This is a genomic window from Streptomyces sp. NPDC087845 (assembly GCF_044742755.1).
GTDB lineage: Bacteria > Actinomycetota > Actinomycetes > Streptomycetales > Streptomycetaceae > Streptomyces.
The window spans coordinates 1-57671 of record NZ_JBIUVC010000025.1; the positions used below are offsets into that span (position 1 = coordinate 1).

Sequence of the window (57671 nt, forward strand, 5' to 3'; positions counted from 1 at the left end):
CCCGCGGAGCGGGATATGCCCCGGCAAGCCGGGGCATAGAGCGCGAATTGCGCAAGCGCAATTCAGAATTCCTGCGCAAGCGCAGGAATGAATTCCGCAAGCGGAATTCTGAAAGGGCGTCAATTCGCGCAAGCGCGAATTGCGGGGAGTCCCGCAAGCGAGACTCCTTGGCTGGCTACGGGGTGAGGGTGCATCACGTGCGGGCCTGTGTAGCGACTGGGATTCCGGCCTGTCACCCCCCGCAACGAGAGTGACAGGCCGTCGGCCTGGCAGGGTGCCGGCCCCCCGCAGTGACGGGCTCCGCTGCCGCTCCACCCGAACCCCTCCCCCACCCACCATCGAAAACGGCTGCTCGCGTTCACCAATACCCCGCCAGCATACCCTATGAACCACACGTGTGGGGCGGGATTCGACCAAGCGTCAGTCTACAGGGCGAACATGCCGCACGGGTGATGCATCACAGGTCTTGGCTGTGTAGCATCTGGGTACAGACAGCAGCACCCCCGGCCCCTCGCGCCGCGCCGGACTTTCTTTTCTGATTGCGCGCCGATTCCGCGAAAAGGAGAACACGGGAAATGGCCGTGAAACTGCGTGCCCACCAGATCGAGGCCGTTGCCGCCATTGTGCGCGGTCTCGATATCCCGCCGGGCGGGATTCCTGTCAATGGCCTGCGCGGACAGGTACACGCCGCGTGCGGAACAGGGAAAACCATCATCGCTGCGGCCTCGGCAAAGCGGATTGTGCCCAAGGGTCGCATTCTCGTTCTGGTGCCGACGCTGGATCTCCTGACGCAGACCGTCCAGGCGTGGCGCGGGGCTGGGCACACGGGGCCGGCGGTCGCGGTGTGCAGCCTCAGCGACGACCCGGAGCTGTGGAACCTGAAAGTGCGCTCCACCACCAACCCTGTGCAGCTGGCTCTGTGGCACGGCGAGGGGCCCGTCACCATCTTCGGGACGTACGCCAGCCTCGGAGTCCTGGCGGAGGCGTTCGAGGGCGTCTACGGGCAGCAGCTCGCCCCGCTGGACCTCGCCGTAGTGGATGAGGCGCACCGGACGTCCGGCTCGATGGGTAAGGCGTGGGCCGACATCCACAACCAGCACGTCATCCCGGCGCACCGGCGGCTGTATCTGACGGCGACGCCGCGGATCTGGCAGGAGCGGCCGAACTGGGAGGTCGCGGAGGGGGTGCGGGAGGCGCTGCCGAAGGAGATGGCGGCCTCCATGAATGACGAGGCCGTGTTCGGGCCCGTCTTCTACAAGCTCTCGCTGGCGTCGGCGGTCTCCCGCGGCTTGCTTGCGCGGTACCAGATCATCGTCCTGGAGCTCCAGGACCCGGTTGTTACTCCGGAGCGGCTGATGGGCGAGGAGCGGCACAGTGAGAGGGTGCGCGGGGAGCGCCTCGGGGCGCTCCAGGCCGCGCTCCTGCACACGATGGCGCAGCATGATCTGTCGACCTGCATCACCTTCCACCACCGGACGATAGAGGCACAGGCGTACGCGGATGGCCTGGAGCGTGTCGCGGCGAAGCTGCACGCCGACCAGCCGGAGAAGTACCCGAGGCGGATCTGGGCGGACTGGCTGTGTGGCGAGCACGTCCCCGAGCGCCGGCGTGGCGTCCTGGGTGGGTTCGGGTCCACGGCGCGGCGGGCGGTGCTTTCGAACTGTCGTGTCCTGGGTGAGGGCGTGGACATCCGGGCCGTGGACAGCGTCGCCCTGTTGGACCCCAAGGGCGCTCCGCACGACATCGTCCAGGCCATCGGCCGGGCGCTGCGTCAGAAGCCGGGAGAGGGGAAAGTTGCCTCTTTGATTGTGCCGGTTTTTCTCCAGTCGGGAGAAAATCCGGAGGATATGTTCACCTCGGGATCGTATCGTCCTTTGGTGAAGGTATTGGAAGGTCTGCGCGCTCATGACGAAGAAGCAATCGAATTGCTCGCGATTCCGCAGGAGCCGCAGAAGGGTGTGGCGCAGCCGTCCGAGTACATCGGTCCGCCGCCCGAGGAGGGCGAGGACGAATCCCGTCTCCTGCTCCGTTTTGCCGCTCCGCGTGACCCGGTGATGGTCGCAGACTGGGTGTCCTTCAATGTGATCGACACCGAACGGCAGGATTGGGCCCGCGGCTGGGCGGCACTCAAGAAGTTCACCGAGCGTGAGCATCATGCCCGAGTGCCTTATGGGCACAAAGAGGGTGCGACACCGCTTGGACAATGGATCGCGGAACAACGACGGGCGTACGGGGCGGGGCAGATGACCGGTCTCCGCGCGCAGCGGCTGGAGAAGCTCGGCATGGTCTGGAACCCGGCCGATGAGCGGTTCCAGGAGAACCTGGAGGCCGCCAAGGCGTACTACGAGCAGCACTGGACGCTGTGCGCGCCCCGGTCCGCGGCCATGCTGGACCGGCCGGTGGGGCAGTGGCTGTCCAACCTCCGCAGGGCCGGCGCTCTGGAGGGGCACCCGGAGTGGGAGACGGCGCTGCGCGAGGTTGACGAGGACTGGAACCCGTCATGGCCGCCGGAGTGGCAGCGGCATTACGCCGTGGTGCGCGAGATACTCGCGGAGGAGAGCATCCTCGCGTACGTCGAACCCGGGGTCACCGTGCACGGGATGGACATCGGGAAGTGGCTCGCCCGGCAACGGAAGCCGGAGATCTGGGCTGCTCTGAGCTCCGGGCAGCGCGAGCGCCTGGAGGCCATCGGCGTCGTACCGACGGTGGCGGAGCTCGAAGCGCCGGCCAAGCCGTCCACGGCACCGGTGAGCGCCTTCGAGAAGGGCGTGGCGGCCCTGGCGCAATACAAGGCCCGCGAGGGCTCTGTGACCGTCCCCAGGGCCCACGTAGAGCGACTTGAGGATGGGAGCGAGGTGAAGCTCGGAGTGTTCCTCAGCAACAGCAAGAGCCGCCGGGCCAAGCTGACCGCCGACAAACTCGCCGCGCTCGCCGGCCTCGGGCTCGGCTGGGCGGCAGAGGAAGGAGTCGCGTGATGACCGCAGGCGATGACGAGCGGCGTGTCCAGGAAGCCGTACGGCGGCACGCCCGCACCAGCACCTTCGCGGAGGCGGAGCAGGCCATCTCGCTCGTGCTGTCCGATCCTGGGGTGCAGGAGGCGAGGGCCCGGGTCGAGGCGTCGGAGCGGAGCTCGGCTTAGAGCTGTGTGCCCGCCTCCAGCCGTTCCAGGACCGCTACGACCAGGCGGTGCGCGACGGCGACGCGGACCGGCTCACCGGGATCTGTCCGGGCAAGCACGGCCGCTGGGGACGGATCTGTGCCTTGCCCGACGGCCACGAGACCTCGATGGAGGAACCGCACTGGGGCCGCACCAGCGAGGGCCGACCGATCGCTTGGGTGGGCAGCGCCCCCGACGACTGGTGAGAGCGGGTCACGCCGTCCCGGACCGGAGTTGGGGGCGGCGTGACGCAGGCGGACAGGACCTCGGGCGTGCTGGCGGCCGGGGTCCTTCGCTGCCCGGAGCCAGCGGCACGGCGCCCCAGGCCCTACACGCACTTGAGTGCGATGCCCAGGGGATCTGAGCTGCGGCATCGCACTGGTGTGCGTGTAGGCCCTGGGATCTTGGGCCGCTCCCCCGGCGAACTACGGTGCAGCGGGGGCGGGATCGGTGAACGCAATCGGCTTGCCGATGGCGTGGGCATAGTCGATTTCCCTGCTCGTGGACTCGCCGATGTACCCGCCAGGGTTGACGACCAGAACCCGGTCTGCCAGGTCGATCTTGCGCAGGTGGAGGGCGTCCAGCGCCGTCTTCTGCTTGTCGGTGATCATCTCGTCTGCTTCGCCTGGCGCGACAACAATGACCCCGGCGAAGGTCAGATCACGATTCACCGCACGCATCTCGTCCACGAACCGGGTAGAGCCGCAGATGCAGACGATTTCAGGTCGGTCGGGCACAGCTCATCCCTTCACTCGAACGGAACACCGCCAGCGTGCAGGTTGGTACTGCGTCGGCAGGAGGTTAGTGGGTGGCACTACATCAGTGTTGACCGGCCGGTCAGCCGTCGGCTCGTTCCTTCTCGATCGCATTCATCCTGCGGACCATGTCGATCTGCGCGCGGATCATCGTGTCGAACAGGGCCTCCGGATCGCCGTCGGGTCCGGCGTTCGCAGCCAGCAGCGAGGCGACTTGGCTGGCGAGGACAGTGACCACGTCGGCCGTCCCCACCGGGCCGCGGACCTCAATCAGTTTGCGCACGGTGTCGTCGATGCGGTCCATGGCCTCCTCGCCTTGGAGGAACAACCCGAGCCGGTCGGCGAGGAACATGCGGACGACCGCCACACCGTCGGCCAGGGCAGTGTCCACGTTGAAGTCGGCGCGGGCCTTCTCCGACTTCTTGAGCACGGCCGGAATCGTATACGTCCGCTGCTCCGGGATGAGGCCCTCCTTTCGCCACTTCGCGTACGGGATGGGGCCGACGGCGTCACGGCGTGCGCGGTGTTCGTTGGTCGGGCGGCCGCCCGCGGTGCGGCAGGCCCGCCCTGCGGCTGTCTTGCAGGTCGGGCATTCGACACGGGCATCCACGAGCGCACGAGATCCATATCGGCGTCGGAGCGGAGGTGGCGTCGCCACTCGCCGCCCCACGGGATGCTCTGCGATCCGTTCTCCACGCCCATTGCCCCTGGGTCCGGTGGTGTGTGCCGTCGTCGGTGCCGTGATGATGACCGTACCTGCGGTGGCGCCCCTCAGCGGTCGATCGGGAGAATGCCGTCCAGGCCGCTCTCGGAGAAGATCTGTTGGACCGTGTCGTCCAGGGTGCTGGCCGCGTCGACGACGGTCTCCAGGCCGCTAGGGAGCAGGTCCTTCTCTCGGTACCAGTCGCGTAGGTGGCCCTCGTTGACGTGCGCAAGGTACTCGGCGTCTGGTTTCGACACGTGCCGGAGCACTGTCTCCTCGAAGGGCACGTGGAGGTAGTAGCACCGCGTGACGCCCTCGTGGGCGCGCACCAGGTCTGTGAGGATGAGGCGGCACAGGAACCGCCGGAGCGGTCCGCGCCCTCCACGCCGGGGGCATCGACACGGTAGAGACCTCGACGTATAGGAGACGCCACTTAAATGACAGCGCGGGAACGCCACTTCTTGTCAGTTGAAGCGCCACCAACACCCCGCGTCTGATTCAGCAGATGGCAAGGTGAAAGGCCCATCGACTACGGATCGTCACTGCCAAATAAGTGGCTTCTTCAACTGAATCCTGGAGACCTCTCACAGATGGCTCGCGCGGCAAAGGGAAGCGAGCACCTGGGCGCAGCTGTCCACCGAGCAGCATGAGCGGCTGTCCAAGCTGGGCATCAAACCCGCTGAGCGCCCCACTGCGGCCCCAGCCTCCAAGGGTGCGGGAAGGGCCAGAGCAAGGCGTCAGCGGCCTTCCAGAGGGGCGTCGCGGCCCTCGCCCAGTACATCGCCCGCGAGGGCACCACTGCGGTCAAACGGCCCCACCGCGAGACGATCGTCCTCGACGGCCAGGAGCACGAGCTGGCGCTCGGCATCTGGTACGCCAATCAGAAACAACGCCGCAGCAAACTCACCACCGAACAGCGCACCGCCCTCGCCGAACTCGGAGTGGAGTGGACGTGACACCGCCTCTGGCCGGTCGTTGAAAGCCGGACACCGCATTGCACACAGAGGCCCCGGGCAGCCCGGGGCCTCGCGCTCTTCGTGGGCGGCTACTCAAAGCCACCCGTGCTACGCGCCCGTCAGGGTCGCCTCGCTGGGGTATTCCGAGGGTTTGAATAACTGACTGCACCATATGTATGAGGAGGCTGGAGAGTGCCCTCACTGGCGGAGTGTTCGGCGGTGGGCCAGCTCGGCTGCGTAGGCGGCCCAGTCTCCTGAGGCGATCTGCTGCCAGGTGACGGCGACGTCGATCTGGATGCCGAGGGCGCGGGCGAGGATGCCTGCCGGCACGGTGGTGGCCAGGTCGAACATGGCGGTTGACCGGTCCGGGCGGGGGTGTAACCCGATCCTTTTAGGCGTCCGTCAAGGCTGGAGAAGTCGATGGGGGTGCCGGGGCGGCTTCCCGGGAAGAGCCAGGGGCTGGAGTCCGGGGTGTGGGGCCTGGCGCGTTCCTTGCGGGTGGCGACAATCTCGCGGACGAGGTCTGCCAGGGGTTCGGGGAGAGTAATGGGCTTACTGCCGAACACGATCTTGGTGCGTGAGCCCTCGGTCAGTACGTGGCCGGTGGTCAGGCGCGCGATGGTGCGGGGGCGCTGGGCGTAGAGGAGGAGCAGGAGGCCGGCGACACGGTCGGGGACGGTCAGGGTGGTGTCGTGGAGGAGGCGGTGGACGTCTTGCCAGCGGCGTTCGGTGTCGATGGCGGTTGCCGGGCCCGTCCAGCGAATGGCGGGGTAGGTCAGTGCGGTGGCATGCCGGTGGGCGACGGACCAGCGGATGAAGTGGCTCGTCTCGCCGGGATAGGTGGACTGGGGTGAGGTGATCCAGCGGTCGAGGTCGGTCTGGGTGCAGGCGGCGAGGGTGAGATGTTGCGTACGGAGCCAGTCCAGTAAGTTCGCGGCCGCGGTGATGTGCGTACGGATGGCGGCTGCCTGAAGTCGGGTGGCTGGAGCGGCGTTGAGGCGGTTGCGGAGGCGGCGCAGGTGGTGCCAGACGGCATATCCGTGAAGGATCCGATATTCGATGGGGTCAGTTCGGTCTTTCAGGGTCTGGGCGATCCAGCGTTCGAGGCGGGTGAGGTATTCGTCGCGGGCGGGCAGGGTGCCGGTGGCGACAAGAATGCTGCGCAGGTGGCCGACCGCTTTACTGTCAGGGAGCTCGTCCAGGGTCTCGTGTGACAGGGGGCGTGGTACGGCGCTGATAGCGCGCAGCACAGCGGTGACCTTCGGCTGCTTCAGCCAGGTCATCGTCGTGTCCGGACGCCCGTTGCTGAGGATGGCCGCGTGCAGCGGGGTGAGCTGTTCGGGGAGGTGCTGGCCGAGGCCGCCAAGGAGTTCACGCACCGGCACTGTCACGCTGGCTGGCCGGGTGGGATGATCTTCGGGTTGATCATGGTGGAGGGGGTTGTCCGTGGGCAGTACGCCGCCGCCGTACAAGGGGCACCGGTACCCAGTCGAGATCATCGCGCACTGCGTGTGGCTGTACTTCCGCTTCCCGCTCAGCCTCCGCGAGGTCGAGGAGCTGATGCTGCAGCGCGGCGTGATCGTCTCCCACGAGACCATCCGCCGCTGGTGCCTGAAGTTCGGGCAGTCCTACGCCAACGGCCTGCGCCGCCGACGGCCCCGGCCCGGCGACAAGTGGCACCTGGACGAGGTCTTCATCAAGATCAACGGAGAGCAGAAGTACCTGTGGCGGGCCGTTGACCAGGACGGCAACGTGCTCGACATCCTCGTACAGAACCGGCGGGACACCGCTGCGGCCAGGCGGTTCTTCCGTCGGCTCCTCAAGGGAATCGGGGCCGTGCCGAGGGTGGTCGTCACGGACAAGCTCCGTTCCTACGGCGCGGCCCACCGCGAGGTCATACCCTCCGTCGAGCACCGTGCCCACAAGGGCCTCAACAACCGGGCTGAGAACAGCCACCAGCCCACCCGACAACGCGAACGCGCCATGAAAGGCTTCCGCTCCGTCGGCGGAGCCCAGCAGTTCCTGTCCGCGTTCAGCGGCATCTCACCCCACTTCAGGCCCCGCCGCCACCTGATGACCGCCAGCGAATACCGCACCGAGATGACCATCCGCTTCGCCAGCTAGGATCAGGTCACCGGCGTCACCGGCCTGCCTACCGCGGCCTGAGCACGGAGCCGGAACCCGGCCCCACCACACCCGACACACCATCAGGCACTCACACCCTCAACAACGTGACAGCGCCCATGCCCTCGGTGGAACACCGCTCCCACAAAGGCCTGAACAACCGGGCGGAGAACTCCCATCAGCCCACGCGGCAGCGCGAACGCGCCATGAAGGGATTCCGCTCCGTCGGCGGGGCCCAGCGGTTCCTGTCCGCGTTCAGCGGCATCTCACCCCACTTCCGCCCTCACCGCCACCTGATGACAGCCTCCGACCACCGAGCCGAGATGACCGTCCGCTTCGCGATCTGGGACCAGATCACCGGCGCTGCCGGCCGGCCCACCACGGCCTGACCACAGGCCCGGACCGCGGGCCCCACCAGGCCACGACGCCCCGTCAAGCACCTGCAACCCAACAACGTGACAGCACCCTTCGTACGCCTCTGGAGCGTCGCTGAGCTCGTGGGTGGAGTATTCGCCGAACCGCATGATGTGCTCGGTCAGGTACGGGGAGATCTCCGCCAGGTCCTCCTGACCGCCGCGTACTCCACCGCGCTCAGGTCGCTTCGCCCGCGCCTGGACATGCTCCGGGCAGGATCGCCACCGATCTCGCGGTGATGCTCGCCGATGGCGGCGAGACCACCACGGATCTGGCCGCACTGCGGGACCAGGCCGAGGTGTTCGGCCCCGTCGCCTCGACACCGACGGCCTGGCGGCTGCTCGCCGACGTTGATCTGGTGCCGTGGAAGATGTTCATGACGGTGTCCGGGCGTGGGTGGGGGCGGCAGGATGGCTGCTATGAATCGTGCGGGATTCGGCCGGGGGCCGCGCCGTGTAGGCATCCGGTATCTGCTGCTGCTCGTCCTGGGCACCGTCGGAACGGCCGGGCTTGCCTGGTACTTCGATTTGGACGCCGTCGCCACTGTCATCGCGGGCGTGTCCGCGCTTCCGGCGGCTTACCTTGGCTGGGCGACCTTCCGGTACGACCGGGCTGACAACGCGGCGCTGGAACTGGGCGCTACCGCCGATGGGCTGGCGGCCGCGGTGAAGAAACTGTGGGACGACGAAGCTCAGATCCGGCGGATGAACGACCCGTATCCGCTGCCGGTTTCCTGGAAGCCGGCTGATGCGGACCTGGTCGAGCCGTGGCCGCTGTTGGCGGATGTGGCTCGGGCCTGGCCCGGCGGGCCGCCAGGTGATCCCGCCGCTTGGCCGTCAGACGCCAATGGGCTCGCGGGCAGCGGGGGGCAAATCGGCGAGATCTTCTCAAATCGGGTGCCCACTCGTCGCCTGGTGGTCCTGGGCGAGCCCGGCGCGGGCAAGACCATGCTCCTGATCCGGCTCCTGCAGGACCTGACCGAACGCCGCACCCCCGGTGGCCCGGTACCGGTGCTGTTCTCGCTGGCCTCCTACCGTCCCGCCCATCAGCACCTTGATGCCTGGATGGCCGAGCAGTTGCGCCACACCCACCCCGTCCTGACTGCCCCCGCCACCACCGCCGTGCCCGCAGCCGATGCTGGCGCCGGCCGGCTCGACGTGGCCAAGGCGCTGGTGGATGCCAGGCTGATCCTGCCCATCCTCGACGGCCTCGACGAACTGCCCGCCACCCTGCACATCACCGCCCTGGACGCCATCAACCGGGCCCTGCCCGCGAAGCTGCCGCTCGTCCTGGCCTGTCGCGCCACCGAATACCGCACCGCCCTCACCCGGCCCGACGCCATGGTCCGGCTCAACGGCGCCACCGGCATCCGCCTGCTGCCCCTGGGCCCCGTCCAGGCCGCGGACTACCTGCGCCGCGACGCCGGTGGCCCGAACACCCCCACGGCCGACCGCTGGAACTCCGTCGCCAACCGACTCGGCACCGACAGCCCCATCGGGCAGGCCTTGAGTACCCCGCTGGGCCTGTTCCTGGCCCGCACGATCTACAACCCCCGCACCCCCACCGGCCCTGTGCCGCACCCGGACGAACTCATGGGGTACGCCACCCGTGAGGACCTGACCGCCCACCTGTTCAACGCCCTCATCCCCGCCGCCTACACCCCCCACCAGCCAAACCCACCCCGCTGGACGCCCCACGCAGCTCAGTCCACTCTGGCCTTCCTTGCCTGTCACCTCGAACACAACCGCGCTGGCACGCCCGATCTGGCTTGGTGGGAACTCCACCACGCCATCCCCAACCGCACCCGGACGCGCCGACTCGCCGGGCTTGCGGCCGGGATCGTGTTCGGGGTATTACTCGGACTCGCGGGCGGGATCGCGACGGGGCTCTCGGGCGGACTCACGCTCGCACTCGCCATCGCGCTCCGGACCGGGTCCTCCGAACGGCCTTCGAGAACACCAAACACTGCCGTGCGCTGGTCATCCAACCTGATCTGGGGCGGGCTCGTGGGCGGACTCATTGCCGTACCCATCCTCGGGCTCATATTCGGGGCCGGGTTCGAGGCCGGGCTCCCGGTCGATCTCCCAGTCGGAGTCCTGTTGGTGCTGCCGGTGGGGCTCGTGCTCGGGCTCGCAGCCGGGTCCACGTTCGAGAAACCCGACCTGGCCACCACCATCGGACCCGCCAGGCTCTTGACCCTTGATCGCCAAACTTTCATGAGGGTCGTGCGCACGCTGGGTACCCCGCTCGGCACCCTGGCCGCGTTACTGATCGGGGCCATATTCTGGGGCCGGTTCGGGCTCGCGGCCGGGCTCGCGGTCGGCCTCGCGGTCGGGGTGGCGGTCGCGCTCATGGCCGGGGTGGGGTTCGGACGCCGGCGCAGCTCATGGGCGGTATTCATAAGGGCAAAGGCTTACCTGGTAAGGCATCACCACGTTGTACGGAACCTGATGCCCTTCCTTGAAGACGCACACCACCGAGGCGTCCTCAGACAAGTCGGGGCGGTGTACCAGTTCCGCCACATCGACCTGCAACGCCACCTCGCCCGGCAACCATGGCCACCCAACAACTGACACCCCACCAGGAAACGCAGTCGGTCTCGGTGCGCTCCTGGTCGCGTACGTTCCACTTCGCGGTGTCGAGCGCCGAACCCGTGAACTCGTCGCTGAACACCAGGGTTCCCGCGGGGCCGGCCGCCGGCTGGGCCGACGTCGGGGCCGAGCACCTGGGCGCAGCTGTCGGCCGAGCAGCAGGAACGGCTGACTGCCTGGGTGTGCAGCCCGCCCAGGCGGCGCCTCCCGCCCCGGCCACCACGCGTACGGAGAAGGGCCCCAGCAAGGCGCAGCAGACGTTCCAGCGGGGCCTGGCGGCCCTCACGCAGTGGGTGGCGCCGACCGGCCGGTACCGCGCGGCCACAGCGAGACGGTCACAGTCGACGGGGAGACTGAGCCCACGGTCATCGAACTGGGCGTATGGGTCTCGAACACCCGCGCAAGGCGGGATAAGCTCGCCGCCGCGCTCACGGAGCTGGGCGTGGAGTGGGCCTGACCGGTGCCAGCGACTGGCCGTATTGAGCGGCCGGTCGTCACTGCCTGTCTCGGGGCGGGAAGAATCCCTTGCGTACCGAGCCGTCAACGCTGAATGCGTGGACGGCAGCACGCCCCCTGATGCTCGCCGGCGGCGTGGGGTTTTCAATCACGATGACCTGGCCCGGTGGGTTGTCGAGGAGGTCTCGGTAGAAGTTCTCGACGACGTCGTAGGTCATCAGCTCGGGTCGTTCTTCGTGCGGGTCTTCGGGCCGGCGGTAGGTGAGGACGGGCGTGTCGAGTACGACGAAGCCTGGGTGGATCAGGTCGCGAGCTGTGTTTCGGCGGGCGAGTGACACTGCGAAGGCGGCGTGGAGGATGGACCGCATGCCCCTGCCACGGCTCTTTCGGGGCTGCCCATCAACGGAGAGCTCGGCACTCGTCGGGTCGTAGATGACGTGGTTGTCCCCCGGCACGTGCCAGGCTTCCAAGGTCGCGTGGATCATGCGTTCGAAGTCAGCAACGTCGGCGGCGGGAATGTTGTCGGGACGGGCAGTCGGCGGAGCGGGGGCCGCGCTGGACAGCGATGCCTTGAGGTCTTCGAGCTGCTCGATCTGGGCGTGCAGGGCGGTGGCCACGCATCCGCCTCAGCCGGCGAGCAGCGGGAACAAGCGGCGAGACCGGACAGAATCGCCCACCCAGCCCCGCCGCCTCCTGTACGCGCGTCCGATCGCAGGGCGTCACCGATGCCACCGAACTGGTGGCCGACGGCAGGTGGTTTATCGGTTATGAATCGTCTCCTTTGTCTTGGCTCAGATGGTTCATGGCGAAGGAGATCTCGTCGGGGTGAGTAGCTGTCCGGGCCAGCGCCCAGGCGGTGCGTGCGTCCATGCCGGGTCCGTATGCGGTTGCTGTACGTCGGGCGCGCCATGTGGTCAGTGGTGCCAGCAGCCACCGGCTCAGCGGGAACTTAATGTGATGGTGTCCTGCGGAGGTTTCATGATCGGGGTTCACCTGCGCCTCCGGCAGTGCTGTTGTCCGGGAGAGGGCCGACAACTTCCCTGAGTGGGCAGTGGGGTTCGGAGCACTGGGTGTGGTTGCAGGCCCGGAGGTTGGCCAGGGCGAAGCGCGCTTCGATCAGAGCGTGGTCGTCTTGGTCCGGGCTCCCGTAAAGGAAGCGGGACATGGCGTCGAGGGGGGTGTGTGCATTGCGGACGTCGGTGAGGATGCCGAAGGTGGCGGTGCGGTTCAGCCGACCTTCGTGGGCGGCTCGGGCCCAGCCGAGGAGAACTTGGTGGGCGTAGTCGCGCACGTCTGGCTGTCGCAGTGTCTGCATCCAGCCGTTGATCAAGAAGTCCCGGATGGCGGGGGCCGCCTGTGCCGCGCTCATTAGGGTGTCCAGGACGCTGTGTGTGGGATCGGTGAGTGCTAGGAAAGCTCGGGGGCCGGCGAGATGAGTCGGGTATCTCTCGAACCAGGTCTCGACCGTTTCGACGACTCGTCGCAACGCGTCGGTACTCGCGGCCGCATGGGCTGTCAGGGCGGTCGCTGCGATGCGGGTTGCTTCGTCGTCGATGGCCAGGATGTGGCGTAGGCGAACGAGCGCCATGTGCGGCCATCGCATGCCGTAGCGGCCGCTGCAGGCCCAGGCGGCGACCTTCCGGCGATGCGCGTGGCCCTTTGTCGCCCAGTCCAGCAGTTGTTTGTGAGCGGCTCGCGCGAGTTCTTCGGTTTCCGCAGCTCGGGTGATGAGTGCGGTGACGGTGCGGAGGCGTTGTTCGTCGGGGGAGGTGGTGGTCCAGGTGTCGAGGATGGTGAAGAAGGGGGTTTCCACCTCGGTGACGGACAGCTCCAGCAGCCGGGATCCGATCTGCTCGGCCCAGTCCTCGGCGACGCCGCCGGGGGCCGTGATACGGGCGAGCCACTCCCTGGTTTCTCTTCGTTCGTTGGCCCAGTGGTGCCAGTCCATGCGGATGGCGGAGAGGGCAAGGCCTGGGCGGCCGTGAAAGGCAGCTGTGTCGTTGGCAGTGTCGACACCAACGTCAGCCAGCCGGCGCCGGGGGCTGCGGCCTTCCCGGTAGCGGCGTGCGAGTGCCTCGTCGCGGGAGCCGAACGCGGTGGCCGCCTTGATGCACAGTTCGAGGGGGCCCCTTCGAGGTAGGCGGCGGCAAGCAGCATCATCCGGTCCTGGCCGCGAATGCCCGTGCCGGCGAGCGTCTCCTCCAGGAAGTTGGTCCATAGCAGGACCTCCTCCCGGATGCGCCGCAGCTCCCTGACCCCCTGCTCGTACTCCGGCGAACCGGGTGGGTTTTCTCTGCGTTCGGCAGCCAGGGCCAGTCGATCGGGGTCGATGTTGCGCAGGCGTCCGGCGATCGCGACAGCATCGAAGGGGCTGACACTGCGGGTGAGGAGGTCGGACAGGATGCCGACGGTCCGGTCGGGGGCGGCCTGGCGGAGCAGGCCGCGTGACACAGCGCGCTGGGCATCCTGTTGCAGCCACCCCGCCTGCGCGTGGCTGCCGGCGTGAGCGAGGTGGTTACGGGCGACCTGGACTGCGTCGGGGCGTACTGCTCCGATCTCGAAGCGGCTGTCTCCTCGCCAGTCCCGCTGGTTGCCGGTGATAACCAGGCAGCTGCCGCCTGCGTGGAGTCTTTCCGCCCAGGCCATCAGAGCGCGGGCGGCGTTCTCGGACATCAGGCGCGAGGACCCATCGATCAGGTAGCCGTGCCCGGCGATCGGCTCGGGCAGGACTTCCGGTTCCGGGACTTCGTCGTCCTCCCAGTCGGCTGCGAGATCGTAGAGCTGGGGAGGTCCTGCGGGGGTGGAAAGGTGGGTGTGCAGGGCGCGGACTGCCGAGATACGCCGTCCCGTGCCGCGTTCTCCCACGATGACGGCAAGGCCGTGTGCAGCAAGGAGATTCGCGGCCTGCTGCGGGGTGGGAGTGTGTGCCCAGAGCGGTTCCAGGGCCGCCTCCCGGTCACCTCGCGGAATGGCAATGACCGGTAGTTTGGGTCGGCCCGTAATGTTGATGTTGCCTGTATTGGAACCGCCGACCTGGACGGTGGGGCCGGCGTTGCCGACGGCGGACTGCCCGAAAGGCGGCGGGCTGGTGCGAGGCTGGGGCAGGCCCTGCCCGTCCGGCGTGGTCACCTTCGCTCCGTGTTCAGACCGCCGGAGTTGTCCCTGCCGATCTGGATGACCGAACCGGTGTTGTTCTCCGCGCTCTGGTTCACCCCACCCTGCTGCTCCTCCGGCTTGCGGCGCGCCAGGGCCGCGAGGTCGTCGGCTGCTTCGGGGAAGTCTTCCACCAGGGTCAGCAACCGCCGGTTCCATCTCTCGCGCAGGGCCGCTTGATCCAGCGTGGCCGCCTGCACCTGATCGGCGTCCAGCCGGGCGAGCTGGCGTTCTTCCTCCTCCGGGCCAGCGCGCCGGAAGAACCGAGCGGCCAGAGAGCGCATCGAAGCCCAGCTCTCCTTGGTCATCTCCGCAACCAATGCAGCTGCGGCCGCCCCCGCCATTCCCACCAGCTGCGCCTGTTCCAACACGGCCCTCGCCCCCATCTAAGATCCACTAAGTAACTAAGTGATCACCCACTGCAAGCAGGAACGGTTTCAGAGATACCGGCACAGAAAGGCAGAGTTGGCGAGAATGACTGAAATCAGACGGTCTGTAGCACCACGTTACTGACGACGCCGAGTCAGGGCGAAGACCGGTTCACCGACGCGTGGGTACGGAACCGCGCGGTCCGGCGGCCGTCGTCATCTTGCGGTGGGACAGGCAGTGGCGGCAACAGCGGCACCTTCACCCGTTCGGTTGGGAGCAGCCGAGACCTACGACCGCGCAACGCCGCGCACCTGGCTTCGGCCACCCCATCCTGCCGATGCTGACCTTGCAAGGGGCTGTCGACCAGCACATGACTCCATCGCCCTTTCGAGACGCGGCCACCCAGCCGGGCCTTGCCAGTTACACCGTCGGCCGCGCGTGCCGACCGGTATAGGGCGGCATGGCGAGCGGCCGCCGCCAAGTCTCAGTGGCCCATGACCGGTTCCGCACATGGCACACGCGGGTGCAGAGAAGCAGTCGGTAGGCAAGGCGGTCCGGTTCAGAATTCGGCGGGAAATTCGTTCTAAGTGAACAGTGTGCAGTTCAACTGAGTCGATGTTGGCTGGTGGTCATGGACACCCTCTTGCCGCCGACGGATGCCATCGCGGCGACCAGTCGAATCGAGGCGCGCTTCGTCGGCGCTGCCGGAGAACTCCAGCGTTTGCCATGGCTGCACGTCGCGCAGGGGCTCGCGCTCGAAGACCTGAGGCCGGTGCGGATGTTCCCCGTACGTCGGGGGCGCCGTGTGGCACCTGGCTGGTGGTGGTCGGCAACCTCCGGACAACTGGTGCACTACGGGTTCGGGGCGATGCGCACGCAAGTCATGCTGCTGGACCGTGATCCGGATGTGGTTTCTATGGCGTGCAGCCCAGTGGAGTTGGCATGGCTGGGGCACGGCGGCGAGACCGTTGTGCACACTCCGCATTTGATGGCCCGGCTCCGGGATGGAAGCGGTGTGCTGGTCGACTGCGCAGGACGCGACGGGGTCTCCAAGCGACTGGGGGAACGAGCCTCAGAAGTGAGGGCAGTGGTGGAGGCGGCCGGGTGGCGCTATCGCATCGCCCTACCGCCGGAGCCGGTGGTTGCCGCCAATGTCAGGTGGCTGTCGGGGTACCGCCATCCCCGTAACGGTGGCAGCGGCCGGATGGCAGAGGTCGCGGCGTGCTTCGCCCGCCCGCAGCCGCTTGAGGAGGGTGTCTCGCGGCTCGGGGATCCGATTGCTGTATGGCCGGCTGTGTTCCACGCCCTATGGGGTGGGGTACTCAACACGAACCTGGAGCTTCCCCTGCACGAGCGGACCGTCGCAAGTGCCGCCGCCGAAAGGGTGGCAGTGTGAAACGCGGCATGCTCAGCGTCGGCGATCAGGTGCGCTGGGACGAGCGCACATGGACTGTTGCGGTTCTGGAGGGAGTCCGGGGGCGGCTGGTCGATGACGCGGGCGCGGTCGCGGCTGTGTCACTCCCCCACCTGTTCGCCGACCCGCACTTCGAGGTCTGCGGCGCTCCCCGACGTCAGGTGCCGCCGTTCGCGCTGCTCGACGCGGTGCCTGATCCGGTGCGGGAGCAGGCGCTGAGCTGGGAGCGGCACGTGCGAGAGGTGGAAACGGGCCTCCCTGACCCGGTGGGCGGGACGCCGAGGCCGCGGTACGACCCCGCGGTGCATACCTTGGCGCAGCGGGAGGCTGCCAAGGCGGAGGAACTGACCGCCAGCGGCCTGCCGACGAGCGTGGCGACGGTGCGGCGGATGCGGGTGCGTTACCGGGACCAGGGTGTGTGGGGGCTGGTGGACCAGCGCACCACCCGTCCCAGATCTGCGGTGGGTCGGGCGGATCCGCGGGTGGTGGACGCGGTCGTGGCGGTGCTTGAGGAGCAGCGGGACAGGTCCACGGGTACGTTGACGCGTCTTCGTGACCAGGTGCGGTGGTTCTTGGAGGATCAGCACGGCCCGGGGGCGGTGGGGGTGCCGCCGCAGTCGACGTTCAACCGGCTGGTGCATGCGCTGGCCGATGGCCAGGGCATGTTGGGTACGGCGGCGCAGAGGCGCTGGCATGCGTCGCGGCCGGCGCCGCCGTTCGTGCCGACGGTGGCGTTGCGGCCTGGCGAGATGGTGATGATGGACAGCACTCCATTGGATGTGGTGGCGGTGCTGGCGGACGGGGTGACGGGCCGGCCGGAGCTGACGCTGGCTTTGGACGTGGCGACGCGGAGTATCTGTGCTGCGGTGCTGCGGCCGCCGGGTACCAGCGCGGTGGATGCGGCGGTGCTGCTGGCGGAGATGGTGGCGCCGATGCGGATGCGTCCGGGCTGGGACGCGGCGCTGGCACTGCAGCGGTCGGTGGTCCCCTACGAGCGGCTGCTGAGTCTGGACGAGCGGCTGGAGGGAGCCGCTGCCCGGCCTGTGATCGTGCCGGAAACGGTGATCGTGGACCAGGGACGGGTGTTCGTTTCCTCCTCGTTCCTGGCAGCGTGCGGGAGCCTGGGGGTGTCGCTGCAGCCCGCGCCGCCGGCGAACGGTCCGGCGAAGGGCCACGTGGAGCGCACGTTCAAGTCGGTCAATCAGCAGTTCTGCCAGTACGTCGTGGGTTACACCGGGTCCAATGCCAACGAGCGCGGAAAGGGCGTTGAGGACGAGGCCCGGTGGACACTGCCGCAGTTGCAGGAATTGTTCGACGAATGGCTGGTAGCGGGGTGGCACGCGCGTAAGCACTCGTCGCTGCGGCATCCTCTCCTGCCTCATCTGGAACTGTCACCGATCCAGATGTGGTCCGCGCTGGTGGGCGTCACCGGATATGTGCCCGTGCCGCTGGCACCGGACAGCCACATCGAGTTGCTGCCGGTGAGGTGGCAGGTCATCAACGATTACGGTGTTCGCTTCGACTACCGCACCTACGATGGCAAGGCCCTCAACGGGTACCGGCGGCGCCGATCGGGCAGCTCTGCCAGGGGCGAGCGCTGGGAGGTCCACTACAACCCTTACGAACCGGCACGGATCTGGGTGCGGCTGCCGGACGGCTTCGTGGAGGTGCCGTGGATCCACGCCACCCAGGTGAACATGCCGTTCACCGACTACACCTGGCGGCACATCCGCAAGACAGTAGCGCGCACCGCTGACCGCGATGCGCACGAGCTCGCCCTGGCCCGTGCTCTGGACGCGCTGCTCAGGCGAGCGGGCGCCGGAGAAGGCACACGCCGCGAGCGCACGGTGGCGGCTCGCGCCTCTGCCACTTCATCTGTAACCGTCGGCGGTCCGACAGCCGGTACTGCAGAGGAGTCTTCGCCTCCTGCCTTCGTATCGGAGGCCGGTGAGAGGGGACAGCGCGATCGCGACCCGGAGGAGCCGTACGACGACCTTGCCGGCTTCGACGAAGGCGAGGAGGGCGACGACACGTCGTCCGGTGACGTGCGGCTATACACATCCCGACTGCTGAACCCCTATGCGGAGGCCGACCAATGGCTCTAGCAGAATTCACCCCGGATGTTGATGACGCCTTCGACCCAGTCAGCACCTGGGTGGGCTGGCAGCGCTACGTCGACAGCGCACCGGCCACAGCGGTGGCCGATGACTCAGGCTGGAGCCGGGAGCAGCGGCTGGACTACCACTCGCAGTTCGTCGTGGTGGCCACTCCCGCCATGGAGAGGGTGTCGATACAACTGCAGCGGATGCTGCTGGTCAACCGGCGCCACCGCGGCACCGCGAGGCGCGGGCTGATCGTCTCCGGGCCTCCGAACACCGGCAAGACCACCACGCTCATGGAACTGGGGCGGATTTTCGAGCTGACGGACCGGCGCAAGCATCCGGGTGTTCAAGACCGGCTTCCGGTTGCCTTCGTTTCCGTACCGCCTGCGTCGACCCCGAAGATGCTGGTCACCGAATTCGCCCGGTTCCTGGGCCTGCCGGTCCTGCAGCGCATGAACCAGGCAGCGATCACCGACGCCGTATGCGCGACGCTGTGCGAGCTGCGCACCCAGCTCGTCCTGGTCGACGACATCCATCTGCTCGACACCCGCACCCGCTCCGGTGCGGAAACCTCGGACCCGATCAAGCACCTGGGCGAGCGGATCCCGGCCACCTTCGTCTACGCGGGCGTCGATGTGCATGACTCGCCACTGCTGATCGGGCCGCGCGGACAGCAACTCGCGGGACGCTTCAAGCTGCTGCGCAACGACCCACTGCCTTACGGCACCGCCGCGCAGCGCGAGGTCTGGCAGGAACTGGTCCGTGACCTGGAGGGCGCGCTACGGCTGCGGAACCACCGCCCGGGGTCGCTCGCCAGACAGGCCGCCTACCTGCACCGCCGCACCGCAGGAGTGATCGGCAGCCTGTCTCACCTGCTCCGAGAAGCCGCCGTGACGGCCATCATGGACGGGACCGAGACCATAACGAAGAGCCTGCTGGAGGATGTCGAGCTGGACATCCGCGCAGAGCAGCAGCTACTCGCCCCCGTGCCAGCGCAACGCCGCGCTACTGCCAAGCGCGCCGGGGATAAGCGTTGACCCGCCCCTCCAGCAGCGCCCGAGGTCCGGAACCGGATCGCCTATGCCCGCAGGCGCCCGTTCACGAAAATCGGGAGCACCGCCCATGACCGTACCGCCAGCACGCGGGCCGTCGTCCCTGCTGTTCCCCTCCCTCCCGTGCGCGACAGGCGTGCGGCCGCTGCGGCGTGAGACCACGCTGTCCTTTGTCGAACGTCTGGCCAGCCACTTTGGGGCAACGGCTGCCGACGTGATCGCGGAGTTCTTCGCCTTCGGCAACAGAAAGCCCATGTCCTCGCTGAAGGCCGACGGCGAGGTGTACTTCAACGCCGACGCCCGGGCACGCCTCGCCACCCTGTCGCGAGTACCACCGGAGCATCTGCGCCGGGCCCTCCCTGCCTGGACCCGGCTCGAACCTGCGGGCCGCTACGACACCGGTCCCGCAGTCACCTTCTACAGCGCCGGCTCCATCTCGCCCACCGGCGCCGCTTGCACGCGCTGTACCGCCGCCCGTACCGGCCGAACCGAGCCGGCGCGGTTGTACATGGCGGCGCACCAGCGCCTCTGCGTTCGCCACCAGATGTGGCTGCCGGGCACGCAGGACGTACCGGATCAGAACTCCGGCCGCAGCCAGCTGAGCCTGGCCCAACTGCCCGAGACCGTACAGGCCCGCGGCCGCCACACGGCATTGCTACGCCGCCGGGAGAATGCCGCAGACGCCTACCCGGTCGCGCAGGCCATCGTCGCCACCTGGTGGGATGCCGCCCGGCCTCAGGAAACCACCTGGGCGCAGCGGCTGGACAGCCTCGCCCGCACCAACCCCGCCGCCGAGCTTTCGCCCCATGCTGCCCGGGACGCGGTCACTTACCCCGACACCGTCACCCTCGCAGGACTGCTAGCCAGCCCCTTCTGGCAGCACCAGGTCCTGGCCGACACCGGCAGGCACCGGCCACACGTTCCCGCCGACACGCCATCCTTCATCCGCGAACTCGCCCTACGGCTACACCGGCCCTGGCTCGCCAGCGTGCTGGCCGACAGTGATTCCGGGCCGCTCACCGCGTGGCTCCAGGCATGCTGGCGCTCCCACGCCGGTGAACGCGAGCGCACCGTGAGCATGTGGCGGGTCGCACCCGCCTATCGCACCCCAACCTCTGCCGGCAGCAATCCGGACCGGCCCTCCCGAACCGCAGGCACCGCGGACAAAGCAGAAGCCGACGGCGACACAGCGCAGGGGTTCGCCCGCGGCCTCGCCCTCGCCCAGGCCTTCACTGCCGAACACGGACACCTGTGCATTCCCTACCGGCACGAAAAGGACGGGTTCCAACTCGGCCTGTGGCTGTCCAACCAGCGCGCCACAGGCCCCCAGCTACCCCCCGAGCACAGCCGGGCTCTGTCCGACCTCGACCCGTGGTGGAATCCTCCGTGGAGCACGCTGTGGCAGCGCATCTACCTGCGCGCACGACGGCTGCCAGGCTCAGGAACCGTCACACCCGAGCAGGGCTTCCCCGGCACCAGTGAGAATCTCGGCACCTGGCTATACCAGCAGTGCCAGAACTACGACAGCCTCCACCCCCAGCAGCGGAAACTCCTGACCCAGATCGGCATCACCACCGAAACGGCCCGCCGCGCACGACCGCGTCGCCGCAACATCGCTGAAGCCCGTGACCAGGGACTGGACCACGCCCGCTCCTACTGGAAGCAGCACGAGCACCTGTGTGCCAGCGCAGCCGACACGCACGACGGCTTCCCCATCGGCCAATGGCTGTCCAACCTCCGAGTACGGGCCAGACGCGGCAGACTCGACCCCGCTGTCGCACTACAACTGGACGCAATGGATCCGTGGTGGGCACCGCCCTGGCCCTCCGACTGGCAACGAACCTGCTACACAGTGCGCGACCTCATCCGCTCCGGTCACACCCTCGATCCCGAAAACGCCTTCACCGCCTTTGACGACGAACTCGGCCAATGGCTGTACACCCAATGCGTGACCTATCCCGGCCTGGCCGTGGAACAGCGTCAGCAACTCGCGGCCGTCGGCCTGACCGAGCAGGCTGCCGCAACCGCCCGGCCCAACCCCGCCACCGACGGCCCGTCGCTGGAAACGGGACTCCACTACGCCCACTCCTACGCGGCACTCCACGGCGACCTCAACACATCGCCATCCGACCGTCACCAAGGTTTCCCCATAGGCACCTGGCTGAGCCGCCAACGGGGACAGGCCAAGCTCCACACCTCCAAGTTCACCTCTCCCTACCCAGCCGACCCGCTCCTGGCCGCCATCGACCCCTGGTGAAACCCACCGTGGAACGCGGACTGGCAAATCAACCACCGAGCCGCCCGCAAACTCGTCGAAGACGGCCTCGCCCTCCTCCCCGAGCAAGGATTCCCCGGCACCCCCGACTGGACTGGGCAATGGCTCTACACCCAATGCGTCGGCCACCCACACCTCCACCCCGGGCAACGGCACAAGCTGGCGCAGCTCGGCATCACCGCCGCCGACGCCCGCACCGCACGGCCCCGCCGCGTCACCCAGCAAGCCTCATTCGAGACCGGCCTGGACCACGCCCGCTCCTACGCCGCCCAGCACGGACACCTCGCCGTACCCAGAAGCGAGAGCCACGACAGCTACCAGCTCGGATCATGGCTCGCCGACAAACGCAAACGAGCCACCTACGGCAGACTCCCCCGCAACCGCGCCGACGCGCTCAACGCCATTGACCCCTGGTGGAACCCGCCCTGGGGCCTGCCATGGCAAGCCGCTTACCACGCCGTCAAAGCCGAGAACCGCAGCCGCACCCTGAACGCGGCGGCAGGTTTCCCCGGCCTCCCCCCAGACGCCACCAGATGGCTGCTCACCCAATGCATCAACTACGACGACCTCCACTCAGGCCAACGACAACTCCTCACCCATCTCGGCATCACCTCGAAGGACGCGCACGCCGCCCGGCCCCAGCAGGAAACACGCAGGCGCCCTCGAGCCGGCGCCAGCCGCCCACGCCCCACCACCGTCTCGTCATCCATCGACGGCGGCCTGCCCTACGCCCGCTCCTACGCGCACACCCATGACGGCCTCGGCACCGCCCACTACGACACCGAACACAACGGATTCCCCTTGGGCTGGTGGCTGTACGAGCAGCGCAAACGCGCCAACGCCCACGTACGCCGCACCGGCCAACCCTGGCCCCACGAACACGCACTCGCAGCACTCGACCCCTGGTGGAACCCACCCTGGAGAATCAGCTGGCAACACACCTACACCGCTCTCCGCTCCCCCCTCACCGAAGACCAGCACCCGTCAACAAGCCAACGACGCTGGCTCACCACACAGCAGACGAACTGGCACATACTCCACCCCGACCAACGCACGCTCCTGACCGCCATCAGCCTCAACCCCACGAACGAGCGCCTCTCAGCGACCCATCCAAAGTGAGCAGCAACCAAAAGACCTGAACACCCCAGCCACAAACAGCATGAAGCCCCAGGCCCAAGCCACCATTCCGCCTTCATGCCCGCAACCGGCCCTCAACACGCAACTCCCGCAGCGACAACCAGCTATCTGAACATCCCAGCTCAGATAGCTACTAAAAACACATGATCACTGGGCGCGGACATCCAGGACCCGGTGGTCACCCCGGACCGGCTGATGGGCGAGGAGCGGCGTAGCGAGGAGGTGCGGGGGCAGCGGCTGGGGGCGCTCCAGGCGGCGCTCCTGCACACGATGCAGCAGCACAACCTCCAGACGTGCATCACCTTCCACCACCGGACGATAGAGGCTCAGGCTTATGCAAAGGGCCTGGAGCGCGTCGCGGCGAAGCTGCACGCTGACCAGCCGGAACGGTATCCGGCGAAGATCTGGGCGGACTGGCTGTGTGGCGAGCATGTCCCGGAGCGCCGGCGGGGCGTGCTGGGTGAGTTCGGCTCCACCGCCTGGCGTGCGGTGCTTTCGAACTGTCGGGTCCTGGGTGAGGGCGTCGACATCCGGGCGGTGGACAGTGTCGCCCTGTTGGACCCGAAGGGGGCGCCGCACGACATCGTGCAGGCCATCGGGCGTGCTTTGCGGCAGAAGCCGGGGCAAGGGAAGTTGGCCTCTCTGATCGTGCCGGTATTTCTCCAGCCGGGAGAGCAGCCGGAAGATATGTTCACCTCGGGATCGTATCGGCCTTTGGTGAAGGTGCTCGAAGGTCTTCGGGCTCATGATGAAGAGGCCGTGGAATTGCTTGCCATTCCGCAGGAGCCGCAGAAGGATGTGGCGCAGCCGTCCGTGAACATCGGCTCGGCGCCCGAGGAAGGCGAGGAAGAATCCCGTCTGTTGCTCCGTTTCGCGGCTCCGCGTGATCCGGTGATGGTCGCGGACTGGGTCAGCTTCAACGTGATCGACACGGAGAAGCAGGACTGGGCGCGCGGCTGGGCGGCCTTGAAAAAGTTCACTGAGCGTGAGCAGAACGCCCGAGTGCCCTACGGACACCGGGAGGGGGCGTTTCCGCTTGGGACCTGGGTCGCGGAACAGCGAAGGGCGTACGGGGCGGGGCAGATGGCCGGGCTGCGGGCCCGGCGGCTGGAGCAGCTCGGCATGGTGTGGTCCGTCGCGGATGAGCGCTTCCAGGAGAACCTGGAGGCCGCCAAGGCGTACTACGAAGACCACTGGACCCTCTGTGCTCCGAGGTCAGCCGTGGCCCTGGACAGGTCGGTAGGACAGTGGTTGAGCAACCTCCGCCGCGCGGGTGCGCTGGACGGGCACCCGGAGTGGGACACGGCACTCAAGGAGATCGACCCGGACTGGAACCCGCAATGGTCGGCCGAATGGCAACGGCACTACGCCGCGTTGCGGGAGCTGGTCGCCGACGAAGAGGGCCAGGCGGACGTCCTTCCCGGCTTCACGGTCCACGGCATGGACATCGGGAAGTGGCTGGCCCGGCAGCGCAAGTCCGAGGTCTGGCAGGCCCTGACGGACGGGCAGCGCGGACGCCTGGAGCAGCTCGGCATCACACCTCCGCCCCCGGAGCTCCCGATGCCGTCCACGACGCCCTTGGTGGCCTTCGAGCGAGGCGTGGCGGCCCTGGCGCAGTACAAGGCCCGCACGGCCTCGGTGACCGTCCCCAGAACCCACGTAGAGACGGTCGAGGTCGACGGCCAAGAGCACCCCGTCAAGCTCGGAGTCTGGATCATGAATCAGAAGGGACGCCGCGCGAAGTGTCCTGTCCCAGATAACTGTGGGCAGGGCGAGGTTCTGACCTGCGGTGCCTACGGTTGAGTGGGACAGGTCGGCCGTCGATGTCCCGCTCAACCGTAGGCAGCCGCCTCTAGGGTGCTCATCGCGGGAGTCCACTGGTCGGCGCGGAGGTGCCGGGCCCGCCGAGGCCCGGCGCAAGAAGTCGGGGAACCTTCCCCGCTTGCAAGTCCTCTTCCCCGCCTCCCTGGGGGCGTCGCCGAGTTCACCAGTCTGTTCGCGCCCGGCGACGCCCGACGTTTGCGGCGGTCAGGCCGTATGGGAGCGGGTAGAGGTGATCACGACGGATGTGTAGGGCATGGTGGCGTGGCCGCCGAGCATGTCGATCGCAGTCCCGGCGCTGTCCAGGACCTCCGCCATTTTGTCCGCGGAGAGTTGGGTGAGGCCTCCGAGGGTGGGGAGCTGGTCGAGCCACTCCTCTCGGGAGTAGGTGCGCTCCCAGGAGAAGCGCCACTGTTCCGGCTCGCTGAACCTGCCGGTCTGCCGGATGCCGTCGGCGATTTTCGCGAACAGTGGCTGGTAGGCGTCCACGGCCGATCCTCTGAGCAGGCCGGGGTTGAACGGGGAATCGGGGGCGACCCGTTGGAGTGTTTCGGCGAGGGCGTCGATCACCTCGGCCGGGAGTTGGGGGACGTGGTGGAAGGGGGCGAGTCGGCCGCCGGGCCGGAGCACCTGGGCCGCCTTGGCCGCGCCGGCGACGGGGTCCACCCAGTGCCAGGCGGTGCCGGCGATGACCGCGTCGAACTGCCGCCCTGCCGGCTGCCAGTCCTCGAACCTGGCGACCTCGACCTCGACACGGCTGCGTCGCGCGAAGGCGGCCATCCGCTCGTCGGGCTCGACACCGAGCACGGTGCAGCCGACCGCCCGGAATTGCCGGGCCTCGATGCCGGTCCCGGCTCCGACGTCGAGGACGTGCCGGCCGGGGCTTGCCGCGACGATCCTGTCCACCAGGGCCTGGGGATACGGCGGTCGGGCGCGGTCGTAGCGTTCGGCGTCCACTCCGAACGACTCGGCCGTCTGTCGGTGGCGGTGGGGCTCGGGGCCGGACTTGTCCGGCTGTCCCTGCGATAAAGTGGGCATGCGCCCACACTAATGGGCGGTTGCCCACTTGTTAAGGCGGGGCGGCGCGGAAAGGGAGACAATGCCGTCAGGGGTGCACATCCACAACGTGCGCGGCCAGTTGTTCGAAGCCGCCGAGCGCGTCCTGCTTCGGGACGGGCCCGACGCGTTGACCAGCCGGGCGGTCACGGAGGAGGCGAACTGCGCCAAGGGTGTGCTGCACCGGCACTTCACCGACTTCGACGCTTTCCTGGCGGAACTGGTCCTCGACCGCGTCCGCGGCATCGAGGACCGGACCACGACTCTGCGCGCGGCCGCCGGCACCGGGAGCGTGGTGGACAACCTCTCCGACGCGCTGCAGGACCTGTTCGGGCCGGTCACGGTGGCGATCGTCGCGCTCATCACCTTCCGTGACGGCCTCCGCGCCCGGTTGCGCGAGGCCGGTCTGACCGGCATCCCGCTGGCCGTGCAGGGCGCCGCCATGATCGCCGCATACCTCACTGCCGAGCGGGAGCTGGGGCGTCTGGCCGGTGACGCCGACATCGACACGCTCGCCCCCACCCTCGTCGGGGCCGGGCACCTGCTGTTCGCCGACCGGACAAGCGCCCCACCGCAGACCGCCGCAGTCCGCAAGATGGTGACCACCGTCATCGCCGGCGCCTTGCGACCACCCCAGTCGTGACCTGAGCGTCCAGGTCGCGTGTCGCCCCCCCCTGCCCCCGGATCTGGTAGGCCTCCGTAGCTGCCCCAGGCTAAGCACTTGGACGTGGCCGGGGTCCGGCTGCTGGAGCTGGGTGCGGGCAAGTCGGATCACCAGCCGCATGGGGGCAAGGCGCGGGTCCTCGCCGATCCGGTTGGGCATCCCATCTGCTTCAGCCTGCGCTGATTGCCGGATTCACGAGGCCCTCGACCTGTCTGACTGTGGCCTCGATGGTTGTGCTGAGCCATGTGCGGCTGGTGCCTCGCAGGGGCGCTTGCAGCGGGAAGCGGCGGTGGAATTCGGCGATGGCCCGGGTGACGACGAGGAGGTCGTCACTGAGGATCGATCGCCTCCAGTGATCTGATGCGAACAGGCTGATCAGCGTGATGTGTTCGGGGTATCCAGCGGCTTCCAGCCATGGGGCCTTTTTGTCCGGCTCGACGGTGGGTGCCTTGACCACGACCAGGTCGTGGAGGAGTTCGGCGCGGTGGGTGAGCCGGTAGTGGCGGTGGGCCAGACCGCTCCAGAGCTTGCCGGTGGCGACGTAGCAGGCGTCGATGTGAGTCGGGTCGTATCGCTGTCGGAGTCGCCAGTAGTGGCGTTGAGCGCGAATGACGTCGGGGGTTCGGGACAGGTCAAGTTGCTGTTCGGGGGCGAGGACGTTCTTGCCGATCCAGAGGTTGTGGCGGATGCAGACTTCGTCGTGGATTGAGGCCCAGACCTGGGCGGGCAGCGTCGAACCGGTGCGGGCGACGACGCAGCGGCGGCAGGCCCAGCGAAGCACGTGGTCGGGGGCCGGGACATGTGTTTCCGTCGTGGATGACGCATCGTCCGTGCGGAGGTCGGGGATGGCTTCGGCCAGGGTCTTCCGAGACTGGCCGCTGAGGACGCAGAGGGTGTCGAGGCTGGTGAGACGGGAGTCCAGCCAGCGTGAAGGAGAGCGCAGCCGGGCCAGCGGGACGTGGTTCGCCAGGGCCAGCCGGTTCCAGTAGGACGATTCGCACTCGCCGGGGAACGGCGGCAGCGTGATGGGCAGCGGGCGGATGAGTGCCGGGCGGAACGTCATTGTTCAGCCGGTGCGGGGCAGAGAGGCGGTGCGTCCACGGGCGGAGGACTCACTGCTGTGGTCGATGCGAATGTTCTTGACCGTGGTCCGGGTGATGCACTCGGTGCTGTCCAGGATTGCGGAGATCGCCGCCGCCCGGATGAGGTGGGAGAGGCTTCCGATCATGCCGCCCGTGCGCTGGTGCAGGTGTTTCGCCATCTTCACCAGGGTGTTCGGCTCGTGGCGGTGGAGGCGGAGGGTGCTTTCCATGGAGGCGATCAGGGACCGCCACTCTGCGTTGAGAGGGAAGGGACCGGTGCGGATGAGGACGCAGCGGCCGGCGAGCTGCTTGCCGCGGATGCCGGTGAACAGCCCGGACTGTTCGACGTTGATGCCAGCATAGACAAAGGTCGCGGGCAGATGCTCGGTGAAGTACTTCAGGTGGTCGGAGAGGTCTTCACCGGCGATGGTGGCGTGGTTGAGCAGGTGAATTTCGTCGACCAGGACCAGATCCGTGCGGGCCTCGATCAGCACCTGGCAGACCGCACTGGTGACGCCGATGGTGTTGTGCCTCGGGCCGATCACGGGCAGGCCGAGGAACCGGGCGAACTCCATGGCGAGTTTGCGCGGGGAGCCCTTGGGCGGGGCGGTGATGTAGACGACCGGGATGCGGTCGCTGCCCGGATAGCGCTGCCGGACGCGCAGTTCATGTAGGCGGCCGAGCTGCTTGAGCGCAGTGGTTTTCCCGGTGGTCCACTCGCCGGAGACGATGAGTCCGCGGCGGTCGCCGTGCTCGCGCTGGTTGAGCAGGGTCAGCAGCCGTCCCTGGTGGGCGATGTCCTTGACCGTGGACGTGCGCACGACCTGGAGTTCGGAGTGGTAGGCGATGCGGGCCTCGTCATAGGCGTCCCGCATCGGCGGTCTCAGGGCCTGCCACTGCTGTTCGGGCAGCAGGTCGAAGACAGCCGGGTCTTCTTCGACGAACCGGCGCCAGCCCTCCAGCCGTGTCGACGGGTCCGTGCGGTCCTCGCCAGGCTCCGGTACTTCCTCGCCGTCCAGGTTCGGTGCGTTCACCACCACCTTTCGGCCTCCTTGCGTGCGTCGAAGATCTCCAGCGGGATCACGTCGGCGAGTTCGTCCTCGTCCGTCTCCACCGATTCGGCAATGGGCTCGGCGGCCGGCTCGTCCGGCCGGGGCCAGGAAGGCTCGGCGGTGGCCCGGGTGCGGGCGGCGACCTTGCGGTCCCGGCCGCTGCGGCGCGATGCGCGGGACGGTTCCGCGGGTGCGTCCTTCGGGCCGTCGGCAGCGCGGTCCAGCAGGGCGACGGCGGCCTGGGCGATCTCCTCTTCGGTCGCCGGGTCGGTGCCGCGCTGGGCCAGGACGCGGCGGGCGTGGTCCCAGGCGAGCTCGCCCATCGGCATCGGGGCAGTACGAAGGTGCCGCCAGATCACGGTGATCCAGCCGCCCTCGCGGTGGTTGCGTACCCAGACGCGGGAGATGTCGTAGGGGTCGTAGTGGACCTCCCAGCTCCGCCCGTCCGGGCCGGCTCCGGACGGCTGGCGGCGGAGCGGGTTCAACTCCGCGCTGTCGTAGGTGCGGTGACCCAGACGGATGCCGTAGGAGTTGATCCGCCGCCGACAGCGGGGCAGCAGCTCGATGTACTCGTCCGGGCTGAGCGGGACCGGGACGTGCCCGGCCGCCGCGACCAGGGCGGCGTACTTCTCGTTCGGAGTCAGCGCCTTTCCGGGCATCAGCGGGTCCCGCAGCCCGTCGTGGGGCCGGTTCTGCCAGTGGACGATCCATTCCTGGAGCAGTTCTTGAAGCTGGTGGATTGTCCAGAGGGCTTCCGCGGCAGGATCGGTGCCCCGGTGTTCGGTGCTGCGTCCCTTGTAACCGGGAAGGTGCTGGACGAACATCGTCGCCACCGAGCCCAGCATCGTCTCGATGTGCGGTTTGTCCGTCGGCGTGTCGGGATGAGCGGGCTGGAAGGAGATCCCCAGCGACTGACAGGCCGAGCGGAACGTGTCGGAGATGTAGGCCCTGCCGCGGTCGCAGACGATCGTCTCTGGCGTGATCACGGGGACGGCTGCCGCCTGGGCCAGACGTTCGTCCAGCGCCGTGAGTGAGGCGTGTGGCAGGACCGAGCGGGACATCCGCAGGGCGTCCGCCCAGCCGGGCCGCATCGGTTCCGGCGTCATCGCCCGCGCCAGCAGCAACGCTGCGTCCACTGCTTTCGTCGACGGCCTCAGCACCGCAGCGGCCAGCGTGCGGGTGGCGATGTCGATGATGCCGGTCAGCTCGACGGTGTCCACCGTGCCGTCATCGTGAACGACCAGCACGTCCAGAGGAGTCGAGTCGATCTCCATCACCTCGCCCGGCCGGACCGCCGTGAGCTGGCCGAACATGCCGTCCGGCTGCTTGGCCAGCGAACGGCGGGTGCGGGCCGAGCCCAGCGTGTGCCGCCCGGAGCTCACCGCCTTCAGCAGCCGGTAGAACGCCGTGCGCGACGGCAACAGCACCACCCCAGGACCGTGTTCGGTCTCCAGAAGGCGTTCCATCCGGCGCCGCAGCACCTGCGCGGAGACCGTGGACCGGCCCGTCTGATCCTCCACGACCTTCCGCAGCGCCTCGACCACCCGCCGGTCGGCGCGGCTCGTGCCGTCCGAGGCTGCCCGCAGCCGCGGGTCGACCAGGCCCAGCACTCCTTCGTTCTCGAAGCGGCACCGCATCCTCTGGATCAGCGCCAGCGACGTACTGTGCCCGGCCGCGGCCAGTTCGGCCGCCTTGGCCAGCTCCCGCTGCCGCAGCGACCTCACCGCCGGGTCGTACTCAGACCGCACGGGCCCCTGCGGGTCCTCCAGCGGACGGCCCGTGAGCATCTCCACCAAGTGCCGCTGCCACCACTCGGCCCGCTCCACCGCCTTGGCCGGAAGCCCCACCAGCACCCCGGCCGCCGGGACCACAGTCCGCACCGAGGCCGGTGTGACCACCTTGAAGCCGCTGGAGGACAGCAGGTGGGCCAGCATCACCACGCTCGCCGACTGTGCCTCGTCGACCAGCCGGACAGCGGTCCCCTCCAAGGCTGCCACCATGTGCAGCCGCCCGTCGAACCGGACCACATCACCCACTCGCAGCAGCCGCGGACGCGACGGCACCCTGGCCTCCTTCCCACACCACGGCGAGCCGGACGCGTGTGTCCGCTGACAACAGCCCGGCCTCCAGATCCACGGCCAGGGCCCGGCGCCAGAGCAGATGGAACAGCACCGGCAGCACCACGATCTGATCACCCACCCTCCGGGCCCCGGCCAGCAGCCCACCGCCGTCGGCGAACGCCTCCAGCAAGCGCGCGGCGACCTCCGGGCGGTGCACCCGCGGGTGCCGGTAGCCGGCCAGCCACCGCACGTTCGCCATCAGCACCGCATCCGGCGTCCCCACCCGCACGAAGTCCCAGCCCACCGACCGGCAGGCCGCCGCCGTCACGGTGAACTTCGCCACGTCATCCGGCTCGATCCGCTCGTCCGGACGCACGTCCACCACCAAGCCCGTGCCATCGGCGCGGCGTACGAAGAAGTCCGGCGTGTGCCGCACCCGCTTCCCATCCGGGCCTGCCCAGGACAGCCGAAACGGCTGTGAGGACATGCCCATCACCAGCGGATCGAAATCGAGCAGCATCAGGCGATCGCGCTCCAGCCACGACTCATAGCCCACATGCCCGCCGCACGTCGCCGACCAGTACCAGCCGCACCAATTGCCCTGACCACGAAATGCCGGGAACCGGCGCTCAGGCCGTACCGACTCGAACCGGACCGGCCACAGGCGCCCCAAAGATCCTCGTTCACGGATGCCGGCCGCGCTGACGTACTCCAGATCGACGTTCTCCGCCGACACCTCGTGCACATCCATCCGGGCCTCCGGTACGACGCCGACCAGTCACTTCGACCGTAGAAGCGCGGTGATCGCCGTACCTACACAAGACCGGAACTCTCCGGAACTCGCCTACACATGACCGGGCCCGAGACGCACATGCCTACAGATGAGCAGGACTGCCTACGCATCGCAGAGACAGGACACGAAGCTCACCGCCGACAATCTCGCCGCGCTCGCCGTACTGGGGTTGGAGTGGGCACGGGAAGGTTAAGGAGTGGGCTAAGTTCTTGGTTAAGCAGTATCGAGTCCTGACGTGAAGGTGCAGGGAATGGCATCTGAGGAAGAGCTGTTCGCGTCCGTCGACGCTCTGTTGAACGAGGAGCCGCATCTCCCGCCTCCGGCGGAGCGTGCCCGGCTTCGTGAGGCCGCCGGCATCACCCAGGCCCGCCTCGCGACCGCGTTGAAGACGACGACTCAGTCGGTGAAAAACTGGGAGAACGGCCGCTCGGAGCCGAAGCCGCCGCGCCTGGATGCCTACCAGCGGCTGCTGAACGGGTGGGCCGCGAAGTATCCCGCACACGGTGCAGCCTCGGCTGCCGTGACAGCACCGGCGGCGTCCAGTGAAGCGACCGCGTCCGAGGTGGAGACGGCAGACGCCCCGCAGGCTCCCACGGTTCCAGCCAGGGCACGTCCCGCCACCCGGCCGACCGCGGCATCGCGCCGCCCGGCCGCGAAGAAAATAGCTCAGCCCACAGCCGATCCGCGCTTCCCGCACGGCCCGCTCGCGGTCCTGGACGGCGACGGGTCCGCGTACGGCGTCGACGGCATCGTGCTCGACTGCCCCGCGACCACCGTGGTGGAACTGGTGGAGTGGACGCTGCGCGAGTCCGGGCTCGGGGCTGCGAAGCTCAATCGGTACGGCAAGGACTCCGACCCTCTGATCGTGCTCACCGCCGCGGCCGCCGTGAAGCTCGGGCTGCCGGAGCGCCTGGAGGGCCACGAACAGCGCCGCTCCCTGCGCCTGCCCGAGGACCACCCGGCGGTCAAGCAGGTGGCGAAGGCGAAGTGGCAGCTCACGCAGCGCGGGTTCGGCCCGTGGGCCCGGATCTACCGCAAGGCCCAGGGTCGCGAGCGGCAGTGCGTGCAGCTCGCCATCCTATCCTGGGATGCCCTCGATGAGCGGTCCTGGCCCGGCGTTACGGACATGGAGGCGGCCGACATCGCCCGCGTCCTGGGTGTGTACGCGACCCGGGTCATCACCCCGCGCGGGTCGACGGCCGTGTCCGGGCTGGAGTTGATGACGGCGCTGCGTCCGCCGACGAAAGCCGTGCAGGACCCGGCAACCGGGAACTGGGTGTCCGGCTACAACCCGGGCTCGCTGGGGACGGCCCCGATGGACCCGGCGCCGCCGGAGGCCACCCCGGAGCACCCCGTCGTCGTGAACTCCGGCTGGAAGGGCGGGTTCCTCAACGAGGAGGCGTACCAGTGGGTGCGCTCGGTGGACCTGCTGACAGATGAGGAGTGCACGCTGCCCTTCGCGGTCGGCCTGGACCTCAACACCGCGTTCCTCGCCGCCGCGGCCCGCCTGGTCGTCGGCCTGTCCGCCCCCGACCACTTCCACACCCCGAAGTTCAACCCGAAGATTCCCGGCTCCTGGCTGGTCGACCTGTCCCACATCGAGCTGGACCCGCGCCTGCCCTCACCGTTCACGCCGGACGGCACCCGCCCGACCGGCCCGGCCTGGTACCAGACGCACACCGTCGCCTACGCCCAGGAGCTCGGCTACAACGTGGAGCCGATCGAAGCGTACCTGCGGCGCGAAACCGGGGCGTACCTGGACCCGTGGCACGACCGCCTCAAGACCGCCTACGTCGACACCCTCGCCGACCTCGGCGTTACGAAGGACCTGGACGACCGGGCCTTCCTCGCAGCGATGGAGCGCCCCAAGGACGTCGACCCCGCCCTGGCCGCCGTCCTGTCCGCCATTAAGGCCACGGTCAAGGGCGGCGTCGGCAAGCTCCGCGAGCGCCCGCAGGGCAAGCACTACAAGGATGGCGAGCGGTGGCCGGCCCTGGAACGCCCGACCTGGCGCCCCGACATCCGCGCCGCCGTCATCAGCAAGGCGCGGGTCAACATGCACCGCAAGCTCAACAACATGGTGAAGATGACGGGCCTGTACCCGCTCGCCGTACTCTCCGACTGCGTCGTCTACCCCTCGCCCGGGGAGAGCCCGCTGGACTTCCTGCCGTACGCCGCCTCCGGCAAGCCCCAGCCCGGCGGGTTCCGCCTTGGACCCACGCCCGGCCTGGCGAAGCTGGAGGGCGTCCAGTCGATGCTCTGGGCGGTCGACCTGATGGAGCAGGGCCTCAACCCCGCCCGCCACATCAAGGGCGGCGACGCCGTCCTGGACGAAGGAGAGTAACCGGTGGGAGAGATCGACGACGCAATCGAGCGCGCCGACCGCGAGAGCTTCACCCGCCAGCCGCCCAAGACACTCCAGGCGCGCATCAACTTCCTGATGAAGCAGCTCAAGACGACCAAAGCCGTTGCCCAGGAGATCGGGGTCAGCCAGCGGTCGGTGGAGCGTTACCGCAAGGGCGAACGCAAGCACCCGCCGCAGGCCATCGCCGAACGGATCGACGCGGCCGTACGGGCGCGCTGGCAACCCCAGGTCCGCAGACGCCGCCGGAAGCAGGCCGCCACCGCCATGGGCATCACCGTGGAGACGAGGGCCCGGTTCGGCTACACCGCACCCGTCGGCACGACCGACGACGGACGCTTCCGCCGCCTCACCGTCCACCTCCCCCCGGCCTACGCACAGCGCCTGTTCAACGCCCGCGACACCGGAGCCAGCGACCAGCAGATGCGCGCGATCATCGCCGAAGGATTCAAAGAGATCTACTTCCAAGACAGCGGAGCCCGCGCCATGGGACTCTCCGACGTCACCCTCAACGACATCGACTACCTCGACCTCGACTACTGACCTGGCGCCGGCCGCAAGCCCGGCACCTGCTTGTTGAGCCGAAGCACGATAGTTGTCACAAGCGACGGGATGGGTGGGGAAGCTGTTGCTGGCCGCGGGTGCCTTTCGGGTGACTCCGCTGCAGGGTGAGATGACGCTGTCGTTCCTGGGGCGGATCGCGGACAGGTACGGCCTGACGGTGCGGAGTCTGCTGTCGACGGTTACCGAGGTGGCTGGCCAGCAGGGCGTCGTCGGCGCTCTACAGGGCGACAGTGAGGTGTTCTTGAACGCCGCGGCCCGGGACCGGGTCGCGGCGCTGTGTCGTGTGCCGCAGGTGGGCTTACACCGTGCGTTGCCGGCCTGGACGCGGGAGGAGCCGCTGGGCCCCTCGAAGGAGAGGCCGGCGGCGCGGCTCCACAACGGGGTGGAGACGGTTTCCGCCTGGGGTCCGGCCTGCCCGGGCTGTGTGGCTGCGCGGACCGGTCGCATTGCACCAGCCCGGGTGTACCTGGCGGTGCACCAGCGAGTCTGCCCACGCCACGGGTGCTGGCTGATGAGCGTGCCTGGCAGCGGGGGCCGTGTCGTCGGGTTGGCCGGATGCCCGGAGGTGGTCCAGGCGCAGGAGGATCACCGGAGGCTGCTGCGCCGCTCCCCCGTCGCTGGTTCGGCGTTCGAGGTTGCTGAGGCGGTCACAGCCTGGTGGTGGGCGCAGAAGTGGCCCGAGGAGCGCTTGTGGCCGATGCGGCTGGATGCGGCCATGCCCGCGGGCGAGGATCCGCAGCGGTGGCGGATCCTGGCGCGGGATCTGGTCACCTACCCAGAGACCGTCGCCCTCGCCACGCTTCTGGCCAGCCCGGCCTGGCGGCTCCGTGTCGCTGCTGACGGTGGTGGTCACCTGCCCTACCGGTTGGCTGATGTGCCCTGCGTGCCCAGCGAGCTGGGCCATCGCTTGCGGCGACCGTGGCTCACCGAGCGTCTGGCCGCCTGCACCCACGGACCGCTGTTTGCCTGGACGTACCAGTGCATCCGTGCCAAGGGCGGCAGTGGAGACGACGAACAGCGGCCGTGGCAGGTCCCCTTGGCGCTCCGGCCCCGGCCTCTCGCCGACGTTCTCGCGTGCTACCAGCGTCGGCAGACCGCGGGCACAGAGGGTCTGCCGGCTCAGAAGCGGCTGCGGGGTCACAGCGTGCACGCCGAGGGCGCCTTCGCCGCCGGCCTGGCCCACGCGCGCACCTACGCCTCCCGACACGGCCACCTCGCCACCCACCGTGACACCCGAGTCGGTTCCTTTTCCCTGGGGAAATGGGTGCACAACCAGCAGGCCCATGCCCTGGCCCTGTCTGAAGAAAAGGCCGCCGCCCTGAAGGAGGTGGATCCGTGGTGGAACATTCCCTGGTCGGTGAAGTGGCAGCGCTCCTACTACCGCGCCCGCGACCACGTCACCCGCCACGGTCCCTTCAACGCCGCCGACGGCTTCCCCGACACCCACATGCTGACTGGGGAGTGGCTGTACCTGCAGTGCACCGACTACAGCTCGCTCCACCCCGAACAGCGCCGTCTGCTGGCCGACATCGGCCTCACGGCCCAGGCCGCCGGTAGCGCACGCCCGCGCCGAACGAGCCGGACAGCGGGCATCGATGCGGCTGTTGCCTGTGCGCGCGCCTTCGTCGCCGAACACGGATGCCTGGCCCTGGCCACCAAGAACATCTCGTACCAGGGGTTTGCGCTCGGGAAGTGGCTCAATGCCCAGCGTTGCCTCACCCGCCGCCAGGACGAACCCGGCGCGCACCTCCAGGTGCTCGACGCGATCGACTTGTGGTGGAACCCGCCGTGGCCCTTGGCGTGGCAGCGCACCTGGTACCGGATCCGCGCTTATGCCCGAGACCGGCACCAAGGGGCTGCAGAAGGGGGGCTGGCCGGACGGCAGTGACGGCTGGGCCACGTGGCTGTCCGTACAGTGCACCGGCTACAAGCAGTTGCATCCGCCGCAGCAGCATCTGCTGGCGGAGATCGGCATCACCGCCGAGACCGCCGCCACCCGCCCCCACGAGATCATCGCCCAGCTCTGCGGTACGGGCCCCGGGCTGGCCCACGCGCGCACGTACGCCGCCGCACATGGCCACCTCGCCACGCCCCTGAAAGCTTGTCTTGAGGGGTTTCCGCTGGGCCGGTGGCTGAGCGAACAGCGCCACCAGGCGCGGGAGCACCATCGCAGTACAGGCGGGACATGGCCGGTCAGCACGCTCCTCGCAGCGCTCGACCCCTGGTGGAACCCGACCTGGTCCTTGGAGTGGCAACGCAATTGGAGTCGCGTACGCGAGCGGTCAGAGTCCGCGTCCGCAACCGATGGCGGTGGCGGTGGCGGTGGCGGTGGTACCGGCATTCCCGGCCTTGAGAAGGAGCTGGCCGACTGGCTGAGGCGTCAGTGCACCGACTACGGCACACTCCACCCCGAACAGCACCGCCTGCTGACCAAGATCGGCATCACCGCCGAAACAGCCCGCGCCGCCCAACCACCGGCGTCCCGCTCCGGGCCCGATCTTCTGGACACCGCGCTCGCACACGCCCGCGCTTACGCCGCCGAATACGGCCATATCGCCGCGCCCGCCAGCACCGTCCTCGACGGGTTCCCGCTGGGGAAGTGGCTGGCCTGGCAACGACGACGCGCCCGTCAAGGCCGCCTCTCCCCTACCCGGGCCGAAGCCCTGACCATGATCGATCCGTGGTGGAATCCGGCCTGGCCCCTGCAATGGCAGCAGGCCTACCACCGTCTCCGTACGGCAGCTACGGATGCCGACGGCCTACCGGCCACGAACCTTCCCCGAGGCCTTTGCCGCTGGATCCGTGTCCAGCAGGAGTCCTGGGAGCATCTCCACCCCGGCCAGCAGGACCTCCTGACCGCCCTCGGCATCACACCCCACGCTGTCGTAGGCGAACGCCCCGCCCCGGCCACACGCTCCTACCCCGCCAGCCCCGGACTCGACCACGCACGCGCCTACGCCGCCCAACACGGCCACCTCACCCCGGACAAGCACACCCGACAAGACGGCTTCCCCCTCGGCAGATGGCTGTGCCAGCAACGCCGCAAACAACGCGCCGGCACCCTCTCCACCACCACCGCAACCGCCCTCACCAGCCTCGACCCGTGGTGGAACCCACCCTGGCCCTACACCTGGCACCGCACCTGGCAGCAATACCGAACCGCGATCAGCGGGAACGAGCCCCTCCCCGACACACTCCAACGGTGGGCCAACGTCCAGCGCAGTCAATGGAGCACCCTCCACCCCGGCCAACAACAACTCCTCAGCACCGCCAGCTTCACCGAGGGCTGGAGCAATTCGGACATGAAAGTCTGAAAACGACCAGCGACACCGGTTCGCTGGTTCGCGCCCTTTTGGCCTACTGCACGGGCTTACGATCTATACAGCAGACCGTGACCGACTGTTAGATCGGACGCATGGCTTGCTGCTGTCGGCACGAGTGAGGGGGCGCCTTGGCAACGCTGGGCCACATGAAGGAACGCACGGTTGGTTTTTACGAGGTGGTTGTCCTCAAGGACGACGAAGCCCGACGAATCCCCGAGCTGATGGACTGGGACGGCGCACTCTCGGATCTCTCACGGGCACCTGTCGCAGCCCGGACCTTCGAAGCCGATTCACAGATGGTGGGCACCATCGCCACCTACGACATGCAGGACCATCTGCTCCTGCATCGCGTGAAGGACGCTGGCGAGTGGTTGTCTGTCATGAACTTCGACACAGGAACTCTGCGCGAGCTGGAACAGTCGGCGCAGGAGGGCTACCTGGACACGTCGGTAATCTGCTTCCTTCCCTTCGGCAACGTTGTGGGAATCATGCAGGGAGGTGTGTCGGCGCCGTCGCACAAGGCGCTGGAGACGTGGCTCAACGGGATCCAGATATTCCCTGGCAGACAGCTGCAGATCCGCCCAGTAGTGACGCATTCCGAGGTGGAGAAACTCAAGACCGCCTCTGGCGCGAGCCGGGTAGAAGTGAAGATCATGGCCAACAAGATGGGTGCGCTGAGCGAACGTCGCGGTGGGCTGGCCCGGACGCTCCGTGTAGCCGGGGAATCGTACGGGGAGATCAGTGTGACCATGATCATCTCTGTGCCCAAGAAGAAGGAACTCAGGGAGCACCGTGAGCATCTTCTTGCTGACCTGGAAGAAATCTCCGATGTGGTCACAGGCGCCGAGCGGGCCCGGGCCCGACTGGTCTTCTCCGAGCCGGGCGGGCCGGAGCAGACTCGACTCGTCGAGCTAGTAGAACACAGCATTACGGCTAAAAAGCGCGTACCGGCCACAGATGGCGAAGGTAGGTCAATCCGGATCACGTCAGCGGTGGATGCCATCCTGGGAGCAGCGGCCGAGCATGAGGACGCTTTGCGACTCGCAGTGGATGCCGGGGGCTCGTGACCTGGGCATAGACGAGGGGGGCCTGTGGAGGTACGCGACACCATCGCGGATCGGTGGGCAGAACATCTTTGGATCGACTACCTCGCAGCAGCGCTCGTCCTCTGCGCTCACATTTTGGCGATCCGCACGACCGGGTCAGGAGACTGGCTGTCGTGGATCGACTCGTCGCAGCGAACTGACCTGTATGCCGCTGCTGCTGGTGTGGTGTCAGCTATCGGCGGGCTGAGTGCGATCGCGATCTCCATCTACACCGCGGCGAACGGGGAACGCCTACGCGCTGTCCGACGTCACCATCAAGTGGGTCTCCGGCGAAGCTGGCGCAGTCTGCTGTGCGGCACCGCGCTGGTGTGCGCCCTTCTTCTGAGCGCACTCGCACTCGACAGAAACAAGGACCCCGCATCCGCACGGTTCATCTTCGAATTCGCCATGGCTTTCGCGGCACTACGCTTCTTCCGCCTCATCTGGCTGTTCGACAGGATGATGCAGGTATCAGACGCGGACTCAGCTGAGCCTGCCCCAGTAGTCACACCAGTGCGGGACCCTGACTGGCTGCGTCGACACCAGAACACTTCGTGAATGGCTTCGTTCACTTCTAGGGGCAGCGTTTGTCCACCGGTTTGGGCAGCAGTCGCGGATCTTGAGGCCCGTGAGTGTTCACGAGACATAGCAGCGCGAGCGATGCGCGATGCGTCGCTCGTCGTGCCCGTGAGGGTCACTGCCCGGCGCGTGGCCGGGTGAGTCCGGCTCCCACCTTGGTCAGCATCTGGCCGAGGAGGTGGAGGGCTCGTGCATGTGTTGGCATTCCACGCGGGGTTCCCGTCCAGTAGGCGTCGGTGAGTTCCTCTGTGACCGTGAGAATTCGGTCCTCGTCCTGGGCGGCCAGCACGAGGACGAACCGCACGTAGTCGCCGATGTCGGTGCCCTGGGGATACTGGTGCGTGAAGGTCCGCAGGCGCGGTGTCAGGGCGGGCAGGGTGCGGTCTGTCGGGAAGACGACGGCGAGGCCGGCGAGGGCCAGCCGAACCGCAGGGCATTCGGCCGACCAGCGGGTCAGTAGATCTGGAGTGCGGTCCTGGACCGTGCTGTGGGCCCGGGCCTCGCTGTCGGGATCGCCGTGTGGCGGGGTGGCTGGCCAGGTCTCGGCGAGGTGCCGCTCGGCGACGGTGGCAGCCCTGAAGAGCAGGTCGATGGCTTGGAATCGATGCTGGGCGGGAATCCGGTCGTCGAGGGCGAGGGCCGCGAGCAGGACGAGGCCGTCAGCGGTGGCGGGCTGGCAGGTGTCCTGGTGGAGGATGCCGTTGTAGAAGTCGGCGAGGAAGCTCCGGTCGTCCCAGTAGGGGTCGATCTCTGCGGAGAACAGCATCGCCGCCTGGGGCGGCCTGGGACCCGGCATGCGGTCGGCGATGACGTCCCGGAAGAGCTGCCGGATCGGTGGACCGGCAGCTATCGCGTCGTGCCGTGGCTGCTCGGGGTCGGCGTGCGTATCCATGGCCAGCGCAGCCTACTGGAGCGTCTCGGGCCGACGGCCGGTCGCCTGGTCGGGAGCTGGCAGGGGTGGCCCCGGAGTTTGCAGCGGTTAGCCGGCCTGGGCAGGTTCTTCGGCCCGTGCGCGTGTGCTGGCGAGGCGGTAGGAGTCGGTTCCGGTTTCGATGATGGTGCCGTTGAAGGTGAGGCGGTCGACGATGGCCACGCAGAGGCGGGGGTCGGTGAAGGTCTTGGTCCAGCCGCCGAAGGATTCGTTGGAGGCGATGGCGACGCTGTTCTTCTCCTCGCGTTCGGTCAGGACCTGGAAGAGGAGTTCGGCGCCGCGGCGGTCGAGTTCCATGTAGCCGAGTTCGTCGATGCAGAGGAGGTCGACGCGGCCGTAGCGGGCGATGGTCTTGTTGAGCTGCTTCTCGTCGGCGGCCTCGACCAGCTCGTTCACCAGCTTCGTGGCGAGCGTGTAGCGGACGCGGTAGCCCTTCATGGCGGCCTCGGTGCCCAGAGCGATGAGCATGTGGGACTTGCCGGTGCCGGAATCGCCGATCAGGCAGAGCGGCTGGCTCTTCTTGATCCATTCGCAGCTGGCGAGGGTGTGAATGGTGGCTGCGTCGATGTTGGGGTTGGCGTCGAAGTCGAAGGCCCGCAGGGACTTCTCCCGCGGGAACCCCGCTGCCTTGATTCGTCGTTCCGAGCGGCGGCGGGCCCGGTCGTCGCACTCGGTCATCAGTAGCTCGGCGAGGAAGCCGCGGTAGGTCATCTGGATCCTTCATCGCCCGGTCAGCGATCTCGTTGAACTCGTTGCGGATCGAGGGCAGCCGCAGCAGGCGGCAGGCGGTGTCGATCGCGGCGTCGGCGGCCTGCTCGGTCAAGCCTCGCTGGCGGGGCAGGGTCACTGGGCTTCTCCTTCATGATGGTCGCCGCCGCTGGTGCGGCGGCGTCGGAGCAGTTGGTCATAGGCGGTCACCGACGGCAGCGGCCTGGTGTCCGGCGGGAGGTGCGTGAGCCGCCACTCGTGCAGCGACGTGACGGTGGCCGGCGTCTGCCCCGGAGGCGCCGGGATGGATGCGCCGATGGTTGGCTCGTCCTCAGCCTGGGCGGCCTTGCGGGCCTCCAGGGCGACGGCGTCAGCGGTCAGGGCGCCGGCCCGCAGAGCGGTGGCCAGGCCCGCGACCACGTGCTCGTGGGCGAGGTGCCGGTTCAGCAGCAGGACCTCGATCAGCGCCCGGGTGCCGTCCCGCTCGCCGTGGACCTTGCGGGCCTGGGCCCACCAGGCGTCGTGGACCGGCGTGAACTTGCCCGCGGACCGGGCCTGTTCCAGGGCTGTGGCGCCGGGGAAAGCACCGGGCTTGCGAATGAGGGCTTCAAGATAGTGGTCGAGGTCCAGGCGCAATCCGCTCTTCGCGATCAGCCTCTCGTGCCGGGCCACCTCGACATTCCTGTCGTAAACCACCAGGTGAGAGGCATGCAGGACGACGCGCACCCGCTTGCCGATGAAACGGAGTAGCGGTTGGTTCGGACGTTGATCTGGCTGTAGCGGTCGACCCGTGGCGTGAACAGCCGGCCCGTCTCGAACGGCTCCTGAGGCAGCGGCATCAGCAGCGGCTGCTCGACGGCGAAGTACTCGTCCACGGTCCGAGGCCGCGAGCCGATCCGGCGGTGCCCGTCGTGCAGGTCCCACTGGTCGACCATCTCGTTGAGCTCGGCGAGGGAGTCGACTTCCGGGACCGGGGTGAAGTGGTTGCGGCGGAAGTAGCCGATCATCCCCTCGACGCCGCCCTTCTCGTGGGCGCCTTCGATGCCGGGGCGGCAGTAGAAGCTCTCGATGTTGATCCCCCGTGGGTTCACGAATTCTGAAGGGTGCTCGGGGCGAACCCACGGGTGCTGACCGGAGCTTGGCCCATATGGGCACTGCTGTTCAGGGGGTGGGCGGTCCCTGCTCAGCGGCCGAGGTAGCGACGGCGGACGTGTAGCGAAGGCTGGTCCTGGTGCCGAGAGAGAAGACGTGCGCGAGGTGCAGGGGGTCGGCACCATTGGCCAGGGCTTCTTCGAGGATGCGGTCCTGCCGCAGCCGGTCGACGCCCACTGGCAGTTCCTTGACCAGCCGGTCCATCCAGAATGTGCCCACCGCCGCTGTGGTGGTGGCCGTGTTCCTGCTGATCAGCAGGTGCGGGTTGGTGCTGTTCGGCCAGCGGCGGTGACGGTGGGCGAGGTAGTCGGTGATCGCCTCGGCGGTGTAGTCGTCCAGAGGGCGGTCCAGGCCCTCGGGGTCGAGACGGCGTCCGGGCAGGTCCGCCTCTTCCAGCAGCATCGAGCGGATCCGGCGGGCGGGCAGCGCATGGATGCCAGCCAGGGCGACGACCACGCGAAGAGCCGGGTCCTGCCGGGCGGCCTGGGCGACGAACTCCACCTCGTCCGTGGTGAGCGATGTGGGGATCGTGGTTGCTGGCTTGCCGCCGTTGACGCCGCGCATCGGGTTGGCGAAGACCAGTCGCTCGGCCTTGAGCGTGCGGAACAGCGACCGCAGGGCACTGGCATCGTGGGCGCGATAGGGGCGGTGAGCAAGCCAATTGGTGATGTCGTCCCGCGTGACCTGACGCAGCGTTGTGTATTTTGCAGCGTACTCGGTCAGGAACGGCAGGATGTTCCTCAGATAGGTACCGATCGTGGCCTGGGCTCGGGGGCCTCGGCGAGGAGTCCCGTGCCGAAGGATCTTGACCCAGGTGTCCAGCTCTGCCCGAATGTCCGGGGCGAGGAATGCGAGGTGTTCTGTGCACCAGGCGTCGAGGGCGTCTGGCCGGTCATCGAGGAAGATCTCCAGGTCTTCGAACACTTCCAGGACATGGCTGGCCGGCACTGCGGTGTGGGTGAGCTGGGCGATGGTCGAGGCCCGGATCCGCTCACCCGGCCGGTGGACCGCGCAGAGGATCCGGATGCCGCGTCCCACTGATCCGAGGGTGCGGGGCGGCCAGCCGCGCAGTTCCGCGATCCGGGCGGCCCGGGTGCTCAAGAAGTGGTGCTTTGCTGCTGACGCCGCGCAGGTCGCGGGGTATCTCGAAGAGTGTGAGCTCGGTCCAGTGCGGCGGAACACGGTGCAGCCGCACCTCCGATGGCCCTGACGAGACCGGTCGCGGTGGCGGTCCGCCGCGAGACCGCAGGGTGCCGATGATGAACAGCTGGTGTCCGGTGCGGGCGGCGACCGTCAGGTCAACGCGCGTCTTGTTGCCGGGGCCGGCGATCAGGCCGGCCTGGTGGCGGCAGAGGCGGCAGATCCCGTCCAACGCGGCGACCTCGCGTCGGCAGACGTCGCAGTGGCGGTCGGTCGCTTTCGCGATGAAGCCCCAACATGCCTTGCAGCGGGAGCGGTCGAGTCGGCCCCAGCCCATGCAATCCCGGCAGCTGCGGGTGGCCCAGGGCCGTGATCGCCGGACGGGCGTGCTCACAGCGGCGGCCCCGAACGACCTTGTCGACGCTGGTGGGTGATCGGGGTGCCGCCGACGACCTGCTTCTCCGTCTCCGCTGTCGTGGCTTCCCGCCGACCGGTGCTTTTCTCTGGGATGAGGAGGTCGGCCGGCGTGCAGTTCAGCACGTCGCAGATGATGTCGAGGTCGCCGAGGCGGACGGTCAGCGGCCGTCCGGACCACAGATGGGACATTTTTCCCGCCGAGATCGCCAATCCAGCGTCAGCAAGCAGGCGTTGGAGCTCTGAGGCTTTCCAGATGTCGCGCTGAGCGGCGACCATCCGCAGATTCCACTTCATCGGTTTGTCCCTCCAAAACGTGCGGTGGCGCGTTGACCGGCGCGGATCCAGGCGTCTTCGACGTGGGACTTCTCGACGTGGACGTAGATCATGGTCGTGTTGAGCCATTCGTGTCCGAGCATCTCTTGGATGGCAACGACGTCCATGCCGTTGCGGTAGAGGTCGGAGGCCGCGAAGTGCCGCAGCAGATGCGGCGTGAGCTGGCCGGCCTGATGAGGCAGATACCGGGCGACCGTCTCGGCCAGCCCGCTTCGCAGGGCGTCGTCGGTCACGGGTCTGCTGGAGCCGTCGCCGTAGCGACGCTCGGATGGAAACAGCGGGGCCCGAGGGTCGTTGACCTTGTCGTCGAACTCCCAGCGAGGCCCGGTGATCCACCGTTCCAGCAGGTCGCGGGAGCCGTTGATCAGCGGGACGAGCCGTTCCTTCTTGCCCCGGCCCCGGCTGCCTTTGCCCTTGAGTAGGACTTTACCGAACCGGCCCAAGTCCCAGCGGACATCGCCGATCTGCAACAGGCACAACTCCGATATTCGGGGTCCGATCAGGCTGGCCAGCCGCGAGGCGGTGTAGTTCCTGGCGGCCGGTGCGTACTTGCGAGCCTCTTCCATGTCGGATCGCCAGCCGCCGAAGAGCGTGGCGATCTCGGTTTCCGGCGGCGGGATCCGCAGCCTCCCCGAGGTGCCCCCGCGGGGCCGGTTGACCTCGTCCAGCGGGGATTCGACGACGAAGCCGGTGGCGGCGTGGATGGCTGCCTTGTGGCGGAGTTCGAGGAACTCAAAGAACACCGCGAAGGCAGCCGCCTGGCGGACCTTGGTACCCGAAGCCGAGTCGCGGCGGTGCCGGCCGAAGTAGCGGTCGAGATCCTGAGGCTCCATCTCCCACAGAGGCCGGCCGAACCACTCACGCAGGGCAAGGACGGGTCCGACGTCACCGCGGATGGTGCCGTCCAGGACGCCGGCGGAGGCCCGGGCGAGGACGAACTCGGCCAGCAGATCCTGCTCGAAGGCAGCGACCTCCTCGGCTGCCTCCAACCGGAGTTCCGGCCGTAGATCGCGCACGACAGCCAATGCCATCCCGGTCCTCCTCTTCAGCTATCCGACGACTCTGCTGCAACAGCCGAGAATACTTCAGGATTTCCGAGAAGTGAGCACTAATCACCCTGCCGTATCGTGCCGGAGGGAAGACCAGGTCAGGAAGCCATCGAGGTCACCAGCGAAGCCCAGGGGCCCAGGGAACCCACGGGAACATGGACAAAGTGCGAGCGGAAAGCGATCCACCGGTCGGTCTCCACCCTCGCCCGGCTCAGCCCCAGCACTTGGGCGACGGCCGACTTGAGGTTGTCGTAGCGGATCTTGGTCCGGGGAACACCGCCCAGCGTCCGAAGCGCATGCACGTGCCCCTCGAAGAACGCCTCCTGGCCGCACGAAGCGAAAACCCGGTGCACGGCCTTGCCCGAGTAGGACAGGCGAAGCGAGAACAAATAGCAGGTCACCAGCTCGCCGGCCAGACGCACCGTCACGTCGCCGAAGTCGACCTCCGCCTCGTGACCGGGCAGATGGGACTGAGGAACGAACGCTTCCACCGGAGCCTTGCCCGAGGCCGCGAGGATCTCCGGTTTCCGGTCGGAGACGTAGCGCCGGACCATCTGGTAGGAGACGTCGGCGCCGTGCTCCTCGACCAGCCGGTGGAAGATCCGAGTGATCGTGTGCCGTTGCTTGCTCGGCGCGTCGAGGTCTGTCCGAAGCATCTCGTCGATGACCGGCTTGTACGGATCCAGCGCGGTCGGCCGCGGCGGAAGCTTCTTGCGCGGCTCCGGCCAGACCGAGTCCACGGCCTTCTTCACGGTTCGCCACGACACGTTGTACTTGCGCTCAAGCTCGCGCATCTTCATGCCGGCACGGTGATCACGCCGGATCGCCGCGTACAGCTCGACCTTGGACATCTGCGGCATGACCAGGACCTTTCACCAGGAGCACCCCGATGCTGCCCTGGCAAGTACCCCAGTGCTGTCGAAACTCGTGAACATCACCCGACCGTGGATCTGAGTGCCTCCCAAACCCGTGAACAACTGACGGCACTACTGGTGAATAAAGCCATCGTGAACAAGATGCTCGCTGCTGCACTGTCCAGCTGACCTGTGGCCCCAGGCTGGGCAGCAGTAGGACCTCGGATTGGGCTCCACCCTGGACAACCTGGAGGAGAACCTGCGTAGTCGGCCACCGTCGTACCTGGAGCGGTTCAGACGGCCATCCTGGTCTCGGGGCGGCCACCACTTCAACGAAGCCCTATACGTCGTCGAAGCTGGGCTGACTCCATGGCTGGTCGGGGGGGTGGACCTTGAGTACCGAGAAGCTGGGTGATCTTCTCGGCTTCGTCACTTGAGAGATCTGAGAGCAGGCGTGCCGTGGTTCCGAGGAGGGCGTCCAGCGGTACCTGGGTACGTGCGCCGCGGGCGCTGGCGATTCCGGTGCCGAACAGGCACTGGAGAGTCTCGCCGGAGGGGATGCGGGCTTCGGCCTCGATGACTCCCTCGGCCTGTCCCAGCGCGTCACTGATGCCGTCGAGTTGGGCGTCGTGGGAGATGTCGTCGCCGGGGCCTCCGTATCCGACGTGGCGGTCCGTCACGACCATGCGAAGAGAGGTCAACGGGATGCCGAAGCGGTCGGCCCTGTTCCTCACCTCGTCGAGGCGGGGCAGGTCGTGCTCCTGCCCTTGCGGGAGCTGGCGTCGGGACTGGGCAACCAGCACATGGAAACGCGGGGTCTGAAGGATCAGCTGTCCGGCCTTCACCGCCCAGCGCCACGGGCTGATGTCCGCGTCTGCCGTGCCGGGCACGATCATGCAGACGCGGCTGGTCCAGAGCCGGATCGCCTCACGCATCAGGTGCTGAAGGTTGCCTGTGCCGGCGGCCGGGGTGCGCAGCAGGATGGAAAGGCTGATCATGCGGACGACCCGGTCCCAGAACGCGGCGTCGGCGATTTCTTCGGATTCCAGCAGGTACATCAGGGCCGTCTCGTCGAGATGGCCGACGCCTCGCTGGGGTGCGGGGAAGCTGGCGAGTGTGGATCCGCCGCCCTGCCAGAGCGCTGCGAGGAAGGTTGACATCCGGTCGGCGACGTCGGTGGTCATCCGTGCGGTGAGGGCGTCGACGGCATCGCGGGTGGGAACGCGTTCCCCCACGCGGGCGGCCTCGGCTCCCTGGACGACCGTGTTCAGGAACTTCTCGGTCGCCGCTTTGTCGAGGGTGCCGCGGCCGCCTTCGAGAACGGAGCGGGACACCAGATGCGGGATGCCAGGAGAGTCGTCGGCCGGCTGGAGTGCGCCGAGCGCGGAGGCGTCGAGGAGCAGCGCGGTGCTGCTGCCGGGAAGCGGGGGGAAGATCCCCTTGTTGCCGGGCAGTGGGCAGTTGACCGAGAGCGAGAAGCACCGGCCGGTCCGCGCGGGGAAGGCGGTGGAGGTCGTCCTCGAGTTCGCGCTGGTCCGATGTGGTGCGCAGATAGATGAACCGGCGCGGTGTGCGGGGTCTGCCGGGCCATTCGAGGACCATGTCGGGGACATGGGTGTGGTTGAAGAACTCGGTTTTGGTGACGGTGGCGCCGGGGTCCATGCGGCGCAGGTGCCGGGCGACGATGTCTTTGACCCGGGTGAACATCATCCGGTCGTCGGGCTCGTCCATGGCCTGGGAGATCGACTGTTCGACGATGTTCACCACGAGCCCTCTCTGCGGGTGAGTTCGGCGGCGACGATGGCTGCCCAGTCCTTGAGCGGCAGGAGGGTTTCCTGCTTGTCCGAGAGCACGATCAGCCACAGGCGTGCGGCGACCGACTGGGCGAGTTCGCTGTCCAGGAGTTTTCGGGCTTCCTCGGTGTCGCTGGTGCCGAAGACGCGGCTGCTGTGCTGCAGGACCGCGGCTTCCACCTGGCCGGGTGAGTTGAGGGTGGACCAGGAGTTCGCGCGGAAGGGTGCCCAGGTGATCCACATGAAGTGATCGCTGAGGTGGTGCTGGGCCTGGGCGGCTACGTAGCACTTGGCGAGGAACTCGTCGAACTGGGTTCCCTGGTCGCTGGGTTGCGCGTAGTTCTTGACCTCCGCGCAGAACATGTCGTTCTGGTAGGGGTCGCCGCGCATGGCGCCCCCCAGATCGAAGGAGAACGTCCGGCCTCCGTACGGCCAGGACAGAGTGAGCCGGCGACCGCAGGACTCCGAGTCCGTGTTCGCGTACGCGCCGAAGATACGCATCGTGCCCTCGAGCCACTGCTTGGCTCTGCGGGCTCCCGAGAAGCCCTTCACCTGAGCATCTTCGCCAACCACCACAGGCGTAGCTTAGTGCGATCGGATCATCACGGTGCGCTCGAATGGCTGAATCCCCGGCACGCCCACGCCTGCTGGCTCCAGGAAAGAGAGACCCACGGCCTGGGGAAGTAAGCAGACGGCGGGCTGGGGACCGGACGGTTACTGCGAACACGCCCGCCCGGATCGGCGAACACGAGACCGTGGTGGAGTGACCCATCATCCCGGCCTCCTGCGGACCGCTCCCCTGCAGGGAGAGACCACCTCGTCGCTGATCTGCCGCATCGCAAGCCGCTACGGGATGGAAGCGAAGGTATTGCGGTCGTACTGGCAGTGGCGCAACTACCCGCCAGGGCACGACGGCGGGGGCGCACGGGCCGACGCCGAGGTACTGCTGAACGCAGCCGGACGGCATCTCCTGGCAGGCCTGTGCGGCGTCGAAGAAGACATGCTGGCACGGGCGTTGCCGTCCTGGGGACAGGAGGACGCCAAGCTGTCGGCCGGAAGGAACGGGGTGCCGGCGGCGGCCTGGCGGACCGGGGGCACGGTCGCCGGGCCGGTCGCCTTCGGCTGCCGCCTGTGCGCCGCCCGGCGTACGGGGATGGCCGTGCGGGTGGTGCGGTACACGCCGCGATGGGAGCGGGTGTGTTTCCGGCACGGGCGGTGGCTCCTGGACGCGGACGCCGACCAGCCCTTGGAGCATCTGGACGTACGGGATCTGCCGGAGGTGGCCGCGGCGCAGCGGCGGTGGGCCGGTATGGCGCGGCGGGCAGCACGGACGGGGGCCGAGCCGGAGAGAGTATTCGCGCTGGCACACGCGGTGGTCGCCCGGTGGTGGGAACAGGCCCTGCACTGGGAGCGCGAGGCGATCTGGCCGCAGCGGCTGCACCAGGTGGCGGGCGGCAACGCCGGAACAGAGCTGGAGCGGTGGCGGATCGTGGGCCGGGACGCCGTCGTCTTCCCCGAAGTGGTGGCCGTCGCCGACGCACTGCTGGACCCGGTCATGGCCGAGCTGGTGTGGAGGGACAGCGGGGCCGGGCGACCGCGACCGCTGCCCGCCGACGGGTCGTTCTGCCGCCGGCTGGGCGAGCGTGTCGGGCGGGGGTGGTGGCTGGGGCCGCTGGCCGCCACCGACTACGGCGGCCCGCTGACCTCGTGGATGGGCGCGGTCATCCGGATCCGCCGCGGCGCCGGGGGCCCGCCCGGCTACGGCAACGATCCGTGGTGGCTGAGGCAGGAGCACCAGCCCGTCACCATGGCCGGACAACTGCGCGTCCTGTCCAAGGAACGCAGCGCGCCCGGCTCGGGCACCACGTGGCGCTCTGCGGTGCCGGCCGAGCAGCGGGCGCTGATCACCAGCCTGGTCAACGACGCAGAAGAGCAGCTGACCCAGCTGCGCGGCGCCCAGTACGGCAAGACCGCCGACGCCGCGCAGCAGTTGCTGGGCAACCTCGGCCATGCCGCCACACTGATCGAGCAGGCCGTACGGGAGACCGCAGCAGGAGCCCTCACGGCCGGGATGGCACTGGAGGATCTGGCACGCTGGGCCCGCCTGCCGGCCGATGTCCTCGCCGAAGCACTCGCCGACCACCACAACGAGCAGCAGACAAAAGGGCGGTGAGCATGCATCAGGAAGCCGGCAGGCGTGCACGGGCCGTCGTCCGCCGGGGCGGTACCTCATCGCCCGGCACTCGTGATCAAAATCCGTGAAGCCGCCCGCCAAGCAGGCAGAACGGGCTTGACTGGGGCGCGTGGGCAGCAAGAACACAGCGGCCGCATCGGGCGGCCGCTCACAGCACATGCAGACGGATACCGGATCCGAGTGGGAGGCGGTCTTCGTCGACCCCGTCGGGCAGGTGGTGCAGCAGCGGTGGCGGACGCGGTCCTCGCGGTGGCCTTCGAGGAGCTGGAGCCGGTGTCGGCGTTCCCGGTGGTGCCAGGGCGGCGGTGGGGGCCCGGCCAGTGGTGGTCGGCCACGACCGGCCGGCATGTGGCCTGCGGGTCGGCCGCGATGCGGGCGCAGCTGATGGTGCTGGACCGCGATCCTGAGGTGGTCGGCCTGGCCGGGCGGCCGGTCCGTCTGCTGTGGCGGGACGCGCGCGGCCAGGTGCGCTCGTGGGTACCGCAGCTCTTCGCCCGCCACCGCGACGGCACCGCTGTGCTGGCCGACTGTCCCAGCCACCCGGAGGCCGGCGGTGAACGGGCCCGGAAGGCAGCGAAGGTCCTTGAGGCGGCGTGCGCGCAGGCCGGCTGGAGCTACCGGCGCCTTGAGCCGCTGGAGAAGACCCTGACGGCGAACCTGAAATGGCTGGCCGGCTACCGCCACCCCCGCAAAGCCGGCCGTCCCCGTCTCGCGGCCGCCGTCCGTGAGACGTTCGCACAGCCGCGGCCGCTGATCGAGGGCGCCGAAGCGGCGGGCGACCCGATCGAAGTCCTGCCCGTCGTCTTCCACTCCCTATGGCACGGAAAGCTGACGACAGACCTGGAGACGCCGCTGCACGAGCGGGTCCTCGTCAGCACCGGCGCCGACGGTGCGAACGGCCGCGGCGGCCCGGGCAGCGGGGATGGACGATGAGCGTGCGGCGTGGCGGGCGGCCGGTGCTGCAGGTGGGAGCGCACGTCCGTTTTCGTGACCGCGTCTGGCAGGTCATCGCTGTGGCGGGGCAGCAGGTCCACCTAGCCGGCGAGACAGGCGAAGACGAGACGGTCGTGGCCGGGCATCTGTTCGCCGACCCGTCCTTCACCATCGTGGGCGCCGAGATGCCCCAGGCCGTGACGCAGTGGGGTCTGTTCGAAACCGCGCCCGAGGAGGCACGGCGCAAGGCGCTGGCCTGGCAGCGGCACATCCGCGAGGTGGAGTCCGGCCTGCCCGGCGGGACGGACAGCGGCGGGGTGCCCCGGGCCGAGTACGATCCCGACCGGTTCACGCTCGCACAGCGCGAGGAGGCCAAGGCCGCGGAGCTGACCGCGATCGGCTTCGGACCTGTCTCCCGGACCACGGTGCAGCGCATGCGCCTGGCCTACCGCAAGCAGGGCCTGTGGGGGCTGGTCGACCACCGCACCACCCGCCGGCCCGTGCCTACCGGACGCACCGACGAACGCGTCATCACCGCCATCGAGGAAGCGCTGCGCCGCCAGCGCGGCCGCTCCAAAGGCACCGTCAAGGGCCTGATGCCCCTGGTCACGCAGATCCTTACCGACCGGCATGGCCGCGGCACAGTGACCGCCCCCTCCCAGGCCACCTTCTACCGGCTCGTCCACCAACTCGCCGGTCCCGCCGAAAACCCCCACCGCCCCGCCCGCACTCTGCCCTCCCCGGCCGGCAGGCGGGCGTTCACTCCGACCGTGGCGCTGCGGCCGGGCGAGCAGGTGCAGGTCGACACCACGCGGCTGGATGTCCTGGCCGTCTTCGACGACGGCACCACCGGCCGGCCCGAACTCACGATCGCCGTAGATGTCGCCACCCGCGCCATCCTCGCCGCCGTCCTGCGCCCGGCCGGCACCAAGGCCGTGGATGCGGCCCTGCTGCTGGCGGAGATGGCCGTCCCGCACCCGGCCCGCCCCTCCTGGCCCGACGCGCTGCGCCTCGCCCACACCCAACTCCCCCACCTGAAAAGGCTGATGAGCCTGGACGAACGCCTTCAGGGCGCCGCCGCCCGGCCGGTCGTGGTGCCCGAGACGATCGTCGTGGACCGGGGCAAGATCTACCTGTCCACGGCGTTCAGCGCCGCCTGCGAAACTCTCGGCATCAGCGTCCAGCCCACCCCGCCCCACGCCCCCGCCGCCAAAGGCATCGTCGAGCGCACCTTCGGCACCATCAACGCCCTGCTGTGCCAGCACCTGCCCGGCTACACCGGCTCTGACGTCACCCGCCGCGGACCGGATGCCGAAACCGAGGCCTGCTTCAGCGTCGCCCAGCTGCAGGACCTGCTGGACGAATGGCTGATCCACTACCACCACCGCCCCCACGAAGGCCTGCGCCACCCCACCCTGCCCAAGAAGGCCCTCACCCCGAACCAGATGTGGGCCGCGCTGGTCGCCGTGGCCGGCCACGTGCCCCTCCCCCTCAGCGGCAGCGACTACCTCGAACTGCTGCCGGTGCGCTGGCAGGCCATCACCGAACGCGGCATCCGCGTCGACCACCGCACCTACGACCACGATGTCCTCGCCCCTTACCGCGGCCAGCCCTCCCCCGTCACGGCGCGCGGCGGCAAATGGGAAGTCCACACCAACCCCCACGACGCCCGCCAGGTCTGGATCCGCCTGCCCGACGGACACCTGTCAGAGATCCCGTGGATCCACCGCGACCACATCCACGAGCCGTTTAACAGCGCCACCTGGCAGCACATCAAAACCATCACCGCCCGCCACGGCGACCGCGACACCCACGAGGCCGACCTCGCCGACGCCCTCGACCAGCTCATGCGCCGAGCCCAGACCAGCACCGCCACCGCAGGCGAGCAACGCCTGATCACCCGCACCGCACCGCTGAAAACGCCCCCGCCGGCGGCCGACCACCGCACGCCCCACACCCGGGCCCTCAGGCCGACGGATGGGACGACGACAGTCTCGACGACCTCGACGACCTGCCTGACGACCCAGAGCAGGCTGATGGCGAGGAGGAAACCGTCGACAACGGCGACGCGCCCGTCCCGTACACCGGACTCGGCCTCTACGACCCCGCCCAGGAAGCCCTCAACTGGTGACCAACCCCGCACACAACCACCACGCCACCACCGACACCGAGGTACCACTGCCCGGCACGCACGCGGCAGAGCCGGAGTGGCCGATCACCACCTGGCAGGGCTGGCAGCACTTCGCCACCACCCCGCCCCTCGCCCCGCCCCAGCCCGGCGACGCACCCCGCAGCCCGGAAGAACGCCTCGCCTACCACTCCGCGTTCGTCACCGTCCGCACCCCCGCCATCAACACCCTCGCCACCCAGGTCCGCACCCTCATGCTGCTCGGCCGCCACCAGCAGACCACGGCCCGGCCCTCCCTGATCGTCACCGGCCCCGCCGCGGCCGGAAAGACCACCGCCCTCCTCGAAGTCGGACGCACCTGCCACCTCGCCCACACCCGCAAACACCCCGCCCCGCCCGGACGCACCCACCAGCAGGTGCCGGTCGCGTACCTGCTGGTGCCGCCCGGCGCCACCGCGAAAACCCTCGCCATCGAATTCGCCCGCTACCTCGGCATCCCCGTCACCACCCGCATGACCCAGGCCCAGATCACCAGCGCCGTCTGCCACACCTACACCCAAGCCGGCGTCCGCCTGGTCCTCATCGACGAGATCCACCGCCTCAACCCGCGTACGACCACCGGTGCCGAAGCCGCCGACCTGCTCAAAGACCTCACCGAACGCATCAAAGCAACCTTCGTCTACACCGGCATCGACGTCGCCGCCACACCCCTGTTCAGCGGCATACGCGGCGCCCAACTCGGAGGTAGTGACGAACATCGGGCACGTCAGGCAGGCGTTGGCATGCGGACAGGTCTTCTGTACCGGCAGGCCGCAGTAGCCGTTGGGCAGGGCCTGGGTCACTCGGCCGAGCCGCTGCTTGGCCCAGGTGGCCTCGGCCAGAGGGCCTTCCGGATCGACGGTGACGCTCTCGCCCTTGATGTTGACCTTGCGGGCCTTCTCCCAGTGTCGGCGGACGGTGGCGTCGTGAAGCCGGGCATAGTGGGCCGTCATCTCGCCGGAGGAATGATCGAGCAGGACGCGTACGACTTCCTGCGGGACATCCCGGTTGATCAGTCTGGTCCCAAAAGTGTGACGCCATTGATGTGGCGTCAGATGGACTGCCCTGCCGTGTTCATCGCGGACGTCGCACCGCTCCAGCCAGAGGTCGAGCTGCCCGCGGTAGGAGTGCGTGGTCAGCGGCCGGGCCCCGTCGGGGTTCATCCGGGGTGCCGGGAACAGCCACCGGCTGCCACTGGGCCAGCGGTCCAGGACGCGCTGCTGCTGCGTGGTGATCTCGTTCTCGACTTCCTCGTCGATCGGGACCAGGGCTTCGCGTTTCATCTTCCGGTTGAGGTAGCGCACGTAGGCGGCGCCGTCGGCGTCCCGGATGATGCAGTCGAAGGCCAGGTTGCAGGCGTCGCCGACGCGCAGTCCGCAGCGCATGAGGATCAAGGTCAGCACGCGGCCGTCGGGGTTGTGCCAGCGGTCGAGGTTGGCGGGCTGCTCGACCTGGGCCATCACGTGCTCGGCCAGCGCCCGGGGCAGCCGCTTGTCGGGGCGGGGGAAGTCGTCGGGGTAGAAGGTCGCGTTCGCCGGGAGACTCTGGTCCCAGCCGTGGCGGCGCACGGCGTTGAAGAACGCGTTGAGCGAGCCGATGTCCCGGCTGCGGGAACGGGTCGAGCGCGAGTCCTGGGCCAGGTCGGCGAGGTAGCGTTCCAGGACGGTCCGGTCCACGCGGGCGAGCTTGTCAGCGGCGACGCGGGGATCGGCCAGGAAGCCGGAGAAGCGGTTGAGGGCAAGGATGTCGACGACGGCCTGGTTGATGCTGCGGCCGATGCTCAGCCGCCAGCGCACGAATCGCTTGGCCGGCTCGCGCAGCCACGGCTGGGTGATGCGGTCGAACCGCAGCCGGGCCCGGGTGCCCTCGATGCCGAGTCGGCGCAGTTCCCATACGTCGCGCGGGAACTCGCTCTCCCAGCCGTTGCCGTGGACGAGGTCTTCCAGATGCGTGTACGCATAGCGTAGGAAGGCCAGTTGCCCGTTCTGGCTGTGGCTGGCACCTCGCATCGCCGCGTAGTACTCGCTCCACCGCTCCATCGGCCACTCCAGCAACGACGCGGTGCCGCTGGCGGCGGCCAGTCGGATCACCGGGGCGACGGCCGAGCTGTGGGTGTTGACCTGCCGGTCGTCGTGACGGCACTGGAGTGCGTACTGCAGCTCCAGTCGCAGCTGCCGCTGGCCGTCCAGCGGTCGGAAGTCGAACCGATCGTCGCCCGCTGCCTCGCAGCGGCGTACGAACTCCTCGATCTCGGGGCGGCCGACGGCCTGCCAGCGGGAGTTGTGGTTGTGGCAGAACGGCGACTTCCCCTGAGCCCACAGGGTGCAGAACGACAGCCGGCAGACCCGGCGGCCGTCGTCTTCGACCACCGGGAGACCCGCGGTCCAGATCTTCTTGTCGGGTTTGCCCGCTCGCTCCCAGAAGCCGTTGTGGCTCACGCATAGGCCCTGACGGGCCGCTCCGAAGCGGCATCCGGCGATGGCGCAGGCGGTCAGCTCGGACCGCCCGACCGGATCGGCTCCAGGATCGGCGATGAACGCTTCAACGTCCGGTTTCCCGCGGCGTTGCCAGCGGGAGTAGTGGCCGCGGCAGAGCTGGCGGGTGCGGGCTGGCGCGGGCAGCCGGGAACCCGGCAGGCACCCAGACCGAAGATCAGTTCCCCGGGCTCGGGGATGAACACATCCACCCGGAACTCCGGCCGGACGGCAGCCATCAACTTGCCCAGCAGTCCGGCGCCGGGAGACGGAACGGCGGAAGTCTCCTGGCTCACCAGCGCACCTCCCGGCCGGTCAGGAATCCTGCGGCTTCCAGAGCACGGCGGGCGTCCTCCACCGACAGGTGGCCGTAGATGTCGTGCGTGGTGGCGATCGAGGAATGTCCTAGCAAAGTGCTGACCACTTCGATCGGCACCCCCTGCCGCGGGAGCAAGGTCGCTCGGGTATGCCGGAGCCAGTGGGGGTCGAAGTCGATGCCGGTGTCGCGGCGCAGTCGCAGGACGAGATCGTAGACGGACGCGTAGGTCAGCGGGCGCCCGTAGGAGCCGCCCCACAGATTGACGAACATGTAGTCGCTGTCGAGGTCGCCGTACTCACCGTGGAGGTAGTCGGCGTAGAGCCATACGATCTCGGGGCCGACGGGAACGGTGCGGGGCGATGCGGACTTGGCCCTCGCCCGGTTGTCGTTGACGCGCGGCATGACGGTCAACTCGCCTTCCGCCGCAGCCAGGTCCTCGTGCCGCAAGCCCAGAGCTTCGCCGATCCGGACCCCGGTCTCCCACAGCAGTGCGAACAGGAACCGGTCCCGCAGCCGGGTGCAGGCGTCCAGGATCGTCTAGACCTGGGCGGCCGTCAGTATCGTCGGATGCGTGCGAGGCGTCTTCAGCTTGATCGTGCGACGCCGCTCCGGCTGGCCGCCGGCCAGGTGGTAGAGGAATGGCTTCCAGCCCGTGCGGCGGGCGCGGACCGGCTGCAGCTCGGTGACAAGGTCGCCGAGGTCCACTCCGTGGCGTGCGTGGAAGACGTACAGACCGCTGACGGCGGAGAGCTTCCGGTTGACCGTGGTGACCCCGCAGTGAGGCTCCGCCGAGGGCAGCAACGTCACACCGCCATGCCGTCCCGCAGGTGGCAGCCGGAGCCAGGCAACGAACTCGCCCAAGTCCTCCAGCCGGACCTCACGCCAGTCCAGACCGCGTCGGTCGAGGAACACGAACCAGTCCTTCAGATCATGGGCGTATGCCTTGATCGTGTTCGGCGACCGCTCGATGTCGGTCAGGTAGGCGAGGTAACGCTCGATCGGCTCGACTATCCCGCCTTCATTACCGAGGACCGTCCATGACTCAAGCGACGAGTCGGGCATCAGCACCCGTTGCACCAGCATCAAACCTCCCGGAGAACTGCCTGGTGGACGGCGGTAGATAACCACCTCCACCACATAGATCTCCGCCCGCCCCAGGCTCGTGCTGCACGTCATGGACACACTGCTGAGGACTCAAGAGAACTTGGACGAAGCGGGCAGGGTAGCCGAACTCGGTCAGATGTGTGATGTAGCAGTGCCTTGTGTCCGCAGAGGCCGTGTGCGGATGAGTTCGTGTGGTCATTGAGCAGAGCGGACGCTGCCGATGATTTTGCCACGTCCACGGTGGTCGGTGTTGCATTCCACGGCCTTCGGTGTGACACGAGTCACTCGAACCCCGAAGCGCGATCCGATGCCTGAAGGCAGGTCAGCCGAGCTCTACTGATGGATGTCGAAGATCACTGTGCGGTCGAAGAAGGTCTGACAAGCCCACAGACCGGCCCAAATGAGCACTATGGCAGCGCCGACGCCCACCGTCACGGCGGTGCCGATTGCGACATCCTTGGACCAGCCCTTGATTCCCTGCTTGTTCACAGTGTCTCCGCGTATTCAGCGAGAGAGGGGTCATCATGTCGCACTCCTGCAATGCGGGAGAGAAGATCGGCAACGGGCCGCCTGCGTTCGGGGCTCCCATGTCAGCTGCAGGAACCGATGGCGGCCTCAGGGCCCCGGAGTGTTCCGCGAATGTCCGGCTTTGATCACGGGATGCCGTGGAGGGTGAGGGAGGCTGCGGGGTCGGCGTGGGCTCGTCGGCCGCTGGCGGTGTTGGCCCATCCAGCGAGGCAAAGGCTGCTGCGGACGATGTCGCGGAGGGAGGCCATCACGGCGGGGGCGTTGCGCGTGCGGACCTGGCTGGCGTCCTCGCCGAAGGTGCAGTCCCTGATCCAGTGCACTCTGTTCTCGATGGTCCAGTGGCCTCGGACCCAGTCGGCAAGTTCCTCAGCACTGGCCTGTTCTGCCGTCAAGTCGGTGATCGCGTAGACGGTCTCGGTGGTCCACTTCTTCGTGCCCAGGCGGCGGCGCTTGCGACGGATTCGCAAGACCTGTCG

At 68.3% G+C, this 57671-nt stretch carries 50 protein-coding genes and 6 pseudogenes (1 of these 56 running past the window's edge); 27 read left to right on the top strand and 29 right to left on the bottom strand.

Going from position 1 to position 57671, the window contains the following annotated elements; genetic code table 11:
* The first annotated feature begins 575 nt into the window (after positions 1 to 575).
* The 3 genes from ACIOMQ_RS37315 to ACIOMQ_RS37325 are packed head-to-tail and all read left to right on the top strand — an operon-like array spanning position 576 to position 3363.
* A complete protein-coding gene (locus ACIOMQ_RS37315) occupies positions 576 to 2975 on the top strand; it encodes a Helicase associated domain protein (protein WP_402192162.1) in 2400 nt (799 codons plus the stop codon).
* Positions 2975 to 3139, top strand: a complete 165-nt coding sequence (locus tag ACIOMQ_RS37320; protein WP_402192164.1) for a hypothetical protein — start codon at positions 2975 to 2977, stop codon at positions 3137 to 3139. Before ACIOMQ_RS37315 ends, ACIOMQ_RS37320 begins: the two co-directional genes overlap by 1 nt.
* A gap of 47 nt (positions 3140 to 3186) precedes the next feature.
* Positions 3187 to 3363, top strand: a complete 177-nt coding sequence (locus ACIOMQ_RS37325) for a hypothetical protein (RefSeq protein WP_402192167.1) — start codon at positions 3187 to 3189, stop codon at positions 3361 to 3363.
* A gap of 219 nt (positions 3364 to 3582) precedes the next feature.
* Here ACIOMQ_RS37325 and ACIOMQ_RS37330 read toward each other — a convergent pair whose 3' ends face one another.
* From ACIOMQ_RS37330 to ACIOMQ_RS37340, 3 genes are all read right to left on the bottom strand, one after another.
* Positions 3583 to 3894: a hypothetical protein gene (locus ACIOMQ_RS37330; RefSeq protein WP_402192170.1), complete on the bottom strand. Its 312-nt coding sequence runs from the start codon at positions 3892 to 3894 to the stop codon at positions 3583 to 3585.
* Positions 3895 to 3994: 100 nt separating this feature from the next.
* Positions 3995 to 4342 (bottom strand): hypothetical protein, encoded by a 348-nt coding sequence (locus ACIOMQ_RS37335; protein WP_402192172.1) that lies wholly within the window; start codon positions 4340 to 4342, stop codon positions 3995 to 3997.
* A 341-nt stretch (positions 4343 to 4683) separates the two neighbouring features.
* Positions 4684 to 4872 (bottom strand): hypothetical protein, encoded by a 189-nt coding sequence (locus ACIOMQ_RS37340; RefSeq protein ID WP_402192174.1) that lies wholly within the window; start codon positions 4870 to 4872, stop codon positions 4684 to 4686.
* Between the two features lie 522 nt (positions 4873 to 5394).
* Here ACIOMQ_RS37340 and ACIOMQ_RS37345 point away from each other — a divergent pair.
* Positions 5395 to 5571, top strand: coding sequence for a Helicase associated domain protein (locus ACIOMQ_RS37345; protein ID WP_402192297.1), 177 nt, complete (start codon positions 5395 to 5397; stop codon positions 5569 to 5571).
* Between the two features lie 119 nt (positions 5572 to 5690).
* Here ACIOMQ_RS37345 and ACIOMQ_RS37350 read toward each other — a convergent pair whose 3' ends face one another.
* Positions 5691 to 6950: a hypothetical protein gene (locus tag ACIOMQ_RS37350; RefSeq protein ID WP_402192177.1), complete on the bottom strand. Its 1260-nt coding sequence runs from the start codon at positions 6948 to 6950 to the stop codon at positions 5691 to 5693.
* 67 nt (positions 6951 to 7017) lie between these two features.
* On the opposite strand from ACIOMQ_RS37350, the gene ACIOMQ_RS37355 reads away from it, so the two are divergent.
* The 5 genes and pseudogenes from ACIOMQ_RS37355 to ACIOMQ_RS37375 form a co-directional block, all read left to right on the top strand.
* The gene (locus ACIOMQ_RS37355; protein WP_402192180.1) at positions 7018 to 7695 is read left to right on the top strand and encodes an IS6 family transposase; all 678 of its coding nucleotides are present in this window, start codon (positions 7018 to 7020) and stop codon (positions 7693 to 7695) included.
* A 38-nt stretch (positions 7696 to 7733) separates the two neighbouring features.
* Positions 7734 to 8084 carry a DDE-type integrase/transposase/recombinase gene (locus ACIOMQ_RS37360; protein ID WP_402192300.1) on the top strand — a complete coding sequence of 117 codons (351 nt, stop codon included), beginning with the start codon at positions 7734 to 7736 and terminating at the stop codon, positions 8082 to 8084.
* Between the two features lie 224 nt (positions 8085 to 8308).
* Positions 8309 to 8464, top strand: a pseudogene (locus ACIOMQ_RS37365) (IS1380 family transposase); the annotation flags it as partial.
* 172 nt (positions 8465 to 8636) lie between these two features.
* On the top strand, positions 8637 to 10682 hold the full coding sequence (locus ACIOMQ_RS37370; protein WP_402192182.1) for an NACHT domain-containing protein: 2046 nt from the start codon (positions 8637 to 8639) through the stop codon (positions 10680 to 10682).
* Between the two features lie 144 nt (positions 10683 to 10826).
* Positions 10827 to 11157: pseudogene (locus ACIOMQ_RS37375) on the top strand (helicase); the annotation flags it as partial.
* 37 nt (positions 11158 to 11194) lie between these two features.
* Here the strand turns inward: ACIOMQ_RS37375 and ACIOMQ_RS37380 are convergent.
* From ACIOMQ_RS37380 to ACIOMQ_RS37390, 3 genes are all read right to left on the bottom strand, one after another.
* Entirely contained in the window at positions 11195 to 11773 is a 579-nt protein-coding gene (locus ACIOMQ_RS37380; protein WP_402192185.1) for a hypothetical protein, read from the bottom strand.
* 359 nt (positions 11774 to 12132) lie between these two features.
* Positions 12133 to 13104 carry a hypothetical protein gene (locus tag ACIOMQ_RS37385; RefSeq protein ID WP_402192187.1) on the bottom strand — a complete coding sequence of 324 codons (972 nt, stop codon included), beginning with the start codon at positions 13102 to 13104 and terminating at the stop codon, positions 12133 to 12135.
* 1177 nt (positions 13105 to 14281) lie between these two features.
* Positions 14282 to 14680, bottom strand: coding sequence for a hypothetical protein (locus ACIOMQ_RS37390; RefSeq protein ID WP_402192190.1), 399 nt, complete (start codon positions 14678 to 14680; stop codon positions 14282 to 14284).
* A gap of 629 nt (positions 14681 to 15309) precedes the next feature.
* On the opposite strand from ACIOMQ_RS37390, the gene ACIOMQ_RS37395 reads away from it, so the two are divergent.
* The 6 genes from ACIOMQ_RS37395 (at position 15310) to ACIOMQ_RS37420 (ending at position 24461) form a co-directional block, all read left to right on the top strand.
* Positions 15310 to 16074 carry a TnsA-like heteromeric transposase endonuclease subunit gene (locus ACIOMQ_RS37395; RefSeq protein WP_402192192.1) on the top strand — a complete coding sequence of 255 codons (765 nt, stop codon included), beginning with the start codon at positions 15310 to 15312 and terminating at the stop codon, positions 16072 to 16074.
* The gene (locus ACIOMQ_RS37400; RefSeq protein ID WP_402192195.1) at positions 16071 to 18197 is read left to right on the top strand and encodes a transposase; all 2127 of its coding nucleotides are present in this window, start codon (positions 16071 to 16073) and stop codon (positions 18195 to 18197) included. The genes ACIOMQ_RS37395 and ACIOMQ_RS37400 overlap by 4 nt, the downstream gene beginning before the upstream one ends.
* Positions 18188 to 19231, top strand: a complete 1044-nt coding sequence (locus ACIOMQ_RS37405) for a TniB family NTP-binding protein (protein WP_402192197.1) — start codon at positions 18188 to 18190, stop codon at positions 19229 to 19231. Before ACIOMQ_RS37400 ends, ACIOMQ_RS37405 begins: the two co-directional genes overlap by 10 nt.
* Positions 19232 to 19316: 85 nt before the next feature.
* Positions 19317 to 21503: a helicase associated domain-containing protein gene (locus tag ACIOMQ_RS37410; protein WP_402192199.1), complete on the top strand. Its 2187-nt coding sequence runs from the start codon at positions 19317 to 19319 to the stop codon at positions 21501 to 21503.
* A gap of 192 nt (positions 21504 to 21695) precedes the next feature.
* Positions 21696 to 22640: a helicase associated domain-containing protein gene (locus ACIOMQ_RS37415; protein WP_402192302.1), complete on the top strand. Its 945-nt coding sequence runs from the start codon at positions 21696 to 21698 to the stop codon at positions 22638 to 22640.
* A gap of 192 nt (positions 22641 to 22832) precedes the next feature.
* Complete coding sequence (locus tag ACIOMQ_RS37420) at positions 22833 to 24461, top strand: Helicase associated domain protein (protein WP_402192201.1); 1629 nt, start codon at positions 22833 to 22835, stop codon at positions 24459 to 24461.
* A gap of 225 nt (positions 24462 to 24686) precedes the next feature.
* Here the strand turns inward: ACIOMQ_RS37420 and ACIOMQ_RS37425 are convergent, their stop codons facing one another.
* Positions 24687 to 25517 (bottom strand): class I SAM-dependent methyltransferase, encoded by an 831-nt coding sequence (locus ACIOMQ_RS37425; protein WP_401936793.1) that lies wholly within the window; start codon positions 25515 to 25517, stop codon positions 24687 to 24689.
* Positions 25518 to 25590: 73 nt separating this feature from the next.
* On the opposite strand from ACIOMQ_RS37425, the gene ACIOMQ_RS37430 reads away from it, so the two are divergent.
* Both ACIOMQ_RS37430 and ACIOMQ_RS37435 read left to right on the top strand, forming a co-directional pair.
* A complete protein-coding gene (locus ACIOMQ_RS37430) occupies positions 25591 to 26178 on the top strand; it encodes a TetR/AcrR family transcriptional regulator (RefSeq protein WP_093760531.1) in 588 nt (195 codons plus the stop codon).
* An 84-nt stretch (positions 26179 to 26262) separates the two neighbouring features.
* Entirely contained in the window at positions 26263 to 26382 is a 120-nt protein-coding gene (locus ACIOMQ_RS37435) for a VOC family protein (protein WP_401937491.1), read from the top strand.
* Here ACIOMQ_RS37435 and ACIOMQ_RS37440 read toward each other — a convergent pair.
* The 4 genes from ACIOMQ_RS37440 to ACIOMQ_RS37455 are packed head-to-tail and all read right to left on the bottom strand — an operon-like array spanning position 26369 to position 31144.
* Positions 26369 to 27262, bottom strand: a complete 894-nt coding sequence (locus tag ACIOMQ_RS37440) for a hypothetical protein (protein ID WP_401936796.1) — start codon at positions 27260 to 27262, stop codon at positions 26369 to 26371. The genes ACIOMQ_RS37435 and ACIOMQ_RS37440 overlap by 14 nt on opposite strands.
* A 3-nt stretch (positions 27263 to 27265) precedes the next feature.
* A complete protein-coding gene (locus tag ACIOMQ_RS37445) occupies positions 27266 to 28318 on the bottom strand; it encodes a TniB family NTP-binding protein (protein ID WP_402192204.1) in 1053 nt (350 codons plus the stop codon).
* A complete protein-coding gene (locus ACIOMQ_RS37450) occupies positions 28312 to 30396 on the bottom strand; it encodes a Mu transposase C-terminal domain-containing protein (RefSeq protein ID WP_402192206.1) in 2085 nt (694 codons plus the stop codon). Before ACIOMQ_RS37450 ends, ACIOMQ_RS37445 begins: the two co-directional genes overlap by 7 nt.
* Entirely contained in the window at positions 30362 to 31144 is a 783-nt protein-coding gene (locus ACIOMQ_RS37455; RefSeq protein WP_402192209.1) for a TnsA-like heteromeric transposase endonuclease subunit, read from the bottom strand. Before ACIOMQ_RS37455 ends, ACIOMQ_RS37450 begins: the two co-directional genes overlap by 35 nt.
* Before the next feature lie 292 nt (positions 31145 to 31436).
* Here ACIOMQ_RS37455 and tap point away from each other — a divergent pair, with 292 nt between their 5' ends.
* The 6 genes from tap to ACIOMQ_RS37485 all read left to right on the top strand — a co-directional run bounded on the left by tap (position 31437) and on the right by ACIOMQ_RS37485 (position 39078).
* On the top strand, positions 31437 to 33530 hold the full coding sequence (gene tap / locus ACIOMQ_RS37460) for a telomere-associated protein Tap (protein ID WP_402192212.1): 2094 nt from the start codon (positions 31437 to 31439) through the stop codon (positions 33528 to 33530).
* Positions 33531 to 33533: 3 nt separating this feature from the next.
* The gene (tpg, locus tag ACIOMQ_RS37465) at positions 33534 to 34091 is read left to right on the top strand and encodes a telomere-protecting terminal protein Tpg (RefSeq protein ID WP_402192215.1); all 558 of its coding nucleotides are present in this window, start codon (positions 33534 to 33536) and stop codon (positions 34089 to 34091) included.
* Positions 34092 to 34164: 73 nt separating this feature from the next.
* Positions 34165 to 36000 (top strand): Helicase associated domain protein, encoded by a 1836-nt coding sequence (locus tag ACIOMQ_RS37470; RefSeq protein WP_402192217.1) that lies wholly within the window; start codon positions 34165 to 34167, stop codon positions 35998 to 36000.
* Entirely contained in the window at positions 35945 to 37426 is a 1482-nt protein-coding gene (locus ACIOMQ_RS37475; RefSeq protein ID WP_402192220.1) for a helicase associated domain-containing protein, read from the top strand. The genes ACIOMQ_RS37470 and ACIOMQ_RS37475 overlap by 56 nt, the downstream gene beginning before the upstream one ends.
* Positions 37427 to 37581: 155 nt before the next feature.
* The gene (locus tag ACIOMQ_RS37480; protein ID WP_402192223.1) at positions 37582 to 38502 is read left to right on the top strand and encodes a hypothetical protein; all 921 of its coding nucleotides are present in this window, start codon (positions 37582 to 37584) and stop codon (positions 38500 to 38502) included.
* Between the two features lie 24 nt (positions 38503 to 38526).
* The gene (locus ACIOMQ_RS37485; RefSeq protein WP_401271589.1) at positions 38527 to 39078 is read left to right on the top strand and encodes a hypothetical protein; all 552 of its coding nucleotides are present in this window, start codon (positions 38527 to 38529) and stop codon (positions 39076 to 39078) included.
* 136 nt (positions 39079 to 39214) lie between these two features.
* On the opposite strand, the gene ACIOMQ_RS37490 is transcribed toward ACIOMQ_RS37485, so the two are convergent.
* The 10 genes and pseudogenes from ACIOMQ_RS37490 to ACIOMQ_RS37535 all read right to left on the bottom strand — a co-directional run bounded on the left by ACIOMQ_RS37490 (position 39215) and on the right by ACIOMQ_RS37535 (position 48052).
* Positions 39215 to 39991 (bottom strand): hypothetical protein, encoded by a 777-nt coding sequence (locus tag ACIOMQ_RS37490; RefSeq protein ID WP_402192225.1) that lies wholly within the window; start codon positions 39989 to 39991, stop codon positions 39215 to 39217.
* Positions 39992 to 40078: 87 nt separating this feature from the next.
* Positions 40079 to 40877: pseudogene (istB, locus tag ACIOMQ_RS37495) on the bottom strand (IS21-like element helper ATPase IstB).
* Positions 40874 to 41410, bottom strand: a complete 537-nt coding sequence (locus tag ACIOMQ_RS37500; RefSeq protein WP_402192228.1) for a hypothetical protein — start codon at positions 41408 to 41410, stop codon at positions 40874 to 40876. The pseudogene istB and the gene ACIOMQ_RS37500 overlap by 4 nt, the downstream one beginning before the upstream one ends.
* The gene (locus ACIOMQ_RS37505) at positions 41389 to 41829 is read right to left on the bottom strand and encodes a hypothetical protein (RefSeq protein WP_402192230.1); all 441 of its coding nucleotides are present in this window, start codon (positions 41827 to 41829) and stop codon (positions 41389 to 41391) included. Before ACIOMQ_RS37505 ends, ACIOMQ_RS37500 begins: the two co-directional genes overlap by 22 nt.
* 70 nt (positions 41830 to 41899) lie before the next feature.
* The gene (locus ACIOMQ_RS37510; protein ID WP_402192233.1) at positions 41900 to 42991 is read right to left on the bottom strand and encodes a hypothetical protein; all 1092 of its coding nucleotides are present in this window, start codon (positions 42989 to 42991) and stop codon (positions 41900 to 41902) included.
* A gap of 429 nt (positions 42992 to 43420) precedes the next feature.
* The gene (locus ACIOMQ_RS37515; RefSeq protein WP_402192235.1) at positions 43421 to 43741 is read right to left on the bottom strand and encodes a helix-turn-helix domain-containing protein; all 321 of its coding nucleotides are present in this window, start codon (positions 43739 to 43741) and stop codon (positions 43421 to 43423) included.
* The gene (locus ACIOMQ_RS37520; RefSeq protein WP_402192238.1) at positions 43738 to 44811 is read right to left on the bottom strand and encodes a tyrosine-type recombinase/integrase; all 1074 of its coding nucleotides are present in this window, start codon (positions 44809 to 44811) and stop codon (positions 43738 to 43740) included. Before ACIOMQ_RS37520 ends, ACIOMQ_RS37515 begins: the two co-directional genes overlap by 4 nt.
* Positions 44812 to 44927: 116 nt before the next feature.
* Entirely contained in the window at positions 44928 to 45689 is a 762-nt protein-coding gene (gene istA / locus ACIOMQ_RS37525) for an IS21 family transposase (RefSeq protein ID WP_402192241.1), read from the bottom strand.
* A gap of 323 nt (positions 45690 to 46012) precedes the next feature.
* On the bottom strand, positions 46013 to 47296 hold the full coding sequence (locus ACIOMQ_RS37530) for a hypothetical protein (protein WP_402192244.1): 1284 nt from the start codon (positions 47294 to 47296) through the stop codon (positions 46013 to 46015).
* 147 nt (positions 47297 to 47443) lie between these two features.
* Positions 47444 to 48052: a hypothetical protein gene (locus ACIOMQ_RS37535; protein ID WP_401271307.1), complete on the bottom strand. Its 609-nt coding sequence runs from the start codon at positions 48050 to 48052 to the stop codon at positions 47444 to 47446.
* A gap of 187 nt (positions 48053 to 48239) precedes the next feature.
* On the opposite strand from ACIOMQ_RS37535, the gene ACIOMQ_RS37540 reads away from it, so the two are divergent.
* The 3 genes and pseudogenes from ACIOMQ_RS37540 to ACIOMQ_RS37550 form a co-directional block, all read left to right on the top strand.
* Positions 48240 to 49649: a DNA-binding protein gene (locus ACIOMQ_RS37540; protein ID WP_402192246.1), complete on the top strand. Its 1410-nt coding sequence runs from the start codon at positions 48240 to 48242 to the stop codon at positions 49647 to 49649.
* Between the two features lie 249 nt (positions 49650 to 49898).
* The gene (locus ACIOMQ_RS37545) at positions 49899 to 50603 is read left to right on the top strand and encodes a TnsA-like heteromeric transposase endonuclease subunit (protein ID WP_402192248.1); all 705 of its coding nucleotides are present in this window, start codon (positions 49899 to 49901) and stop codon (positions 50601 to 50603) included.
* Positions 50604 to 52048: 1445 nt separating this feature from the next.
* Positions 52049 to 52243: pseudogene (locus tag ACIOMQ_RS37550) on the top strand (hypothetical protein); the annotation flags it as partial.
* A 66-nt stretch (positions 52244 to 52309) separates the two neighbouring features.
* Here the strand turns inward: ACIOMQ_RS37550 and ACIOMQ_RS37555 are convergent.
* The gene (locus ACIOMQ_RS37555; protein WP_402192250.1) at positions 52310 to 52492 is read right to left on the bottom strand and encodes a hypothetical protein; all 183 of its coding nucleotides are present in this window, start codon (positions 52490 to 52492) and stop codon (positions 52310 to 52312) included.
* Positions 52493 to 52817: 325 nt separating this feature from the next.
* Here ACIOMQ_RS37555 and ACIOMQ_RS37560 point away from each other — a divergent pair.
* Positions 52818 to 53477: pseudogene (locus tag ACIOMQ_RS37560) on the top strand (TniB family NTP-binding protein); the annotation flags it as partial.
* A gap of 276 nt (positions 53478 to 53753) precedes the next feature.
* Here ACIOMQ_RS37560 and ACIOMQ_RS37565 read toward each other — a convergent pair.
* The 6 genes and pseudogenes from ACIOMQ_RS37565 to ACIOMQ_RS37590 all read right to left on the bottom strand — a co-directional run.
* A pseudogene (locus ACIOMQ_RS37565) lies at positions 53754 to 54809 on the bottom strand (tyrosine-type recombinase/integrase); the annotation flags it as partial.
* A 452-nt stretch (positions 54810 to 55261) separates the two neighbouring features.
* Complete coding sequence (locus ACIOMQ_RS37570) at positions 55262 to 55540, bottom strand: hypothetical protein (RefSeq protein ID WP_402192253.1); 279 nt, start codon at positions 55538 to 55540, stop codon at positions 55262 to 55264.
* Positions 55537 to 56097: a tyrosine-type recombinase/integrase gene (locus ACIOMQ_RS37575; RefSeq protein ID WP_402192305.1), complete on the bottom strand. Its 561-nt coding sequence runs from the start codon at positions 56095 to 56097 to the stop codon at positions 55537 to 55539. The genes ACIOMQ_RS37570 and ACIOMQ_RS37575 overlap by 4 nt, the downstream gene beginning before the upstream one ends.
* A 3-nt stretch (positions 56098 to 56100) precedes the next feature.
* On the bottom strand, positions 56101 to 56739 hold the full coding sequence (locus ACIOMQ_RS37580; RefSeq protein WP_402192255.1) for a site-specific integrase: 639 nt from the start codon (positions 56737 to 56739) through the stop codon (positions 56101 to 56103).
* Positions 56740 to 57000: 261 nt separating this feature from the next.
* Positions 57001 to 57156, bottom strand: coding sequence for a hypothetical protein (locus tag ACIOMQ_RS37585; protein ID WP_402192257.1), 156 nt, complete (start codon positions 57154 to 57156; stop codon positions 57001 to 57003).
* 164 nt (positions 57157 to 57320) lie between these two features.
* A protein-coding gene (locus ACIOMQ_RS37590) for an ISAs1 family transposase (RefSeq protein WP_402192259.1) crosses the window boundary here: on the bottom strand, positions 57321 to 57671 show its final stretch. Its footprint extends 852 nt past the window's final position; only the last 351 of its 1203 coding nucleotides appear in the window; the start codon falls outside the window, past its right edge; its stop codon occupies positions 57321 to 57323.

Excerpts from the sequence above, each read along its gene's own strand:
- ACIOMQ_RS37580 (WP_402192255.1), bottom strand. The coding sequence starts at position 56,739 with ATGACGTGCAGCACGAGCCTGGGGCGGGCGGAGATCTATGTGGTGGAG.
- istA (WP_402192241.1), bottom strand. The coding sequence starts at position 45,689 with ATGCCGCAGATGTCCAAGGTCGAGCTGTACGCGGCGATCCGGCGTGAT.
- ACIOMQ_RS37410 (WP_402192199.1), top strand. The coding sequence starts at position 19,317 with ATGACCGTACCGCCAGCACGCGGGCCGTCGTCCCTGCTGTTCCCCTCC.
- ACIOMQ_RS37455 (WP_402192209.1), bottom strand. The coding sequence starts at position 31,144 with ATGGATGTGCACGAGGTGTCGGCGGAGAACGTCGATCTGGAGTACGTC.
- ACIOMQ_RS37480 (WP_402192223.1), top strand. The coding sequence starts at position 37,582 with ATGAAGGAACGCACGGTTGGTTTTTACGAGGTGGTTGTCCTCAAGGAC.
- ACIOMQ_RS37520 (WP_402192238.1), bottom strand. The coding sequence starts at position 44,811 with ATGGCATTGGCTGTCGTGCGCGATCTACGGCCGGAACTCCGGTTGGAG.
- ACIOMQ_RS37530 (WP_402192244.1), bottom strand. The coding sequence starts at position 47,296 with ATGTCCCCGACATGGTCCTCGAATGGCCCGGCAGACCCCGCACACCGC.
- ACIOMQ_RS37385 (WP_402192187.1), bottom strand. The coding sequence starts at position 13,104 with ATGGACTGGCACCACTGGGCCAACGAACGAAGAGAAACCAGGGAGTGG.
- ACIOMQ_RS37320 (WP_402192164.1), top strand. The coding sequence starts at position 2,975 with ATGACCGCAGGCGATGACGAGCGGCGTGTCCAGGAAGCCGTACGGCGG.
- ACIOMQ_RS37475 (WP_402192220.1), top strand. The coding sequence starts at position 35,945 with ATGCCCGAGACCGGCACCAAGGGGCTGCAGAAGGGGGGCTGGCCGGAC.
- ACIOMQ_RS37425 (WP_401936793.1), bottom strand. The coding sequence starts at position 25,517 with ATGCCCACTTTATCGCAGGGACAGCCGGACAAGTCCGGCCCCGAGCCC.
- ACIOMQ_RS37440 (WP_401936796.1), bottom strand. The coding sequence starts at position 27,262 with ATGACGTTCCGCCCGGCACTCATCCGCCCGCTGCCCATCACGCTGCCG.
- ACIOMQ_RS37395 (WP_402192192.1), top strand. The coding sequence starts at position 15,310 with ATGGACACCCTCTTGCCGCCGACGGATGCCATCGCGGCGACCAGTCGA.
- ACIOMQ_RS37515 (WP_402192235.1), bottom strand. The coding sequence starts at position 43,741 with ATGAAGTGGAATCTGCGGATGGTCGCCGCTCAGCGCGACATCTGGAAA.
- tap (WP_402192212.1), top strand. The coding sequence starts at position 31,437 with ATGGCATCTGAGGAAGAGCTGTTCGCGTCCGTCGACGCTCTGTTGAAC.
- ACIOMQ_RS37315 (WP_402192162.1), top strand. The coding sequence starts at position 576 with ATGGCCGTGAAACTGCGTGCCCACCAGATCGAGGCCGTTGCCGCCATT.
- ACIOMQ_RS37490 (WP_402192225.1), bottom strand. The coding sequence starts at position 39,991 with ATGGATACGCACGCCGACCCCGAGCAGCCACGGCACGACGCGATAGCT.
- ACIOMQ_RS37405 (WP_402192197.1), top strand. The coding sequence starts at position 18,188 with ATGGCTCTAGCAGAATTCACCCCGGATGTTGATGACGCCTTCGACCCA.